The organism is Pedobacter sp. MR2016-19 (genome assembly GCF_014947265.1).
GTDB lineage: Bacteria > Bacteroidota > Bacteroidia > Sphingobacteriales > Sphingobacteriaceae > Pedobacter.
Window position 1 is genome coordinate 288,357 of record NZ_JADCNK010000002.1, and the last position, 57,671, is coordinate 346,027.

General features: G+C 38.8%; 46 protein-coding genes and 1 pseudogene (2 of these 47 cut by a window edge). 33 read left to right on the plus strand and 14 right to left on the minus strand.

The genetic code is table 11. The features are described from left to right. The 15 genes from murD to IM793_RS03635 all read left to right on the plus strand — a co-directional run. On the plus strand, window positions 1-1,347 hold the 3' portion of the coding sequence (gene murD, locus IM793_RS03565; RefSeq protein WP_193419775.1) for a UDP-N-acetylmuramoyl-L-alanine--D-glutamate ligase. It extends 42 nt beyond the left edge of the window; the window shows 1,347 of its 1,389 coding nt (coding positions 43-1,389); the start codon falls outside the window, past its left edge; the stop codon is at window positions 1,345-1,347. 15 nt (window positions 1,348-1,362) lie between these two features. Continuing rightward, on the plus strand, window positions 1,363-2,550 hold the full coding sequence (locus tag IM793_RS03570; protein WP_193419776.1) for an FtsW/RodA/SpoVE family cell cycle protein: 1,188 nt from the start codon (window positions 1,363-1,365) through the stop codon (window positions 2,548-2,550). Between the two features lie 41 nt (window positions 2,551-2,591). Next, window positions 2,592-3,005 carry a GxxExxY protein gene (locus tag IM793_RS03575; RefSeq protein ID WP_193419777.1) on the plus strand — a complete coding sequence of 138 codons (414 nt, stop codon included), beginning with the start codon at window positions 2,592-2,594 and terminating at the stop codon, window positions 3,003-3,005. A gap of 113 nt (window positions 3,006-3,118) precedes the next feature. Continuing rightward, the gene (gene murG, locus IM793_RS03580) at window positions 3,119-4,231 is read left to right on the plus strand and encodes an undecaprenyldiphospho-muramoylpentapeptide beta-N-acetylglucosaminyltransferase (RefSeq protein ID WP_193419778.1); all 1,113 of its coding nucleotides are present in this window, start codon (window positions 3,119-3,121) and stop codon (window positions 4,229-4,231) included. A gap of 167 nt (window positions 4,232-4,398) precedes the next feature. Next, entirely contained in the window at window positions 4,399-5,754 is a 1,356-nt protein-coding gene (gene murC / locus IM793_RS03585; protein ID WP_193419779.1) for a UDP-N-acetylmuramate--L-alanine ligase, read from the plus strand. Next, on the plus strand, window positions 5,747-6,967 hold the full coding sequence (locus tag IM793_RS03590; protein ID WP_193419780.1) for a cell division protein FtsQ: 1,221 nt from the start codon (window positions 5,747-5,749) through the stop codon (window positions 6,965-6,967). The genes murC and IM793_RS03590 overlap by 8 nt, the downstream gene beginning before the upstream one ends. A gap of 5 nt (window positions 6,968-6,972) precedes the next feature. Next, a complete protein-coding gene (gene ftsA, locus IM793_RS03595) occupies window positions 6,973-8,331 on the plus strand; it encodes a cell division protein FtsA (protein ID WP_121282312.1) in 1,359 nt (452 codons plus the stop codon). A gap of 129 nt (window positions 8,332-8,460) precedes the next feature. Beyond that, the gene (ftsZ, locus tag IM793_RS03600) at window positions 8,461-10,089 is read left to right on the plus strand and encodes a cell division protein FtsZ (protein WP_193419967.1); all 1,629 of its coding nucleotides are present in this window, start codon (window positions 8,461-8,463) and stop codon (window positions 10,087-10,089) included. A gap of 267 nt (window positions 10,090-10,356) precedes the next feature. Then, window positions 10,357-10,608 (plus strand): hypothetical protein, encoded by a 252-nt coding sequence (locus IM793_RS03605; RefSeq protein WP_193419781.1) that lies wholly within the window; start codon window positions 10,357-10,359, stop codon window positions 10,606-10,608. Between the two features lie 257 nt (window positions 10,609-10,865). Beyond that, window positions 10,866-11,117, plus strand: a complete 252-nt coding sequence (locus IM793_RS03610) for a hypothetical protein (protein WP_193419782.1) — start codon at window positions 10,866-10,868, stop codon at window positions 11,115-11,117. A gap of 13 nt (window positions 11,118-11,130) precedes the next feature. Next, window positions 11,131-11,931 carry a hypothetical protein gene (locus IM793_RS03615; protein ID WP_193419783.1) on the plus strand — a complete coding sequence of 267 codons (801 nt, stop codon included), beginning with the start codon at window positions 11,131-11,133 and terminating at the stop codon, window positions 11,929-11,931. A 201-nt stretch (window positions 11,932-12,132) separates the two neighbouring features. After that, window positions 12,133-13,374: an aminotransferase class I/II-fold pyridoxal phosphate-dependent enzyme gene (locus tag IM793_RS03620; protein WP_086545008.1), complete on the plus strand. Its 1,242-nt coding sequence runs from the start codon at window positions 12,133-12,135 to the stop codon at window positions 13,372-13,374. Window positions 13,375-13,630: 256 nt separating this feature from the next. Beyond that, window positions 13,631-13,807 carry a hypothetical protein gene (locus IM793_RS03625; RefSeq protein ID WP_055915195.1) on the plus strand — a complete coding sequence of 59 codons (177 nt, stop codon included), beginning with the start codon at window positions 13,631-13,633 and terminating at the stop codon, window positions 13,805-13,807. Window positions 13,808-14,112: 305 nt separating this feature from the next. Beyond that, a complete protein-coding gene (locus IM793_RS03630; RefSeq protein ID WP_193419784.1) occupies window positions 14,113-15,084 on the plus strand; it encodes a helix-turn-helix domain-containing protein in 972 nt (323 codons plus the stop codon). Window positions 15,085-15,266: 182 nt separating this feature from the next. Beyond that, window positions 15,267-15,749, plus strand: a complete 483-nt coding sequence (locus IM793_RS03635) for a GNAT family N-acetyltransferase (RefSeq protein ID WP_193419785.1) — start codon at window positions 15,267-15,269, stop codon at window positions 15,747-15,749. Window positions 15,750-15,796: 47 nt separating this feature from the next. Here IM793_RS03635 and IM793_RS03640 read toward each other — a convergent pair whose 3' ends face one another. The 6 genes from IM793_RS03640 to IM793_RS03660 all read right to left on the minus strand — a co-directional run bounded on the left by IM793_RS03640 (window position 15,797) and on the right by IM793_RS03660 (window position 20,668). Further along, complete coding sequence (locus IM793_RS03640; protein ID WP_131526948.1) at window positions 15,797-16,072, minus strand: hypothetical protein; 276 nt, start codon at window positions 16,070-16,072, stop codon at window positions 15,797-15,799. A gap of 232 nt (window positions 16,073-16,304) precedes the next feature. Further along, window positions 16,305-17,192 (minus strand): 4-hydroxy-tetrahydrodipicolinate synthase, encoded by an 888-nt coding sequence (gene dapA, locus IM793_RS03645; RefSeq protein ID WP_193419786.1) that lies wholly within the window; start codon window positions 17,190-17,192, stop codon window positions 16,305-16,307. 65 nt (window positions 17,193-17,257) lie between these two features. Beyond that, a complete protein-coding gene (locus tag IM793_RS03650) occupies window positions 17,258-17,527 on the minus strand; it encodes a GxxExxY protein (protein WP_255511861.1) in 270 nt (89 codons plus the stop codon). Beyond that, window positions 17,524-17,640, minus strand: coding sequence for a GxxExxY protein (locus tag IM793_RS25095; protein ID WP_370629756.1), 117 nt, complete (start codon window positions 17,638-17,640; stop codon window positions 17,524-17,526). The genes IM793_RS03650 and IM793_RS25095 overlap by 4 nt, the downstream gene beginning before the upstream one ends. A gap of 93 nt (window positions 17,641-17,733) precedes the next feature. Beyond that, complete coding sequence (gene ligA, locus IM793_RS03655) at window positions 17,734-19,746, minus strand: NAD-dependent DNA ligase LigA (protein WP_193419787.1); 2,013 nt, start codon at window positions 19,744-19,746, stop codon at window positions 17,734-17,736. Between the two features lie 244 nt (window positions 19,747-19,990). Beyond that, window positions 19,991-20,668: an ACP phosphodiesterase gene (locus IM793_RS03660; protein WP_193419788.1), complete on the minus strand. Its 678-nt coding sequence runs from the start codon at window positions 20,666-20,668 to the stop codon at window positions 19,991-19,993. Between the two features lie 136 nt (window positions 20,669-20,804). On the opposite strand from IM793_RS03660, the gene tyrS reads away from it, so the two are divergent. Continuing rightward, entirely contained in the window at window positions 20,805-22,091 is a 1,287-nt protein-coding gene (gene tyrS, locus IM793_RS03665) for a tyrosine--tRNA ligase (RefSeq protein WP_193419789.1), read from the plus strand. Between the two features lie 888 nt (window positions 22,092-22,979). Here tyrS and IM793_RS03670 read toward each other — a convergent pair. Beyond that, window positions 22,980-24,182, minus strand: coding sequence for a GTP-binding protein (locus IM793_RS03670; protein WP_227256128.1), 1,203 nt, complete (start codon window positions 24,180-24,182; stop codon window positions 22,980-22,982). 710 nt (window positions 24,183-24,892) lie between these two features. Here IM793_RS03670 and IM793_RS03675 point away from each other — a divergent pair. From IM793_RS03675 to IM793_RS03710, 8 genes are all read left to right on the plus strand, one after another. Further along, window positions 24,893-28,066 carry a TonB-dependent receptor gene (locus IM793_RS03675; protein ID WP_227256129.1) on the plus strand — a complete coding sequence of 1,058 codons (3,174 nt, stop codon included), beginning with the start codon at window positions 24,893-24,895 and terminating at the stop codon, window positions 28,064-28,066. A gap of 10 nt (window positions 28,067-28,076) precedes the next feature. Further along, window positions 28,077-29,966: a RagB/SusD family nutrient uptake outer membrane protein gene (locus IM793_RS03680; RefSeq protein WP_193419790.1), complete on the plus strand. Its 1,890-nt coding sequence runs from the start codon at window positions 28,077-28,079 to the stop codon at window positions 29,964-29,966. A gap of 34 nt (window positions 29,967-30,000) precedes the next feature. Beyond that, window positions 30,001-33,042 (plus strand): SusC/RagA family TonB-linked outer membrane protein, encoded by a 3,042-nt coding sequence (locus IM793_RS03685; RefSeq protein WP_227256130.1) that lies wholly within the window; start codon window positions 30,001-30,003, stop codon window positions 33,040-33,042. A gap of 21 nt (window positions 33,043-33,063) precedes the next feature. After that, window positions 33,064-34,824, plus strand: coding sequence for a RagB/SusD family nutrient uptake outer membrane protein (locus tag IM793_RS03690; protein WP_193419791.1), 1,761 nt, complete (start codon window positions 33,064-33,066; stop codon window positions 34,822-34,824). 28 nt (window positions 34,825-34,852) lie between these two features. After that, entirely contained in the window at window positions 34,853-35,824 is a 972-nt protein-coding gene (locus IM793_RS03695; protein ID WP_193419792.1) for a DUF5627 domain-containing protein, read from the plus strand. A gap of 27 nt (window positions 35,825-35,851) precedes the next feature. Further along, window positions 35,852-37,537: an endo-1,4-beta-xylanase gene (locus IM793_RS03700; RefSeq protein ID WP_193419793.1), complete on the plus strand. Its 1,686-nt coding sequence runs from the start codon at window positions 35,852-35,854 to the stop codon at window positions 37,535-37,537. Window positions 37,538-38,000: 463 nt separating this feature from the next. Beyond that, on the plus strand, window positions 38,001-42,143 hold the full coding sequence (locus IM793_RS03705) for a hybrid sensor histidine kinase/response regulator transcription factor (protein WP_193419794.1): 4,143 nt from the start codon (window positions 38,001-38,003) through the stop codon (window positions 42,141-42,143). Window positions 42,144-42,353: 210 nt separating this feature from the next. Next, entirely contained in the window at window positions 42,354-43,910 is a 1,557-nt protein-coding gene (locus IM793_RS03710; protein WP_193419795.1) for a glycoside hydrolase 43 family protein, read from the plus strand. Window positions 43,911-44,294: 384 nt separating this feature from the next. Here the strand turns inward: IM793_RS03710 and IM793_RS03715 are convergent, their stop codons facing one another. Then, the gene (locus IM793_RS03715; RefSeq protein WP_193419796.1) at window positions 44,295-44,447 is read right to left on the minus strand and encodes a hypothetical protein; all 153 of its coding nucleotides are present in this window, start codon (window positions 44,445-44,447) and stop codon (window positions 44,295-44,297) included. Between the two features lie 13 nt (window positions 44,448-44,460). Here IM793_RS03715 and IM793_RS03720 point away from each other — a divergent pair, with 13 nt between their 5' ends. The 8 genes from IM793_RS03720 to IM793_RS03755 are packed head-to-tail and all read left to right on the plus strand — an operon-like array spanning window position 44,461 to window position 48,649. Continuing rightward, complete coding sequence (locus IM793_RS03720) at window positions 44,461-44,853, plus strand: MerC domain-containing protein (RefSeq protein WP_193419797.1); 393 nt, start codon at window positions 44,461-44,463, stop codon at window positions 44,851-44,853. Between the two features lie 6 nt (window positions 44,854-44,859). Beyond that, window positions 44,860-45,024 carry a hypothetical protein gene (locus tag IM793_RS03725; RefSeq protein ID WP_193419798.1) on the plus strand — a complete coding sequence of 55 codons (165 nt, stop codon included), beginning with the start codon at window positions 44,860-44,862 and terminating at the stop codon, window positions 45,022-45,024. Then, complete coding sequence (locus tag IM793_RS03730) at window positions 45,017-45,643, plus strand: ABC transporter ATP-binding protein (protein WP_193419799.1); 627 nt, start codon at window positions 45,017-45,019, stop codon at window positions 45,641-45,643. The genes IM793_RS03725 and IM793_RS03730 overlap by 8 nt, the downstream gene beginning before the upstream one ends. After that, window positions 45,643-46,857 (plus strand): FtsX-like permease family protein, encoded by a 1,215-nt coding sequence (locus IM793_RS03735; protein WP_193419800.1) that lies wholly within the window; start codon window positions 45,643-45,645, stop codon window positions 46,855-46,857. The genes IM793_RS03730 and IM793_RS03735 overlap by 1 nt, the downstream gene beginning before the upstream one ends. Before the next feature lie 16 nt (window positions 46,858-46,873). Then, window positions 46,874-47,311: a hypothetical protein gene (locus tag IM793_RS03740; RefSeq protein ID WP_193419801.1), complete on the plus strand. Its 438-nt coding sequence runs from the start codon at window positions 46,874-46,876 to the stop codon at window positions 47,309-47,311. Then, window positions 47,311-47,745 (plus strand): hypothetical protein, encoded by a 435-nt coding sequence (locus IM793_RS03745; RefSeq protein WP_193419802.1) that lies wholly within the window; start codon window positions 47,311-47,313, stop codon window positions 47,743-47,745. Before IM793_RS03740 ends, IM793_RS03745 begins: the two co-directional genes overlap by 1 nt. Then, on the plus strand, window positions 47,742-48,191 hold the full coding sequence (locus IM793_RS03750) for a hypothetical protein (protein ID WP_193419803.1): 450 nt from the start codon (window positions 47,742-47,744) through the stop codon (window positions 48,189-48,191). Before IM793_RS03745 ends, IM793_RS03750 begins: the two co-directional genes overlap by 4 nt. A gap of 20 nt (window positions 48,192-48,211) precedes the next feature. Then, complete coding sequence (locus IM793_RS03755) at window positions 48,212-48,649, plus strand: Fur family transcriptional regulator (RefSeq protein ID WP_193419804.1); 438 nt, start codon at window positions 48,212-48,214, stop codon at window positions 48,647-48,649. A gap of 3 nt (window positions 48,650-48,652) precedes the next feature. Here IM793_RS03755 and IM793_RS03760 read toward each other — a convergent pair. The 6 genes and pseudogenes from IM793_RS03760 to IM793_RS03785 form a co-directional block, all read right to left on the minus strand. After that, window positions 48,653-48,790, minus strand: a pseudogene (locus IM793_RS03760) (acyl transferase); the annotation flags it as partial. Between the two features lie 401 nt (window positions 48,791-49,191). Beyond that, entirely contained in the window at window positions 49,192-51,513 is a 2,322-nt protein-coding gene (locus IM793_RS03765; RefSeq protein ID WP_193419805.1) for a helix-turn-helix domain-containing protein, read from the minus strand. 44 nt (window positions 51,514-51,557) lie between these two features. Next, window positions 51,558-52,802, minus strand: a complete 1,245-nt coding sequence (locus IM793_RS03770; protein ID WP_193419806.1) for a hypothetical protein — start codon at window positions 52,800-52,802, stop codon at window positions 51,558-51,560. 409 nt (window positions 52,803-53,211) lie between these two features. Next, complete coding sequence (locus tag IM793_RS03775; protein WP_193419807.1) at window positions 53,212-54,195, minus strand: acyl transferase; 984 nt, start codon at window positions 54,193-54,195, stop codon at window positions 53,212-53,214. A 19-nt stretch (window positions 54,196-54,214) separates the two neighbouring features. Beyond that, window positions 54,215-54,574 (minus strand): hypothetical protein, encoded by a 360-nt coding sequence (locus tag IM793_RS03780; RefSeq protein WP_193419808.1) that lies wholly within the window; start codon window positions 54,572-54,574, stop codon window positions 54,215-54,217. Between the two features lie 6 nt (window positions 54,575-54,580). After that, window positions 54,581-57,010, minus strand: coding sequence for a penicillin acylase family protein (locus IM793_RS03785; protein WP_193419809.1), 2,430 nt, complete (start codon window positions 57,008-57,010; stop codon window positions 54,581-54,583). 194 nt (window positions 57,011-57,204) lie between these two features. On the opposite strand from IM793_RS03785, the gene IM793_RS03790 reads away from it, so the two are divergent. Next, a protein-coding gene (locus tag IM793_RS03790) for a TonB-dependent receptor (protein WP_193419810.1) crosses the window boundary here: on the plus strand, window positions 57,205-57,671 show its 5' end (the start). It continues 2,404 nt past the right edge of the window; the window shows 467 of its 2,871 coding nt (coding positions 1-467); its start codon is at window positions 57,205-57,207; the stop codon falls past the right edge of the window.

A 57,671-nucleotide genomic window follows, 5' to 3' on the forward strand; every position in this document is an offset into this window, starting at 1 on the left:
ATGACCGGGCATGGCCGTGTGGTTATTTTAGGTGCCGGTGAAAGTGGAGTAGGTGCCGCAAAATTGGCTCAGGCCAAAGGTTTCGAGGTATTTGTTTCCGATTACGGTGTAATTACTGATAAATATATAGCCGCATTAGAAAAGCTTGGCGTACCATTCGAATCCGAAAAGCATACTGAAGAATTAATTCTAAATGCAACGGAAGTAATTAAAAGTCCGGGTATTCCGTCTGCAGCGCCAATTGTTAAAAAGCTGGTAGCTCAAGGTATTCCGGTGATTTCAGAGATTGAATTTGCTAAAAGATATACCCATGCCAAAACCATCTGCATTACAGGTTCCAATGGTAAATCAACCACAAGCCTGTTAACCTATCACATCTTGAAAAATGCCGGGTTAAATGTAGGCCTGGCCGGTAACATCGGACAGAGTTTTGCCGCACAGGTGGCTACAGAAGATTACGAATATTATGTGCTGGAAATCTCGAGCTTTATGCTTGATGATATGTTCGAATTTAAAGCCGATATCGCGGTTTTGCTAAACATCACCCCAGATCATTTAGATCGGTACGATTATAAACTGGAGAATTATGCTGCATCTAAAATGCGCATTGTCCAAAACCAAACTGCAGATGATGTTTTCATCTATTGTGCAGATGACGAAGAGAGCCTGAAAGCCATTGCGCTGACTAAGCCGATAGCAAAAGCTTTTCCTTTTTCTATTACTAAAAAAGTAGCGATTGGAGCTTATTTAGAAGAAAATACGATACATATCCTTACAGAACCAAATAACCAACTAACCATGTCTATTTCAGATTTAGCCTTACAGGGCAAGCACAACATTTACAATTCTATGGCCTCAGGCATTGTGTCTAAAGTTTTAGAATTAAGAAATGAGACCATCCGCGAAAGCATGGGCAATTTCAAAAATATTGAGCACAGGTTAGAGCATGTGGCCAAAATTTCGGGGATCGATTTTATCAACGATAGTAAAGCTACAAATGTAAACTCTACCTGGTATGCTTTAGAAAGTATGACCAGTGATGTAGTGCTGATTATGGGTGGTGTTGATAAAGGAAACGATTACAATATGCTTAAAGACCTTGTTAAAAGCAAGGTTAAGGCTATCGTTTGTTTGGGTAAGGACAACAAACGTATCCACGATGCTTTTGAGGATGATGTAGAAGTAATTGTAAATACTTTTTCGGCTGATGAAGCAGCGCAGATTGCCTTTCACCTGGCTAAACGTGGCGACGCAGTATTGTTATCACCTGCATGTGCAAGTTTTGACTTGTTTAAAAATTACGAAGACCGCGGTAACCAGTTTAAAGCGGCAGTTAGAGAATTATAATAGGAGGTACAATAGATGTTGCAGGCACTACTTAATAAAACAAAAGGCGATAGATGGATCTGGCTGATCATCATCTTGCTTTCGCTTATATCTGTTATGGCGGTATACAGTGCAACAGGTACCTTAGCCTATAAAAAAGGAGAAGCCGTAGAAAAACTTTTGCTTACCAAACACTTAATTTTTGTGTTGATGGGTATTGGTATGATTTATATCGCCCACCTGCTGGATTACCGTTATTATGCGGGTATTTCTAAAATATTAATGATTATTACCATCCCACTTTTGGTCTATACATTGATTTTTGGAACAAACCTTAACGATGCATCCCGTTGGGTAAAAATCCCTGTTATAGGATTGACTTTTCAAACGTCCGATTTGGCAAAACTGGCGCTGATTACTTTTTTAGCAAGGATGCTGACCAAAAAGCAGGAAAATATTAAAGATTTAAGAGAATCATTTATTCCTATTATGGCTTCAGTTTGTACGGTTTTCGTACTTATTGCATTGGCAAACATGTCTACGGCCTTAATGTTATTCGGTGTAAGTATTCTACTGTTAATTATTGGTCGTATCAGTATCAAGCAGATTTCAATTGTTTGCGCTGGTGGTTTAGTATTATTGTTAATTGTAGGTTTCTTAGGCCCAAGGAGGGAAACTTACAAATCACGTATAAAAACCTTTATGCATCCTGAATTGGTGCATTCAGACAAAACTTTCCAGGCAGATCAGGCAAAAATTGCCTTGGCTACTGGTGGTGTTTTTGGTAAAGGACCAGGTAATAGTACACAACGCAATTTCCTACCACACCCGTATTCCGATTTTATTTTCGCCATTATTATTGAAGAGTGGGGAACCGTGGGAGGAATTGTAATCATGATACTATACCTGGTGCTTTTATACCGATGTATCAAAATCGTAACCCGGGCGCCTAAGGCCTTTGGGGCATTGCTGGCTGCAGGACTAAGTTTTAGTCTCACCATTCAGGCTTTTGCCAACATGGCTGTAGCGGTAGGTTTGGGGCCGGTAACAGGGGTGCCGCTTCCATTGGTAAGCATGGGCGGTACATCAATGATCTTTACCAGTGTGGCCTTTGGGATTATATTGAGTGTAAGCCGCGATGTAGAAGAAAACGCAAAACTGACACCGAAGGAAGAAAAAACAAATAATAAAATAATTGTTGGAGAGATTCCATCATTTGGATAAATAAAATAACCACAAAGAAACAAAAGAACACAATAGCTAAAATGAAACCTAGTAAAGCATACCTAACGGATTTAACTTATCAGGTCAATGGGGCTGCTATTGAAGTGCATAAGGCTCTTGGAGCTGGATTGTTAGAAAGTGCGTATCATAAATGCATGAAACATGAGCTAGTGTTACGAGGGATTTCTTTTATGACTGAAATGCTTGTGCCAGTGAATTATAAAGGAATGGCTATAGATGCAAATTTGAGGTGTGATTTATTTATTGAAAATATATTAACAGTTGAATTAAAGTCTGTTGATAAATTAATGCCTATTCATGAAGCTCAAATTATTACTTATATGAAGCTATTAGGTTCTCCAAAGGGAATCATTTATAATTTCAATACAGTTAATTTATACAGTGAAGGGCAAAAGACATACGTAAATGATTTATTTAGACTATTACCTGAATAATCGAATATTAACTATTGTTCGTTTAGTAATACTTACAGTAAAATAAAAAAAATAACTTTTGTTCACTATTGTGTCTTTTGTGGTGAAATAGTTAACATTAAAAATAGTTTAAAATGAATAATTCCCCAAAAATTATCATATCAGGTGGTGGCACCGGTGGGCATATTTTTCCCGCCGTAGCCATAGCCAATGCGCTAAAACGCATGGTGCCAACCTGTGAAATCTTGTTTGTGGGCGCACTAGGCCGAATGGAAATGGAAAAAGTTCCTGCAGCCGGATATAAAATTATAGGATTAAACATTAGCGGGATGCAACGCGGCTCGATTATTAAAAATCTGGCACTCCCGCTCAAAGTAATCGGAAGTGTGCGTAAAGCTATACAGATTATTAATGATTTTAAACCAGATGTTGTAGTAGGTGTTGGTGGTTATGCTTCAGGACCGTTATTGTACGCAGCTTCTTTGAAGGGAATTCCTTACCTCATCCAGGAACAGAATTCTTATGCAGGAATAACCAATAAGTGGCTAGGCAAAAAGGCTTCGAAAATCTGTGTCGCTTTTGATGACATGGATCAGTTTTTTCCAGCTGATAGAATTTTGAAAACTGGAAATCCTGTTCGCCAGGAAGTGGTTGATATTAAAGGAAAACATTTTCAGGGTGCTGAATTGTTAAAGCTGGATCCATTGAAAAAGACCATTATGGTTACTGGTGGAAGTTTAGGCGCAGGTACACTGAATAAAGCGATTGAAAAACATTTGCCCGATATCCTTGCACAAGATGTGCAGGTGATCTGGCAAACAGGTAAATATTACTATAAAGGAATTATCGAGAGATTGGGTTTAGACTATCACCCCAATGTTCGGATCCTTGAGTTTTTAAATAAAATGGATTTGGCTTATGCTGCAGCAGATGTAATTGTGAGCCGGGCAGGAGCGGGAACCATAGCAGAACTTTGTTTAATTAAGAAGCCGGTGATTTTGGTGCCTTCGCCAAATGTAGCAGAAGACCATCAAACCAAAAATGCCATGGCCCTGGTTAAAAATGGAGCAGCAATATTAATTAACGACCGCTCTGCGGAAGATACCCTGGTTAAGGAAGCATTGGTATTGCTAACGAATAAAGAGCACTGCGAAACGCTAGCTCAAAACCTGGCAAAGATGGCATTGCCACAGGCAGATGAAATTATTGCGAATGAAGTATTGAAACTTATAAAGCTGAAAGACTAAAGCTGAAAGTCCAAAGGCTAAAGGGAGGAATAAGTAGTAAATAAAATAAAAATATAACTGGAAGATAGAGAGGAGGCTTTAAGCTTTGGTCTTTCGCTTCAAACTTAAAATAGAACGGTGGAAAGAAAGCTTTAAGCTTTAGTCTTTCTGCTTTTAGCTTAAAAAAAATGGAATTAAGTAAAATAAACAGGGTTTTCTTTGTAGGTATCGGTGGTATCGGCATGAGTGCGCTTGCCCGTTATTTTGCTAAACGCGGACAGGTGGTTTGTGGTTACGATAAAACCAAAACTAAACTGACCGAAACCTTAACGAGTGAAGGTATTCTTATTACCTACCTGGATGAGGTATCTTCGTTGCCTGGTGAATTTTTGGATCATCAGGATGATACACTTGTAGTTTATACACCAGCAATTCCGAAAGATTCGAAAATTTTAAACCATTTTATAGATAAAGGTTTTGCGCTTAAAAAACGCTCAGAAGTTTTAGGGATTATTAGTAAAGGAATGTTCTGCATTGCGGTTGCGGGTACACATGGCAAAACCACAACATCATCCATTATTGCACATATTTTAAAGGATACCGGATACGATTGTACAGCTTTTTTAGGTGGAATAACCAGTAACTATAACAGTAATGTGCTTTTCGGGAAAAATAATGTGGTGGTAGTAGAAGCCGATGAATATGACCGTTCGTTTCTTACGCTACACCCTGATGTAGCTGTTGTTACTTCTATGGATGCCGATCATTTGGACATCTATGGAGATAAAAGCCATCTCGAAGAATCTTTTAGGTTATTTGCCGGGCAGCTCAAGGGCGAAGGTACACTTTATGCACATGAAGGATTGCCTTTGGAAAATAGCATCAGTTATGCTGCAAGTTCAACTGCTACAGCAAAGGCAGAAAATTTAAGGGTAGAAGGTTCGAAGTTTGTGTTCGATTATGCAGATGCCACGCAGCGCATAAAAGATATCAGTTTATTGCTTCCTGGTAAGCACAATGTCGAAAATACAACGGTTGCCATTGCTATTGCGCTGCAATTGGGAATCGATGCAGAAAAGGTAAAACAAGCGGTTGCCAATTTTAAGGGTGTTAAACGCCGCTTTGAATATATAGTGAATAATTCCAATCAGATTTATATAGATGATTATGCGCATCATCCTGAAGAACTGAGGGCTTGTTTTGATGCTGTGAGGCAATTATATCCCGATAAAAAATTAACGGTAATTTTTCAACCGCACTTATTCACACGGACACGAGATTTCGCAGATGAATTCGCAAAAGTTTTAAGTACTGTTGATGAACTGATGCTACTGGAGATTTATCCGGCAAGAGAATTGCCGATTGAGGGGGTAAATTCACAGTTTTTATTGGATAAAATTACTTTAGCAGATAAAAAAATATGTGAAAAGGATTTTGTGGTTCAGCATGTTGAGCACACAAAACCTGAATTAATTTTAACAGTAGGTGCGGGAGATATCGATACGATTATCGAACCCCTTAAAAATACTTTGAACAATGCTTAAACGGATAAACTGGAGCGCAATTTTTACTGGCTTTGCCTGGCTGATCAGCCTGGCAGGAGTGGTGGTGCTTTTGAGTTTTATCAATGTGAAGAAACAGACTGTTAAATGCACTGATGTTAAGATTCTGATTCCCGGAGCAGATAATTTTATTGAGCGTGAAGAAATTGACGCTATTTTAAAAGAAGACCAGGGTGTGCTTTTAGGCCGTAACATCGAAAATATCAATATTCATAAAATCGAGAAAAAACTGCAGTCTAACCCGTATATCGGATTTGCGAAAGTTTACGTTGATATGGATGGGGTGTTGCACATCGAAGTAAAACAGCGCCAGCCTATCCTTCGCATATTGAACGAGAACGGACAGGATTTTTATATTGATAACGATGGGTTGAAAATGCCTATTTCATCAAACTTTACCGCTAATGTGCTGGTGGCAACAGGTCATATTACTGAGGTTTTTGGTAGCCGCGTTGATAGTCTGCATACCCAGTTGGCACGAGATTTATATAAAACTGCCCAATACATTAAAAAAGATACCCTTTGGGATTCACAGATCGAACAGATTGTGGTTGATCAGAAAAACGATATTGAATTGATCCCGAGGGTCGGTAATCAACGGATTATTTTAGGTGATGCTGATTCGCTTGAGAAGAAAATGAAAAACCTGTTATTGTTTTATAAAAAAGCAATGCCGCAGGTAGGATGGGATACTTATAGAACGATCAACATTAAATATACCAACCAGATTGTTTGCGAAAAAAGAGATTCGACAGGATTAGGAAAAAAAGCGAAAACAATTTCGGCGGCAGATAGTTTGAGGATACAACGAAGTGTGACCGACTCATTAATCAAAAGTACAATTGTGGCGGAAATGGACGATCGCCCTGAGCCTGATCAACAGGAAGAAGAAGCGCTTAAAAAAAGTGAAGTTCGAAAAATTGAACCAAAAAAGGTTGAAGTAAAAAAAACTGAACCTAAAAAGGTAGAACCGAAAAAAATAACGCCAGTTAAAACAGAAGTCAAAAAGCCGGCGGTTACGTCAGCCGCAAAACCAAAGGAAACTAAACCTGCGGATAAAAAAGACAAACCGAAGCAAACGGTAACAACACAGCCAAAGCCGGCAAAATCTGAGGCTCAATTAAAAAAAGAGAAAGCAGCAAGAGAAAAAGAAATCAGAGCCTTAGAAAAACAGTATAAAACTCAGCAAAATTAACGAATATGGACAAGGCAAAATTTACCAGTCAGTCGCCCATCGTAGTAGGATTGGATATCGGTACTACAAAAATTTGTGTTATCGTTGGTCGTAGAACGCAACACGGTAAGATAGAAATATTAGGAATAGGCAAGGCAGAATCGGCGGGAGTGACACGCGGAGTGGTTTCTAACATTCAAAAAACAGTGCAGGGTATTGCTCAGGCAGTTGAAGTAGCAAGCGGACAATCCAATGTAGAGATACAAGTGGTAAATGTGGGTATTGCTGGTCAGCATATTAAGAGCTTACAGCACAGAGGAATTTTAACAAGAAGAGAATTAAACAACGAAATCGGTAAAAGGGATATTGATAAGTTGATTGATGATATGTTTAAGCTGGTAATGCCTCCGGGTGAGGAGATCATCCATGTATTGCCGCAAGAATTTACCATCGATAATGAGCCAGGAATTAAAGATCCGATCGGTATGGCAGGGGTTCGCCTTGAAGCTAACTTCCATATCATTTCTGGTCAGGTTACGGCCGTAAAAAACATTATCAAATGTGTAAATAATGCAGGTTTGCAAACTCAGGATTTAATTCTTGAGCCATTAGCTTCTTCTGAATCGGTGTTGAGCGAGGAAGAAAAAGAAGCGGGCATTGCATTGGTTGATATTGGTGGTGGTACTACAGATATAGCCATTTTCCATGAAGGTATTATCCGTCACACAGCAGTTATCCCTTTCGGTGGCAATAGTGTTACAGAAGATATCAGAGAAGGTTGCTCTGTAATGCGTAACCAGGCCGAGTTGTTAAAAACACGCTTTGGTTCGGCATTGGCTGAGGAAAATAAAGAAAACGAAATTATTTGTGTTCCGGGATTACGTGGTCGCGAACCAAAAGAAATTTCGGTTAAAAACCTGGCTTATGTCATTCAGGCGCGTATGGAAGAAATTATCGAACACGTATATTACGAGATCAAATCTTCCGGATATGAGAAAAAGCTGATTGGTGGTATTGTAATTACAGGTGGTGGTGCTTTATTAAAACACCTATCTCAGGCGGTTGAATATGTAACCGGTTTAGATTGCCGTATTGGTTACCCGAATGAGCATTTATCTAAATATGAAGATATGCCTAAAGCCATTTACGACGATCTGAAAAGCCCGATGTATGCGACCAGTGTAGGCTTGCTGATCAAAGGAATCCAGAAAGCAGAAGAGTTAATTGAAGAAATGAAACAACCTGGTGTTTTTGTAGAAAAACCAAAAACAGCAAAAGAAAAAGAGAAGCGAGGACCTGGTTTGTTCGATAAATTACTGGCAAAAACAAAAACTTTCATTCAGGATGATATGAATGTGAGTGATGAAGATTACTTAAAAAGCTAATACTTTTCCACAAAAGATGAGTTTTCCACATTATTAACAGTTGTGGAAAACGTCTGTTGAAAAAGTGTTAATATTACATTGAGTAATGAACAGAATTTAAAAATTTTTAAACAACTGATTCATAAAGATATGCAGTTCGAAATGTTAAAAGATAAGTCTTCAATCATCAAGGTAATTGGTGTTGGGGGCGGTGGCGGCAACGCAGTGAACCATATGTACCTGTCAGGTATTACTGGTGTGGATTTTATTATTTGTAATACAGATGCCCAGGCTTTGGAATCTAGTCCTATACCCAACAAGGTACAATTGGGCGCTAGTTTAACCGAAGGAATGGGAGCTGGTTCTATTCCTGAGGTTGGTAAAAACTCAGCTATAGAAAATATAGATGATATTAAGGCCATGTTAGGTAGTACAACCAAAATGCTTTTTATTACAGCAGGAATGGGTGGTGGTACCGGAACAGGGGCTTCTCCAATCATTGCGAAAGCAGCTAAAGAACTTGACATTTTAACTGTTGCTATCATTACTACACCATTTTCTTTCGAAGGAAAAAGACGTAAACTGCAGGCCGACGAGGGAATGGAAGAGTTGAAGAAATATGTAGATTCGTACCTGGTGATCTCTAACGATCGCCTGCGCGAGATCTTCGGAAACTTAACCTTAGGTTCTGCCTTTGGCCAGGCCGACGATATTTTAACTACAGCTGCGAAGGGGATCGCAGAAATCATTACAGTTCCAGGTTATATCAACGTGGATTTTAAGGATGTACGTACCGTAATGAAAGATAGTGGCGTAGCCATTATGGGTAGCTTTGCCGCTGAGGGCGAAGACCGTGCATTACAGGCAGTTGAAGGTGCTTTGGCTTCCCCGCTTTTAAAAGATAACGAAATCGAAGGTGCCCGTTATATTTTATTAAATATAAGTTCTGGTTTGCGTGAGGTAACGATGGATGAAGTTTCGATCATTACCGATTATATTCAGGAGAAAGCTGGTTTGTCAGCAGACTTAATATGGGGTAACTGTACCGACGAATCTTTAAGCGATAAACTTTCTGTAACCATTATTGCAACAGGTTTCCAAACCTCAGAAGAGCGCGTACACGAAGAAAAAAATAAAAAGAAAATATCACTTTTAACACCAGAAGAAGCGCCGCTGGTTCGTCCTGTTGAACCAGTAAACTCTTTCATTCAACCTAAAACGCCATCTTATGAGCCTGTTTTAAAAACGAAGGAAGAAGTTTCGCAGGCAGATCTTTTCGGTGGTATGTTTAATAAGCCGGAACCTCAAAAATTTCAGGAGCCGGAAAATAATGTGGTTCGCCATACTTTAATTGAAGAAGAACCTCAGGTTGAAGAAGCCAAAGAAACAGGATTTGAATTTGAAGTTAAATTGGCAGAAACCAACTATGTATTCGAAACGCCAGTAGCCCAGTCAGTACCTATGCCACAACCTGAGCCAGAAATCGAAATGCCGGTTTTTGGATTAGATGACGACAAAAGTGACGAATCAATGGAAGAGCAATTGAAAAAATCTAAAGAACGCATTTTACGTTTAAAAGATTTGAGTATGAAATTGCGTACAACCAATGGTTTACAGGAATTGGAAAACGAACCTGCCTACAAACGCAAGCAAATGCAGTTGCAACAGGTTCAGCATTCTTCTGAATCGCAGGTGAGCAGGTTTACTTTAAGCAACGACCAGGACGGTGGTACAGAGATCAGGCCTAACAATTCTTTTCTCCACGATAACGTTGATTAAAACAAACCAAATATAATTTTAAAGCCCCTGATTTTACATCAGGGGCTTTTTTGGTTTTAAGCTAACTACTTTAATCTGTAGCTTTAAGTAGATCAGAAATGTATCTTTATTTTTTATTTAGGTTATTTTTTGTAGATTTAATTATCTAGTCATAAAACTATTTTAGATTTCATCAATTAATGCTAGACTTAAACTTTAGCCATTCTTCATATAAAGCCTTTAAAATATTACAGTTTTTACTTCAAATTAGATACTTATTAACTTGATATGATTAATGATAAAAAATATGCCTCTGATAAATTTATAAATCCCTTAATAATAGTGTTATTCATTATTACTACCATTTTTTATGGAGTATACGACTCAAAAATTCCAGCTTTAATAACTGCAATTAGTTTTGTTACTATTCTTTTAGGGGTGCAGATTTATAGAAACTATAAAGAAAATAATAAAAAATTGGCTGCGTGCTATTTAATCGGTTTATTGGCGATGTATCTTTTTGTTATTATATATAATTAAATCCATAAGAAAAATGAAAACCTGGCATGTTAAATCGCACAATATATTAATGTCTGGAAATGGATAAAAATGCAGTTTCTTACAGTTTAATGGATTTTGGATAAAGTTTTTGAGGATGAAACAATACTTAAAACCCAGGTAAATCAATGTAGTTTTAGTTGTCTAGCCATAAAGCTATTTGATGTACTATCATGCTAAACATAACTTATGCCAGATGATTTAGTTAAAGGCCTTGAACCACTATATTTTATCGTGATATGATTAATAATAAAAAATATGCCTCTGATAGATTTTTAGATCCCTTAATAATAGTATTATTCATTATTACTCCAATTGTTTATGGTTTTTGTGACTCAAAAACTCCAACTTTAATCTCTGCGATTATTTGTTCGGCCCTTATTACTGGTATACAAATTTATAAAAGCTATAAAGAAAATAATAAAAAATTCGCTGTTTACTATTTAATCGGTTTATTGACGATGTATCTTTTTGTTATTATATATAATTAAACCCATAAGAAAAATGAAAACCTGGCATATTAAATCGCACAATATATTAATGTCTGGAGATGGCGAAAATACAGTTTCTTTACAGTTTAATGCGCTTTGGATAAAATTTGTTGAAGAGGGACCAACACTTAAAATACAAGCACATCAATGCAGTTTTATAGATACTGTAACAGCCAGAGGAGAACAAGGGCGAATAAAGAAAGGAGAAACAATAAGATCTGATCGTGCAATTAATAAGGTTTTTGGGAAATTAAAAATTCACGAATTAGCCAATAAACATCAGGATTTCAGTAATTTAAACTTTATATCAAATTTATTTCCCCTGGCAGTTTCTAATTTTAACAACCTTATTTACAATATTAAATCCTATAATAAGGCTCATTTTGAAGATGGTAAGGGCTATTATAATACCAGAAAGTCATATGGAAAAAAATACCTTGATAATTCCTTTTTAGTCGGCACAACTGGCCCTCTATTGGGAAATACCTTAAAAGCTGCATCTGTTTCAATAAAGGTGTTTTCTTACCTTGGATCAGCTACCAACGCACTAAAGATTTTCACGCCATATACATTTAGTAATCTTTATGATAACTTAATCAAAATGTCAACCAAAAAACCTGTAATTATAGTAGATTTTGATAGTGAAAATGACAGCTTAAGGGATTCTGCTGGACATATTATTCGTGCTTACAGTGAGAAAATAATTGATAAAAGAGACGAGAAAATATCAGAAGAAAATATATTTGAAGCAATGTACAACGGAATTTCTGACTATATAGATGGATATGTAAAGAGGGCAAATAAACAACAATAAAATATTATTTTGCTAGATGTACTTATTGCAATTATTCATTCCATCTAAAAATAAATGATATATTAAGATTTATTGTTCATCTTCAGTACATTATACAGAATTTATTTGAATTTTATGTTAAAGGTAAATGTTAATTTTGTTGATTTTAAGCCGAATAAAGCTTAAATTCGCAAAATTTCATTATAAAAAATACATAGTACATTGGATATATTCGATAAGATAGCAAAGCACATGGGACCACTTGGCCAACACCAGAAATGGTCTCATGGGTATTTCTCATTTCCAAAATTAGAGGGAGAAATTGCACCTCATATGCAATTTCGTGGAAAAGAGCATTTGGTTTGGAGTTTAAACAACTACTTAGGTTTAGCCAATCACCCGGAAGTTAGAAAAGCAGATGAAGAAGCAGCTGCAAAATTTGGTATGGCTTACCCTATGGGAGCCCGAATGATGAGTGGTAACTCAAACTATCACGAACAGCTGGAGCAGGAACTTGCAGAATTTGTAGGTAAACCCGATGCATTTCTATTAAACTATGGTTATCAGGGCATGGTATCCATTATCGATACTTTGGTTGACAGAAACGATGTGGTGGTATATGATGCAGAATCGCATGCCTGTATTGTGGATGGATTACGTTTGCATATGGGTAAACGTTTTGTTTACAAACATAATGATATTGAAAGTGCCCGTAAGCAATTGGAGCGCGCCACCAAACTTGTTGAAGAAACTGGTGGTGGGATTCTTTTAATTACTGAAGGTGTTTTCGGAATGAGTGGTGCTCAGGGCAAATTAAAGGAAATCGTTGATCTTAAAAAAGATTTCAATTTCCGCATCCTGGTTGATGATGCACATGGTTTTGGTACCATGGGTAAAACCGGGGCCGGTACACATGAAGCACAGGACTGTATTGAAGGAATTGACGTTTACTTTGGAACTTTCGCCAAATCAATGGCAGGTATTGGTGCGTTCGTTGCTTCAACAGAACAAATTACCAATTTCTTAAGGTATAATATGCGTTCTCAGACTTTTGCTAAAGCATTACCTATGCCAATGGTAATTGGTTTATTAAAGCGCTTAGAATTGCTTAAAAGCAAACCTGAATTAAAAGATAAACTTTGGGAAATTGCAATGACCCTTCAAAAAGGATTGCGCGAACGCGGATTCGATTTAGGTGTTACCGATTCAGTAGTTACTCCGGTATTCCTGAAAGGTGAACTTTCTGATGCGACTGCCATTACTTACGATTTACGCGAGAATTATAGCATCTTCTGCTCAATTGTAGTTTATCCGGTAATTCCAAAGGGAATGATCGAACTTCGTTTAATTCCTACAGCAGTTCACACGCTGGAAGATGTACAACGTACTTTAGACGCTTTTAGCGAAGTTGCTGAAAAATTAGAGAACGGGTATTATAAAGAAAATCTTTTCGCTACCGTTTAAGATCAATCAAAATTATACAGGGCCCTTTAAACATGTTTGAAGGGCTTTTTTTGTATAGGTTGGTTTTCTAAATACCTGTATATCAGTCTTTTATTCTGTTCTTGTTACGTAATATGTTTATAAAGCTATAACATGTGGAAAAAAAACGTTTTAGAAGGCTGTTTTTTATTATTCCAAAAGTTTTTTTATTTCGTTAAACCCTTTAAATTAGATAATTAAAACTAAAAACCTTAAAGAACCATAGGAGTAATTAAAAATGAAAAAATTCGAAGAAGTAAAAAGTTTAGTGACAGCTTTAGAAGCTGATGCAGACAAATTTTATAACAAAGGTAACAGCGCAGCCGGCACCCGTATACGTAAAGGTATGCAGGATTTGAAAAACTTAGCCCAGGCTATCCGTTTAGAAGTTCAGGAAACCAAAAATAAAGCTTAAGCGAAAAAATATTATACTTAAGAGCCTCAGGATTTTCTGAGGCTTTTTTTTTAACCAATGTTAATTTATTGTAAATAAATATCACACTTACTGTAAAATTTATAATACAAATTAACCTTTGTAAAATAAGTTTTTTAGCTTTCTTATTATTTGCTCCAGGTCGTCTTTCAGAGATAACATTTGCGGAAATTTTGATCTTATAACACGTCATAAGATTTACGTTAAGGCAAAGTAAGTAATTACTTAAGTGAGCGATCATTTGGTATGATTGAAAACATTATTAGCAGGATAAGGTGTCAAAACATTTGCAATACAATAAGGCAGAAAGTAAGGATGTAGGTTATATATTGAATGTGCTCCGTAGCATACATACAGTAGATCCTAAATTGAAAGAAGAATTTGACAAACATCTTTTAAAGCTCAGGATTAAAAAAGATCAGATACTCTTCAATGAGAACGAAGTATGCGAATATATATACTTTATAGTTAAAGGTGCGCTAATGGGGTGTACCACTCATAATAAACAAAAAATAACCACCTATATTTCAATTGAAAACGATTTTGTAAGTTCTATTTCCGGGCTTCACGGATCTGATTATTCTCAGGAATATGTAGTCGCTGTTGAAGATACAGATCTGCTGGCCATCCACAATAGTGAACTCAACCGTCTTTTTGCATACCATTTCGAGCTTAATTATATCGTTAGGGTTGTTTTAGGGAAATATTATAAAGCTGCACAACAAAGGGCACACATTATCCGTGTTGGAAATGCAAAGGAAAGATACCTGTATTTTGCAAAAACGAATCCAGGCTATCTGGACCGGCTGCCCCTGGATGTGGTAGCTTCATTGTTGAATGTTAAAACTTCAACATTACTATCCATTCAGAAAAATTCTTCTAAAGCCAAAGAAGGCAATGCTGACCTTGTTGAATTCGGGCGCAAATTGGAACGTTATGTTAACGACCATCAGTTGTTCAGGCAAAAGGATATCAGGCTCAGTTCTCTCGCTCAAAAGATTGGCATAAGCAGTCACAAGCTTTCTATTGTGTTAAACAGCTATTTCAACACAAGTTTTATTGATTATATTAATCAGTATCGGGTAAACTGGATAAAGGATAGTATCCGTAATCCGGAGATTATGCAAAATTTTACACTTGAGGCCTTGGCTTATAGTGCTGGTTTTTCATCCAGAAGTGCCTTCTATAATTCTTTTAAAAAATTAGTTGGAATGAGTCCTCTCGACTATTCGAAAAACACTGAGGGGAAAAGACTTTAGTTTAACGTTTTTGTTACCGATATGCCGCTTGAGGTTATTTTTAGCTGGCTTATTGTATTGATTTATAATACTGGACAAACTTGATCCTGTTATCTTCGCCAGAATAAGCCTGATTGGCTAATTTAGTTTGACTAGCAATTTTATATATAGCTTTTACTGAATTTTGCCAAAACTGATTAACTATGATAAGAAAGATGCGTGATACAGATTGGAGTGAGGTAAGTACCATTTATCAGGAAGGAATCGACACGGGTACCGCAAGTTTTAGAACCCCAGACATTTCATGGAAGGACTGGGATTCATCACACCTTAAAACCTGCAGATTTGTGATCTTGCAGGGCCGGGAAATTGTTGGATGGTGTGCTCTTTTGCCGGTAATCGCCAATTATGACGCTGGTGGTGTTGGAGAGATTGAAGTTTACGTTAAACAGGGTTACAAGGGGCAGGGTCTGGGCTCTTCTTTATTAAACACCCTAATTGCCGAAAGTGAAAAAACAGGAATATGGATGCTTCAGGCAGGAATCTTCCTTCAGAATTCGGCCTCCTTAAAAATTCATGAAAAAGCTGGATTCAGGGTAGTAGGGTACCGGGAAAAAATAGGTAAAGCAAAAGGTGTTTGGCAGGATAACCTGTTACTGGAAAGAAGAAATAAATTAATTGCATGATAAACAAAAGGCCTTTGAAAATAATTTCAAAGGCCTTTTTATTGTTTTTAGTATCTGAATGACTTATAATCATCTGCATAAATCCCTTTCTCAAACCTCACAAGTTTTTCATTTCGAAAAAAGAAAAATTTGTAATTCGTGCTGGCGTAATATGTGCTATAAATTCTGGTTCCATCTTCTTCATTCGCAGCGACCAATTCCGGCTTGTTTTTCTTTTTGAAATCAGATTCTGACATGCCCATCGTAAAAGTAGGTTCGAAGCCTACAAAGGCCCTACAGCTCAGCATAACCAGTGCCAGGCCAATTAAAATTAATTTTTTCATTGTGTGTTTAGTTTGTGTGTATCGAAGCCAATTCAATAATGATGCCTTTAATATTTCTAAAACTTTTGTAACATTATAGTTTTTGAGCTTTGTTTTAAGGTATTGATTGTCAGTTATTTTGTTTTTATGCTTTTTTATTAAACACAAAAAAAACAGATTGTCTTCATTTGCATTTTTTCTGCAAAATCAAACAATCTGTTTTACATTGTTGGGAAATATTATTATAAGCAGCTTAAGCTACTTCACTTAGCTTTTCTATTTCTGCAATTATTGATTTTTCTAAAGATGCAGATGCTTTAACTAATGGCAACCTTACGGTATCGCCACAAACACCTAAATGTTTTAATGCAGCTTTTATCCCTGCCGGATTACCTTCTGCAAATGCCAGTCGGGTGAATTCTACTAAGCCTAAATGAGCAGGCAAGGCCGCTTTATAATCGCCAGCTAAACAAAGTTTTACCATATCAGAAAATTGCTTAGGTAAAGCGTTTCCGATTACTGAAATAATGCCTGCGGCACCCAAAGCGATCATCGGCAAAGTAACCGGATCATCCCCGGAGATTAAAAGAAAATCTTCAGGTTTATCTCTCATAATCTGGTTAAACTGATCGAAACTTCCTGATGCTTCTTTGGTCGCAATAATGTTTTTAAAATCATGAGCCAACCTGCAGGTAGTCTCAGGACTCATATTACTTCCTGTACGACCGGGTACGTTGTATAAAATCAAATCTAAAGGAGAAATTTCAGCTAAATATTTATAGTGTTGATAAATTCCTTCCTGGGTAGGTTTGTTGTAATAAGGACTAACAGATAAAATTGCACTATAACCTGCAGTATCGAAAGATTTTATGTCTTCAGCCACAGAGAACGTGTTATTGCCACCTATGCCGGCAATTAAAGGTAATCTGTTATTGTTAATTTCAGCAGTATAGGCCCACACCTTCTTCTTCTCGTCTTTGGTCATTGTAGCGGTTTCGCCGGTTGTACCTAAAGAAACGAGGTAATCTATCCCTCCATCTACCAGGTAATTAATCAGGTTTTTTAAGCCGTTATAATCAACTGATCCATCTGTGTTGAAAGGCGTAACTAAGGCTACACCAGTACCCTGAAATTTGTTCATTTTATAATTTACTTTTTTGTTTTTACCACGGAGCCACAAAGTACACCAAGGTTTTGTTCTTTTGGTTATAAATGGCCATTTATAACTCTTTTTATTCCATCTTTTATTTTTGACTCGTTAAAGTTAATGAGTAATCCTAGCTTACAGTTAGAGAGCTTTAAATATGTTATTGTTTGCGCTAAGTGAACATCTTTAAGAATATTTACAGCTTTCACTTCAATAATAACTTTTCTTTCAACCAAAATATCTATTCTGTCATTACAATTAAGTTTTATATCCTTGTAATGAACAGGAAGATCTATTTGATTGGAAACTTGCAGCCCTGCATTAATCAATTCATAAACCAGACAAGCCTCTCATAAGCTGACTCTAACAATCCTGGCCCAAGCTCAACGTGAACTTGATACGCAGCATTAACAATTAATTTAGCAATTTCATTTTCAGTCATCCCTTAATGTTTTAAATATTTCTTATTTATTAAGCAATAGGGATGCTTTTAATCAATTCACTTTGTGTTCTCAGTGTCTTTGTGGTAACCTACCTACTTTATCATTTCTAAAAGCTCGGCATCGCTGATGATCGGGACATTGAGCTTATTTGCTTTTTCCAGTTTTGATGGCCCCATATTGTCGCCCGCTACCAGATAATTCAATTTGCCCGAAATGCTGCTCAGCATCTTTCCTCCGTTGGCCTCAATCATATCTTTTAGCTCATCGCGGCTAAAGTTTTCAAAAACGCCCGAAATTACGAATGTTTTTCCAATAAGTCTATCACTGTCCAGCGTTATTACTTTTTCTTCAATTTCAAACTGTAATCCTGCTAATTTTAATAATTCTACCTGCTGTAAGTGCTCAGATTTTCCAAAATATTCAACAATACTCTCTGCTATTCGCTGTCCAATTTCATCAATAGCAATTAAATCCTCTACAGTTGCCTTTGCCAAATTATCTATATTCTTAATTCCGGCGGCCAGTTTCTTTGCTACTGTTTCGCCAACATAACGGATGCCTAAGCCAAAAAGCACTTTTTCGAAAGGCATTTCTTTTGATTTTTCAATGCCTGCAAGCATGTTTTCGATAGAACGTTCGCCGAAACGATCGAGGTTTTTAAGTTCATCTGATTTCTGGTACAAGGTATATAAATCACTAATGTGGTTTACTAATCCCCGTTTGTAAAAGGTTTCGATGGTTTCATCTCCAAGTCCGTCTATATTCATGGCCTTGCGTGAAATAAAATGCTGGATTTTTCCAACAATCTGCGGTGGACAACCTTCATCATTAGGACAGTAGTGCACTGCTTCTCCTTCTCTCCTGATTAATTCTGTTCCACATTCGGGGCAGTTGTGTAAATAATGAACCCTTTTAGCATCAGGCAAGCGCTTATCTAAATTTACCTTAATAATTTTTGGAATGATTTCACCACCTTTTTCTACATAAACGGTATCGCCTTCATGTAAATCTAAACGCTCTATTTCGTTTGCGTTATGTAGTGTAGCACGTTTAACTGTGGTGCCGGCCAATAAAACAGGTTTTAAATTGGCAACCGGCGTAACTGCTCCGGTTCTGCCCACCTGATAGGTTACCTTTTCTAAAACAGTTTCAACTTCGGCCGCTTTATATTTGTATGAAATGGCCCAGCGTGGAGATTTGGATGTGAAACCCAATTCTTGTTGTTGCGCATAACTATTTACCTTAATTACAATACCATCAATATCGTAACTTAGTTTAAAACGTTCGTTTTCCCAATGGTGAATAAATTCCAGAACTGCATCGATATTAGAAACCAGGCGGTTATGTTCGCAAACATGAAAACCCCAGTCTTTTACGGCATTTAAGCTTTCCCAATGGGTTTTAAATTCATTTTTATCCGTGTACAGGAAATAAATAAAACCGTCTAATGGCCGTTTAGCTACTTCCTTGCTGTCTTGCATTTTTATAGTGCCTGATGCAAAGTTACGGGGGTTTGCATAAGGGATCTCACCTAGTTCTTCACGGGCAGCATTTAAGCGTAAAAATGCCGCTTTGTGCATAAAAATCTCGCCACGGATTTCGAAATGTTCAGGGGCAACGGTCGATTTGATCTGGTGAGGGATGGTATGGACAGTTTTTACATTATTGGTTACGTCATCACCTTTTGTGCCATCACCACGGGTAACCGCACGTAAAAGTTTGCCATTTTCGTAAGTAAGACTGATAGACAGGCCATCAAATTTTAACTCACATACATATTGAAAATTATCACCAATTGCTTTACGGATGCGTTCGTCAAAATCCCGGAGATCCTGTTCGTTATAGGTATTCCCCAGCGATAACATCGGGTATTTATGATTTACCGTAATAAAATTTTTGGTGATATCGCCACCAACACGCTGCGTAGGCGAATTGGGATCGGCAAAGTCAGGATTTGCTTTTTCGAGCCCGGCTAGATGTTTTAATTTTTTATCAAATTCATAATCGCCAATGGTAGGCATAGCAAGCACGTAATAGTTATAATTGTGCTGGTTTAATTCGGCCACCAGGGCATCCATTTCTTCTTTTATTGCAGTTAGCGACATAAGACAAATATAGAAAAAGGAGGAAAGGGTTTTATGGTGTGGAAGACAAAAAAACTGCTCTGTTTAATCTTTTTTAAGATGTTAGCGAGAAATCGTCATTGCTGTAAAGGTCTTTTCGGCTGACGAAGCAATCTCTTACCGTGGGTCATAGCGATCGTTGTAAGATTGTGTCGTCGTCCTCCTCGTAATGACGACTTTTTTAGATCGCTCCATTCCACTGCGTTTCAGGAGATGACGATTTCTCTTACAAGTCTATTTTTTCTTCAATTTCCTTAAAAATATCCAGGTAGTTTTTTTTCAAAGTTGCCTTGAAAAGGCTCAACTGAAAAGTGAGCGCCTGAAGTTGTTTTTCGCTCAATGTTTCTGGCCACAAACGCATACAGATCCTGTTAAGGGCATAACTTATGTTTTCGAGTTTTTGGTAACTCAACAGGTATTTACTGCTGATGAATTTCGCTAAAAAATCGAAAAATATTTCAGGATTTTTAAGCTTGCAGTGCTCCAGGAAATCGCTTAACGATTCTTTTTTTACGGCATCAAGTTTATCGTAAAAATGGTTAACCTGAACCAGGTTGTGCTCCACTAATAGATGATCTAATAAAAGTTCTAAGCCAATATGGGCAAGAAAGGAAGGGCGCACAGCAGTATTTTCTACAATGGGCTTAATGAGCTGTTTAAGTTCGGTAGTTTTCTCAAGGAAGAAATTAGAGGAATGAAAAAGCAGATCAACAGCTAAATGTCTTTTCCAGCCAATTAGCAGGCTTTCTTCGTCAGGGTTCCCTTTAAACAGGAATTCATTCTTCTGGGGATATAAATTTGCTTCTTTAGCCGCATTTTTAATCAGATCCGGCAAAACAGTTCCCATTACCACATTGGCATCATTACTTGTCCGGTCGAAATAATAATGGGATAAAAAGTTCATTTTGCAAGGTAATGTTTTCTTGTATGGTTGTAAAGGCAAAGTTCAATTATGATAACTCATTTACAAAACCAACTAATTTGCTTTAAACTAAGCTAAAATTTTATCTTTGCACGCACATTATTAAAGTGTTTGTACAATGACGAATTTTGTTGAAGAGTTAAGATGGCGTGGCATGCTGCATGATATTATGCCGAATACTGAAGAAAAGTTAAACGAGGGTATGACTTCCGGTTATATCGGTTTCGACCCTACTGCAGATTCGTTACACGTTGGTCACTTAACACAGATCATGACACTGATTCATTTTCAAAATGCCGGTCACAAACCATTTGCTTTGGTTGGTGGTGCTACGGGTATGGTAGGAGATCCGTCAGGGAAATCTGATGAACGTAACCTTCAGACACCTGAAATGATTGAGCATAACTTGAAAGGGATGAAAAAGCAATTGGCTAAATTCTTAAAATTTGAGGAAGGCGGAAATGGCGCAGTAATGGTTAACAATGCCGATTGGTTTAAAGATATGAATCTTTTCACTTTCATCAGGGATGTAGGTAAACACATTACTGTAAACTATATGATGGCCAAGGATAGTGTTAAAAGGCGTTTAGAGGGCGATTCTGGTCTATCTTTTACCGAATTCTGCTACCAGTTGATTCAGGGTTACGATTTCTATCATTTATGGAAAAACGAAAACTGTCTGGTGCAAATGGGAGGATCTGATCAATGGGGCAATATTGTTACCGGTACCGAGCTGATCAGAAGAAAAGACGCTGGTACAGCTTATGCCATTACTACACAACTGATTAAAAAGGCAGATGGAACCAAATTCGGTAAAACCGAGAGTGGTGCAGTTTGGCTAGACCCGGAAAAAACTTCTCCATATAAATTCTACCAGTTTTGGTTAAATGCATCAGATGATGATGTGAAAAAATGGATCCGCATTTTTACGCTTAAAAATAAAGAAGAAATAGAAGCCTTAGAAAAGGATCATGATGCCGCACCGCATTTGCGTATCCTTCAAAAAGCTTTGGCTGAAGATATCACTATAAAAACCCATTCTGCAGAAGCCTTGGAAACGGCTATTAAAACATCTGAGTTTTTGTTCGGTAACGGTTCATTGGAGTTTTTAAAAGGCTTATCTGATAAAGAGGTGTTGGATATATTTGATGGTATACCACAATATAAAATCTTAATTGAAGAACTGGGTGCTGGAATTGATGCAGCAAGCTTACTTGCCGAAAAATCAGCTATATTTCCGTCAAAAGGAGAAGCCAAGAAAACCATTCAGGGAGGGGGAGTTTCTGTAAACAAAGAAAAGGTAGCTGAAATGGCTCAGATATTTACCGCAGATCATTTAATAAACGACAAATTCATCGTCGTACAAAAAGGAAAGAAAAACTACTTCCTTTTAATCGCTGAATAATATTATTAAGCCCAATGAAACTGATCATAAAAGATCTGTTCATTGGGCTCGAATTTAAAATTGAACAGGAAGTTGATCTCCCGCAAGCGCTCTTATTCAAGCGTATCAGTTAAGAGAACCGGACTATGAGATTATAAAGCAGTCTGCTCATATGATCTGGTTTGAGGACAGTTGGAATAATGTTCATCATACATATATCGGCTACCATTGGCATAGAATATAGAGCGGAAGTTTTGAAGTGTTAAAGACCAGCGGAGGACAAAGCTTAAATTCCTAAAAGAAAAAAGCTAGCTGTAACGACTTAAATGGGATGATAATTTTAGATTACTTAAATACGTAAAACTTATTAAAACACTTATAACATTTGTATCTCTTAACTGAAATCCAAGGCATAAGTATTTTAAAGATAAACCCTCTTGGTACTCTATAGGTTTCGAAGTTTTTACACTTCGGGCAATGCACGTGGATTTTAACTGAAGTTAATTTTCCTGAGGATTCCATGATAAGCGTTGTTTGGTTAGACAAATTTAAGCAAAATAAAATCTAAAAATATTATCGAAAAACTACCATTTTGTTAACTTTATCTACTAATTCTCAGTATTATGACGAAATATTACTTAATGTATTCTTAAATATGGTTGATTTAAATAGTTTTGCTTCTGTATAAGTTAACAGACGGTATTAGGGTGATTTTGCAGATAATCCTATCCGGTACGGTAAATAAAGTAGTTTTAATGGCCTACCGATCCGTAAAACATCGAGTGGCTTAAATGATATGCTATTTTTAGTAACTTAAATACGCAAAATTATTAAAATACTTATACCATTTTACCTAAGAATACCAAAGAAAAACTTCCATTGTTCATTCCATCGAATATTGTTTTGTTTTTAAAATAAAATATGCTCAAAAGGGTTTTTAAAGCTGTTTTTTGCTTTATAATCCTTCACTTCTCTGTCAGTTAAGAGGCAATATTCAAGCAATTTTTTTAACTCATCATTGTTCATTTCCTGGCCAATAAACACAAGCTCATTTTTACGGTCTCCAAAATCATTATCCCAATCTGCATCAATTTCAGCTCTGTTTTCCTGATAGTCCTGGTATTGTTCACGTTCATGCTGTTGCATACTTGCCCACCAAACACCTGCCAAATCGATGCGTAAAGAACCACCCGCTTGCGAGAAATTAATAGCTTGTTCTGGCATGGCCGCCAAATAGAAGATACCCTTGGAACGGATAATGTTCTGTGGAAATTCTTTATTAATGAAATGCCATAATCTTTCAGGGTGAAAAGGTTTTTTGGAACGGAATACGGTCGAACTTATTCCATATTCTTCTGTTTCGGGTTGATGGACTTCTTCCAGCTCCTTTTTCCATCCTGCACCATCTGATGCCGATTCAAAATCGAATAAACCTGTATTTAAGATTAAGGCTGGATTTATTTCTCCGAAGAGTGTCTGATAAATTTTAGCTGTAGGGTTAAGTTTTGCAATTAGCGCCTTAAGTACTTTAAGGTCGGTATCACTTACCAGGTCAGTTTTGTTCAATAAAATAACATTGGCAAATTCGATCTGGTCGGTAAGTAGGTTTACAATAGTCCGTTTATCCGCCAGGTTATCAACCATATTACGGTCAGCAAGCTTATCTGCCGAGCCAAAATCTTTATAAAAATTGTAAGCATCTACAACAGTCAACATGGTATCTAACTCGCTGAATCTGCTCAGATCAATACCGGAGGCTTCATCTATAAAAGAAAATGTTTGTGCAACAGGGATGGGTTCAGATATTCCGGTGCTTTCAATCAGCAGGTAGTCGAATCGGTTTTCCTTCGCCAGTTTTTCCACCTCAATCATCAGGTCTTCACGCAAAGTACAACAGATGCAACCATTGCTCATCTCTACCAGTTTTTCATCAGTTTTAGATAAACTATGCTGATTTTTGACTGTAGCAGCATCGATGTTTACCTCACTCATGTCGTTCACAATAACCGCCACTTTTAAATCTTGCTTATTCTTTAATATGGCGTTTAGCAGGGTGGTCTTGCCACTGCCTAAAAAACCGCTTAATACGGTTACCGGTAATTTCTTTATCATTTTAATGCAATTGTGTTGCAAATATACAATTGATAATTAAAAATGCAACTAAATTGCTTTTGTGTTTATGCATTAAATTTATCTCATTGCGAAAAAAGGAATTTACAGCAACAACTTTCATCCGGCAGGCTTTTCAGCTTCAATACTTTAACTCATAAATACGCTAGGTCATTTGCAGATATGAATGCCAGGGCTTGCCCTAAATTCAGGTTCATTATGCAGACAGGTCAATGAATGATCGAATAATTTTAGGATGGTTGTGATGACTTTTATAGTTTTTTTATACATAAAAGCACTTTTTAAGCTACTTAAACAAACTGGGTATTAATTTAAACAATTGTGCTATCCTTAAAATTGTAGTTGTCTTAGCTTCGAATATTCAATACAGGGTAAAACCATTATCTTTCTTTTCAAACATGATGCTGAGGTAAGTACACCAACACTTACCTAAGAGTGCTTAATGCTGATCTTAAATCTCAGTGGGCGCCAAAGACAGATTGTTCAAAATGAGGAAAACTAAAATTGGTTTTTATTGTAAGGAGCTAACCAAATAAACCAAAATTTATGACCAAAAACTACTACTACTACAAAGAGGGATTAATCCGCTCTTCGCTACCTGAAACAGTTGAAAAATCTGTTTTGATGACCCTGATTTATTAGGCCTGGCGTACAATTATCCAATTCTATTTCTTTTTTAATGATTTTAAATAATGGAAAAAATAACCAATATGGGTAATAGTGCGCGCTCCGGATATAAGGGGGCAAAGCAGTTATTACTCGTGATGTATTTAATACTGATTACTTCCGCTCTGTTCGTTCATACAGCTGCTGCCCAACAACGGCGAAAGATAACCGGAACGGTAGTTGATGAACAAAAGCAGCTGCTAATAGGAGTTACTATCACGGTAAAAGGCACTAATTCTAAGGTGCAAACCGGCACGAATGGCGAATTTGCCATAGAGGTACCGGCCGACAGGCAGACACTTATAGTTGCGTATATAGGTATGAAGACGCAGGAGGTAAGTGTTGCCGGCAAAAACAAAATAAACGTAACAATGAAATCTAACTCCGATCAATTGGGTGATGTTGTGATTGTGGGATACGGCGTTCAGAAGAAACAAAGCGTGGTTGGTGCAATTTCTCAAACAACCAGCGAAGTGTTGGAAAGAACAGGTGGTGTATCTAGTTTAGGTGCCGCATTAACCGGAAATTTGCCAGGTGTGATTACCACCGCCAGCACCGGAATGCCGGGAGATGAAGATCCTCAGATTCTCATTCGGGGGCGTAGCACCTGGAACAATGCCAGTCCGCTTATTTTAGTAGATGGAGTTGAGCGATCGATAAATAATATAGATATCAGCTCCGTAGCTACAGTATCTGTACTTAAAGATGCCTCAGCCACTGCGGTATTTGGGGTAAAAGGAGCAAACGGCGTAATCTTAATCACCACCAAAAGGGGACGCGAGGGAAAGGCAGAAATCAGGGCAGCTGCTAATACAGTAGTTAAATCTGCATCTAAACTTCCTGGTAAGCTCGATTCGTATGATATGTTCCAGGCACGTAACCGGACAATCGAATATGAACTGGCACTCGCTCCGGGCGCCTGGAGTTCCTATCTTCCCGAAGCTGTGATGCAAAAATACCGCTCCCCAGCCAATCTTGAAGAAGCCGAGCGTTACCCCAATGTAGATTGGGTAAATACCTTGTTCAGAGATAATGCAATGTCTTATAATGCCAATCTTAACATAAGCGGTGGAACTTCATTTGTAAAGTATTTTTCTTCTGTTGATTATCTTGACGAAGGAGATTTGTTTAAAAGGTTTAGTAACGATCGTGGTTATAGCGGTGGCTACAGTTTCAAAAGACTGAATGTAAGAAGTAACTTAGATTTTCAAATTACACCATCAACGGTATTCAGAACAAATATCTCCGGTTCACGGGGTACGTCTGAGCGCCCATGGATTGATGTTAACCCTTATAACACCTGGACTGCTGCTTATTCTGCAGCGCCAAATCTCTATCTTCCGGTTTATTCTGATGGTACATGGGGATACTACAAACCCAATGAACAACAAAGTTTAAACTCTGTGCGAATTTTATCTACCAGTGGTATGCAAACGACCACAACTTCCCGTATTACCACAGATTTTACCTTAGATCAAAGCTTAAATTCTCTTGTTAAAGGATTGAGCCTGAAAGGAACACTATCTATTGATAATACTTTTATCGAAGCTGGCCGCGGAATTGATGACCGTAATAACGGAACACTGAGTAAATACATTGATCCTGAAACAGGAGTGGTAAGTTATTCACAAACTAAGGATGCGGCAACAGAGCTGGAATGGAGAGAAAGTGTAAGGTGGGCAAGCCGTGCGGGTGATGTTAACGATGCCGCAACTTACCGCCGGATGTTTTCTCAAATGCAAATCAATTATGCCCGAACCATCGCTCAAAATCATAATGTAACGGCTATGGGGCTTTGGAGCAGAGATAATACCGCCACCGGAAGTATTATTCCTTCTTACCGTGAAGACTGGGTTTTCCGTACCACTTATAATTATGCAGGTAAGTATAGTGTAGAATATAACGGAGCTTATAATGGTTCCGAGCGATTTGCACCTGCCTATCGTTTTGATTTCTTTTCTTCCGGAGGACTTGGATGGATGATTTCTGAAGAAAAATTTATGAAACCGATCAAATTCATCAATTCATTGAAATTACGCGGATCGTATGGTGCAATTGGCGATGATGGCGGTTCTCCAAGATTTGCCTTCCTAACGAACTGGGCATTTGGCGGCACTACACCGCTAGGCATTACCGGCGAAGCTGCAGAGAATAGTCCTTACAACTGGTATAGGGAAACTTCGGTAGGTAATCCAAATGTACGTTGGGAAAAAGTTGTAAAGAAGAATATTGCACTTGATTTTGGATTTTTTGGAAACATGATCTCTGGAAGTGTAGATTTCTTCCAGGACAACAGGAGTGATATTCTTACCAGCAATCGTGCTGTTCCAAGTTACTATGGTGCCACACCACCTACGTTTAACGTAGGGAAAGTGAAATCAAGAGGATTTGAAATCGATCTGCGTTTTAATAAGAAAATCAACAATAACCTTACATTATGGAGCAACATTAATTATACTCATGCCAGGAACAAAGTTACCTATGCTGATGTTGCCGGATTGTTACCGTTATATGCTAAGCCTCTTGATAAACAGATTGGACAGGCTTATTCTTATGTGAGCGCTGGTTATTACAATACCTGGGATCAGCTTTATGGAAGTACCATGCACAATGCCAACGATCAATTGAAAATCCCGGGAAACTATCACCTGGTAGATTACAATGCTGATGGGGTAATTGATGCGAATGATAACATTCCTTATGGTTATTCTGGCGCTCCTGAAAACACCTACAATGCGACTATAGGTTTTGAATGGAAAGGTTTCAGTGCCTTTGCTCAATTTTATGGTGTAAATAATGTTACCCGCCAGGTTGTATTTGGAACATTTTCAGGAAAGAATACAGTTGCCTATGATGAAGGAAGTTATTGGTCAAAAGACAATACAAATCCTGATGGTCCGATGCCACGTTGGGAAACAACGCCAGCGGGTTTTTACACAGGAGACAGGTATTTTTATGACGCATCTTACCTGCGTTTAAAAAATGCTGAGATAGCTTATACATTTAGACAGGACTGGGTTAAAAAAGCAGGAATCTCAAGCATGCGTATATTCTTAAACGGAAACAATTTATACGTGTGGACTAAGATGCCGGATGACCGTGAAGCGAACTATCAAAGTGCTGGCGGACAAGGATGGGCTTCACAGGGTGCTTATCCAACTGTAAAGCGGTATAATCTGGGCGCTAATTTCATCTTCTAACATGATCATTATGAAAAAATATATAAAACACCTATTGTTAATAGGAATGATTTGGGCGGGAACCAGCATGGTATCTTGTAAAAAATATTTAGACAGAGATCCTGAAGCAACTGTGACAGCAGAATCTGCCTTTAAAGACTTCCGTAGCTTTCAGGGTTTTACCGAAGAGCTCTATAACTGTATTCCAGATTTTACCAATCGTTATTGGACCAACAGTTTCAACTGGGGGGAAGATGAAATTCAGTCTACCGTACAAAATTTCCACTTTGTTAATAAAATTGATAATGGTGATTTTTGGGGCTGGCAAAGAGAGTTTGACGGATGGGGAGCAGGGTTTTTAGACAATGCCAATGCCAGTACAAATAACGATCGTTTTACCAAGGGTCTTTATCCGCTGGCCTGGTATGGTATTCGTAAAGCGAATTTAGGTCTGGAGAACCTAAACCTGATGGCAAATGCAACTGATGAAGAACGTAATCTGATCAGAGGTCAGCTACTGTTCTTTAGAGCCTGGTTCCATTTTCAGCTCATTCAATATTTCGGAGGATTGCCATACATTGATAAGGTATTACCAGCTGATGAAGAATTGAGATTGCCTAGGCTTAAATATCAGGAATGTGCAGCAAAGGCAGCACTGGATTTCAGAGCCGCCGCTGATCTTTTGCCAATCAATTGGGATAATACAACTGCCGGAATCCAAACCCTGGGTAAAAACCAGTTGCGCATTAATAAAATTATGGCGCTAGGTTATTTAGGTAAAAACTACCTGTGGGCTGCTAGTCCATTAATGAACTTAGAATCTACTGGTAGCAAAACATACAATACAGAGCTGAGTAAAAAGGCTGCGGCTGCATTTGCCGAGTTATTAAAACTAACAGAAAGTGGGGCTACTCCTTATAAGTTATTGCCTTTTGCACAATACAGCACTAATTTTTACACAACCGGTCAAAATTTCTTGATCCCGGGAGGTACTGAAGCGATATTTAGAGGTCCATACTGGGGGGCGCATGGGTCAACCTATGGCACTGCAAAACAATACACGCCAGCAATTGTAGGTGCCGATGCGCTGGTATTTGCGCCTACCGCAAATTATGTTAATTATTATGGAATGAAAAATGGCTTGCCCATTTCAAATTCTGCCCAGGCTGATCCTAGTGGCTCAGGATATGATCCGCAATTTCCATGGCGAGATCGCGATCCAAGGTTCTATAATGATATTATATACGATGGAGTTAAAGTGGTGCAGGGAACATTAGCTGCAAATATGGAACCACACAGGTATGCAAACCTGTATACAAGCGGAAGTTACAGAGATGAACGTTCTGGTAGCCGTACTGGGTATATGATGTTCAAATTTGTTCCCAGAACTGCCAATAACTTTGATCAGGGCTGGAATTATGGCCAGAATCTGAATATTAAGGTTTCATATATGCGTTTGGCCGATATCTATCTGATGTATGCAGAATCGGTTGCAGCAGGCTACGACTCCCCGGGTGCAACCGCAGAGGGATTTAGCAAAACTGCCGTTGATGCGATCAACGTAATTCGGGATCGTGCTGGTGTTGGGCATGTTGCCGCACAGTTTTTAGCATCTACAACAGAGTTTATGAAAGAAGTAAGACGCGAACGCGCTGTTGAACTTGCCTTTGAAGGACACCGGTTTAATGATCTTCGCCGCTGGCATTTGCTCGCCGAATTGCCTTATACCCTAAAAACAGCTGCAGAATTTGATCGTGCTGCCCCTTTAAACACTACAACCGATACCAAATTGAACAAGGTTGTAAACTATCGCGAGCGGTTAATATTACAACGCCCATTTAGTGAGAAGCATTATTGGCTGCCACTTAAGCGGGCAGATGTAAATATGTATAAGGAGTTTGCGCAAAACCCCGGATGGTAAGGTAGTTCATGATCACAAATAATTAAAGACAAGAATGATGAAATTTTTAAGAAATGCATTGGCGCTGTGTGTCTTTTTTACACTGTTTGTTGGTGTAATCAAAGGTCAGGACGCCGTTAAGATACCTATAAAAGCTGTGGTTCGAGATATTAATGGAAATCCGGTAAAAGGGGCATCCATAACTATTGAAGGAAGCGATGTGCTCACTATAGCAAATCAGGAAGGTGAATTCTCTTTATCCGTAAATGAGAACAGTACATTTTCAGTAAGTGCTAAAGGCTATAGAACCTCACTGGTAACCGCATTAGCCAACCTGAAGCAAGTAACTTTAACTAAAGAGGATAGGCTGATAAATGTGGGTTTTAAAAACGTCGCGGAAAGTAATCTTCCTGCAGGTGTTTCAAGTGTTAACCTGGCACAGCTCTTTGAGAAAAACTTTACCACTTATGGATTGGACGGGATGGAGGCTTTTGCTCCGGGCTTTAATGGCAACAACCTCTGGGGTATGAACACCTCGTTTATATTGGTTGATGGAGTTCCGAGGGATGTGAACAGTGTTACACCAAATGAAATTGAGGAGATCACTTTTCTCAAGAGCGCTTCGGCCGTTGCCCTATATGGTAGCCGCGGTGCAAAAGGAGTAATTTTGATCACCACAAAAAGGGGGACGCCAACTAAGCAAAAAATAAACGTTCGTTCCAATATTGGGTTAAATACGCCAAAAAGATATGCTCAATACCTGGGCTCTTCAGAGTACATGACCTTGTATAATGAGGCTTTATCTAATGATGGTTTGGCGGCAGCTTATACCCCGGAAACTATTTATAATCACTCTGGTGTTAACCCTTATCGTTATCCAAGTGTAGATTATTACTCTTCAGAATACCTTAAAAACAGTTTTTCACGCTATGATGGGGTGGCAGAAATTTCAGGAGGGAATGACCGTGCCCGTTATTACACCAATGTTGGGTTCTCATCTACAGGTTCGCTGCTTAATTTCGGTGAAGCAAAAGAAAATAATACGTCAGACCGCTTTAACATCCGTGGAAATGTTGATATGCAGCTTACCAGAGCATTAAAAGCACGGGTAGACGCAAGCGCTGTGTTTTCCAGCAGTGGCGGTGTAAATACCAACTACTGGAGTAGTGCTTCAACCCTGCGCCCTTATTTATTTACACCCTTAATCCCAATTAATTTATTGGAACAGAGCGACGAGGTGAGTAAAGCGATGATTAAAAACGCTACAATTATTGATGGGCAATACATCCTTGGTGGTACGCAATTAGATCAAACCAATCCATTTGCGGCCATTTATGCAGGTGGTAACAATAAATTTGTACAACGCCAATTTCAGTTTACCACAGGTATTGATGCTGATTTGAAAGGAATTTTGAATGGACTTACCTTTAGTACCACTATGGGCGTTGATTACCTGAACAGCTACAATCAGGGCTATCGAAACGGATATGCAACTTACCAACCCAATTGGACAACCTACTCTGGTACAACGCTAATCGGAAGTTTAACGCGCTGGGGGGAAGATACAAAAACCGGAGTTCAGAACATCGCAGATAGTTACTATAGACAAACCATTTCGTTATCTGGCCAATTTAACTACAATACTACGTTCCGTAATAACCATCATATCTCTGCGGTATTGCTGGCTGCGGCATATCGTCAGTCACAATCTGAAATCTACCAGCCAACAACAAATTCTAATTTAGGATTACAGTTAAATTATGATTTCAGCCGTAAATATTTTGCCGAAATTACCGGAGCAGTGGTACGCTCGCCAAAAATGCCACCAGGAAACAGGACTGCACTTTCTCCTGCAGCTTCTATTGGATGGCACCTTAGCGAAGAGCCGTTTTTGAAAAAAGTTTCATTCATTAACGACTTAACGCTAACTGCATCAGCAGGTGTTTTAAATACCGATCTTGATTTTGATGAGTATTTTGCCTATGAAAGTATTTATACAGCCACTGGCGGTAACTGGTATGGCTGGAACGATGGTACAGGCACACAGTCTACCGATTCGCGCCGTGGATCTAACCCAGATTTAACTTTCGCTAAAAGGAAAGAAGTCAGCATCGGGTTAAAAGGTGGAATGTTCAAAAACCAGCTTAATTTCGGAGCAAATGTTTTCAGGAATAACATCACCGGAATTATCGGTCAGATTAATGTGCTTTATCCAAACTATTTCACTACCGGATTTCCGAGTTCTTCTTTTGTTCCTTACAGTAATTATAATAGCGATCAGCGTACCGGTTTAGATTTTTACTTAAATTTCAACAAACATATTGGAGCTGTCGACTGGACATTAGGCGTTTCCGGAACATATTATACCACCAAGGCAACAAAACGTGCCGATATGTTAACTTACGAAAATAGCTATCAATACCGTGCCGGTAAACCGCTTGATGCCATCTGGGGATTAAAAAGTAATGGTTTTTATATGGATGCCAGTGAAGTGGCAGCTGCCGATGGAATTAGTAATGCTAAACCAGCATTTGGATCAGCTCTGGCTCCTGGTGATATCAAATATATTGATCAGAACGGCGACAAAATTATCGATGATAAGGATCAGGTATATCTTGGTCGTGGTGGATGGTTTGGTGCTCCCTTTACAGCAGGATTGAATTTAACTGCTAAATGGAAAAATCTTACCCTATTTGTTTTGGGTACAGGTCGTTTTGGCGGAAGTGCCATGAAAACCGATAACTATTTTTGGGTTAACGGAAGCGATAAGTATTCGGCAGTGGTGCGCGACAGATGGACACCTCAAACAAAAAATACGGCAACATTTCCGCGACTTACCACTTTAAATGGCGATAATAATTTCAGAGCGTCTGATTTCTGGTTGTACAGCACAGATCGGTTTGATTTATCTAAAGTTCAAATCTCCTATACAGTTTCCGATAAATTGTTCAAAAGTAAAGTGTTGAAAGAACTGGGACTATATGTGGCAGGATTTAATCTTTTAACAATTGCGAAGGAAAGAGAAATACTTGAGCTGAATTTAGGAGGTACCCCACAAACAAGGTTATATAACCTGGGCGTAAAGGCAATGTTTTAATTGAATATTAGATTAGAAAAGATGAACAGAATATTAATACGATTTGTAGTTGTCGTTGTGATGCTCTCGGGCTGTAAAAAGTTTACCGACCCCGCTCCACAAAATAACGGAGATTTTGAGAACATCTATACAGAACCCGCACTTGCCCATGGGCTATTGCTAAATGGTTACACAAGGCTTCCATCAAATGGCTGGTCTTTTAACGATGTAGCTACCGATGATGCGGTAAGTAATGATATCAATAATAATTTTAGAAAAATTGCCACCGGACAATGGTCGGCTGCAGTTAATCCATTAGATCAATGGACCAATGCAAGAGCTGGCATTCAGTACATTAACTTGTTTTTAGCAGAAACAGACAAGGTACTTTGGGATTCTAAAGACCCCGTGTTAAGTAGAATGTTTAACGACAGGCAAAAAGGCGAAGCATATGCCTTGAGAGCTTACCTGATGTCGTATATGCTGCAGGCACACGCCGGAAAAGTAGGCGGTAATTTATATGGTTTCCCTATTGTACTCGAGCCTGAAACTCCGGCTTCAGATTTTAACAAACCGAGGGCCACATTTGATGCCTGTATGAAACAGATTTATGGCGATTTGGATAAGGCAGAACAATTACTTCCTTTAGATTATGCTGATATCAATAGTACGAGTCAGATTCCGACAAAATATGCAGGAGTTAATGTAGAGACCTATAACCGTGTTTTCGGTAAGTTTTTTAACCAACGCATGACGGGTCGTATTTCTAAAGCCATTCGTGCCCGCGTAGCACTAATGGGCGCAAGTCCGGCTTTCAGCACTGGTAATTCTACCACATGGGCCGATGCCGCCACCTACGCAGCACAAGTACTTACACTTAATAACTGGTTAGCTAATTTAGATCCTAATGGTGTTACCTGGTACGATAACAAGGCCGAAATTGATGCATTGGCTTCAGGAGCTAGTCCGAGGGAAGTGCTTTGGCGTACAAATGTTGGATCAAATAGTGATTTAGAAGCGGCCAATTATCCGCCAACCTTATCAGGGCAGGGACGCATAAATCCAACTCAGAATCTGGTTAATGCTTTCCCGATGCAAAATGGTTATCCGATTGCCAATACGCCACAGAGCGGATATAACCCTGCCACTCCATTTACGGGTAGAGACCCACGTTTAGCAAAATTTATAGTGTACAACGGAAATACAATCGGGCCAACAAATAAAGTCATTAATACCACAACAGATGTAGCAACCAATGATGATGGACTGAATAGAAAAGAAGTTTCTACACGAACTGGTTATTACATGAAAAAACTGTTGAGGCAAGATGTCAGCCGTACACCAACCGTAAATAACCAGAAGCACTACAGGCCACATATCCGTTATACCGAAATATTCCTGATCTATGCAGAGGCAGCAAATGAAGCATGGGGCCCTATGGCAAATGGTGGCAATCCTTATTCTGCTTACGATATTATTAAAGCTATTCGTGCCAGGGCAGGCGTTGGAACTGCAAATGGCGATGCATATCTGGAATCGATTAAAGCAGACAAAGATGCCATGCGAACATTGATTAGGAACGAACGTAGGTTAGAACTGGCTTTTGAAGGGTTTCGTTTCTGGGATCTTCGCAGATGGAATGCAACATTAACCGAACCGGTTAAAGGGGTTAGTATCTCGCAAGGTATCTATCAGGAAATTAATGTAGAAGCAAGAAACTATCAGGAGTATATGAGATTTGGACCAATTCCTTACAGTGAAACGCTAAAGTATAATGCTTTGCAACAAAACACGGGATGGTAATATTCAATCGCTATAAAAAAATAACATCATGAAAAATAAAATATATATTTTACTTGCGCTCGTTTTAGCACTTAGCGCTTGCAAAAACGAAGAATGGGCATTTCCGGATAACGACGTACAATCTGTATATTTTGCCTACCAGGGGCCAATTCGAACTATTACCATGGGTGAAGATATTTTTGATACTTCACTTGATAACCAACATAGATTTCAGATTATAGGTACGGTTGGTGGAGTGTATTCAAATAAAGAAGATATTACCATTGGTATCAGTGTGGATAACGCGCTAACTCAAGGATTATCTTTTCCATCGCCCTACAGCGGTACTGTAAGGCCAATGCCTGCAAACTATTATACACTTGCAGCGAACAAAATTGTTATCCCGAAAGGAAGTTTGGTCGGTGGAGTAGATGTGCAGCTAACTGATGCTTTTTTCGCAGACCCATTGGCTGTTAATACCACTTATGTAATCCCTTTAACCATGACCAGTGCGGATCAGAACAAAACAATCTTGCCTGAAAAAAAATATACATTGTATGCCGTAAAATATATCAATACATGGCAGGGTTTCTATCTTCGGAGAGGAAAGGATGCGATTACCGGAAAAAACGGCAATACCTCACTTAATCAATCTGTAGTTCGCCACATGAAGTATGTGGAGAGTGATGAAATCAACAAATTAAATACACGTTCACTAACCCAGACAGAGTTTCCTGTTACTTTTAAAGTAGCAGGAGGAGCCAGCATCAGCCGGACCTTACTGCTTACTTTCGATAATGCAGGCAATTGTGCAATTTCAGCTGGCGACGCTAGTTTTACAGCAAGTGGCAGCGGGAAATTTGTTAAACGGGGAGAGAAAAACAGCTGGGGCAACCAGGATCGTGATGCGCTTTATCTAAACTATCAGATCGATTTGAATGATAGAACGGTGAGCAGCCTGGATACCTTGGTTATGCGCGATCGTGGTGTGAAAGCCGAAACATTTACGCCGGTCAAGTAATTAATATTTAATCAAACAATTGAGAAAATGAAACGATTATACAAAATAGCATTTTGTCTGGCGGGGATAATATTGCTTGCTTCCTGCCACAAATATGAAGCACTCGATTTCCAGGTGGCTAAACCGACAAGCTTTGCGACCCAGGAGACGATCGATGCCTATCAGCCATTAAAAACCTATATTGATAGAACGGCAAATCCTAAATTTAAATTAGGCGCCGGAACCGGCCTGCAATCCTACCTCTCTAAAGGTGTAATTTATAGATTGACCAATAGTAATTTTGATGAAATTACACTAGGTTACGAAATGAAACATGGTGCCGTTGTACAGGCCGACGGAAGTTTGGCCTTAACTAACGTGAAAAACCTACTGGAAACAGCATCTAAAGCTGGTATCACAGTTTTTGGCCATACACTTGCCTGGCACGCCAATCAAAATGCAACCTATTTAAAAGGACTTATTGCCCCGGTGGTAACTGCATCAAGTAGTGGTCCTACCTGGGACCTGGTCATTGGAGCCGATTTTGAAACTGAAAACGCTTCAGTTTATCAATCCAATACCAATGCCGTAGCCTCTTTTACTGCGGCTGGCGGAGGCTTTAACGGTACAGGACGGGCTTTGAAAATTAGTAACTCGACAGTGCGGGCCAATGATTATGATGCACAATTATTTCTTAAGTTTCCGGCGGTAGCAGTCGGAGAGAAATATGAACTGAAAATGAATGTACGCTCTGATGTAGCGGCATCTTACCCTACACAGGCTCATACTACGCCTGGTGCCTACAAATTCTATGATTTTTTTGGCGCAATTTCTTCAACACCAACCTGGACAACCTATACCAAAGAAATTACCGTTACCACAGACATTGCAGCAAGTGGTGCTTTGGCTTTTAATCTGGGTAAAACCGCGACAAATTTTTATTTTGATAATATCACGCTTAAAAAATACAATGCCCTTGGCGGCACTACAATTGTAGAAAAAACTGCAGAGCAGAAAAAGGCCATTTTAACCACTGCATTAGAGACCTGGATTAAAGGTATAGTTACCGCTTCAAAAGATTATGTTAAAGCCTGGGATGTGGTAAACGAGCCGATGGACGATACAAAGCCAACTGAGCTTAAAACTGCTGCGGGCAGAACTTCCATTGCGGCTGATGAATTCTTTTGGCAGGATTACCTGGGTAAGGATTATGCGCTAAAGGCATTTCAATTGGCCAGGCAGTATGGTAACGCAAATGATATCCATTTTATAAATGATTATAATCTCGAATATAGCATCGAAAAATGCAAAGGATTACTTGATTACATAAAATATTTAGAAGGCAAAGGCGCAAAAATAGATGGTATTGGTACGCAAATGCACATTGTAGCTACTTCTGATAAAGCTAAGATTGAAGAAATGTTCAAATTATTGGCCGCAACTGGCAAACTCATCAAAATATCAGAATTGGATATGGGTTTTACGGGAAATGTAAAAACGGCACAGGCAACTGCTGAGCAATATGCCGCTCAATCAGAGATGTATAAATATGTAATCAAGAAATATTTTGAGCTTATTCCAGCCGCTCAGCGATATGGAATTACCATCTGGTCGCCTCAGGATAGTCCAGCCAGCTCAAGTTGGAGAGCAGGGGAGCCAATTGGCTTGTGGACAGAAGGTTTTGTACGAAAACCGGCCTATGTCGGCACAGCCGAAGGCTTGAAGAATAAATAAAAAATTACGTTCTTAAAGCCAGAAACTTCGGTTAACGTTGTTTCTGGCTTTTTTATTGGAAAATTAGGCCATCACTCCCGTTACCATAAATTATCCCCTCATTTTTCCCTTGCATTTTTAATACTCCTGATTTAAAAAAAAAACAATATAGTAATGCAATCGATTGTTTTTTTCAAAAGTAAGTGATATATTCGGTTGGAAATTATTCAGGTATTGCTTTACATGAGTATCACTTCTAAAATAAGGTAACCAAATATTAATGCTTTGATGATGTATTGCTGTAGTAAACCAAACGGAGGTGTGTAAGCACCCATATTTTGTCGGAAATTTATATTGCTATATTTCGCAGAGTTCATAAGTGTGATCGTAAAACTTATCTTCCGCTTTAGCATACCCACGTCAATTAAGCAGTCCTGCACAAATACAATCACAATCCAGATCGCTAAAGCGTGAATCTATTATTATGATGTTAAAACGAGTATTGATTACAGGTGCAATGTCAATTTTAGTGATATTGTTATTGAGCTCCACTATTGCAAGGGGACAAAATAATCCCAATTTCATTACCCTTAATACTAAAAACGGTCTTTCTTCAAATACTGTAAATACGATACTTCAAGATCATAATGGCCTTGTGTGGTTTGGCACCAGCGATGGACTAAATAAGTTCGATGGTACCAATTTTACTGTTTATACCACCAAAAGCGGCGATAGCTCAAGCATTCCGTCTAACAATATCTCAGCACTTTTAGAAGATCGGAGGGGAAGGCTTTGGGTGGGTACAAACGGGGGTGGCCTGGCCTATTACGATGCTAAGCAAAATACATTTAAATCATTTGTTGGGGAGGGAATCCCGAATCGTAACACCCCCTTCAATGTATTAACACTTTACGAAGATAAAAGCGGAAATATATGGGTAGGCACCTTTGGTGGATACCGGGTAATCAATTCGAAAACGTTAAAGGTAAAAAACGTCGGAATAAATGCCTTAATGGGCAATGGCTCCAGTGTGCTTTCTTTTCTTCAGGCTAACGATAACAAGCTATGGATCGGCACCAATGTTGGGCTTTTGGCGCTCAATTTAACCAGCGGTGCCACCGAGAAATTTATCCATCACCCCAATGACCCTTCAAGCCTCACTGATAATTTCATCAGAACTATTGTGAAGGATGAAAAGGGGCGGATATTTTTTTGTACCAATAATGGCCTCAATATGTTGCTTGATGATGAAAAGCATTTCAAATCCTTTTTGCAATCGGGTGATATGCTATTTTCTGACGACATTATTTATGCTGCCAGATTAGAAAAAGGAGGTAAATTGTGGCTAGGAACCGAAGACGGGGTAACTATTTTCAATACCGCCACTGAGGTTTTTTCAAATATTCGTCCCAACAAACGCGAATCCTTTGGCCTTAGCCATAAGTCGGTTAGAAGCATTTGTATGGCTGATAATGGCATTATCTGGCTGGGTACCTATCAAGGTGGCGTTAATAAGTTCGATCCAAATTTAGCACTGTTTAACCTAAAGCATAGCAGCCCGTTTGATCCCAAAGGACTTTCATCACCCATTGTTACCTCCTTTGCCGAATTCTCAAAACGAAAAATATTTGTAGGTACGGATGGGGGAGGGTTACACTTTTTCGATCGTGATCAAGGTGTGTTCGAGCATATTGACATGAAGAGCAAAATTGATTTTTCCAGAAATCCATTGGCTATACTTACATTAATGCTTGATTCGAGGGGCACGCTTTGGGTAGGAACGTATCAACATGGCTTATTTGCCTATAATTCCAAAACCAAAACCTACAAACAATACCTGGCAGGGCCATCGTCAACTGATCTTAGCCAGAATGAAATTTTCGCTATTAAAGAAGATAGTAAGGGTTTAATATGGATTGGTACAAACGGAACTGGTGTTAATGTATTTGATTATAAGACGAATTCATTTACGCAATATGGCACTCAATCCCTGCCACCTATGCTGCTCCCTAGCAATGGTTTTATACGGGCCATTGTAGAAGATCATTATGGCGATATGTGGATATCATCCAGCGGAACCGGAATAGCTGTTTTTCAGCGTAGTAACGGGAAATATAAAGTATATCGAAAAGCAAATAGCGGACTTTCCAACGATGTGGTGTTAAGTTTGTTATGCGATAGTAAAGGAAATATCTGGGCAGGAACTGATGGTGCCGGGCTCGATCTTTTCAATCGCCGTACTGGGAAATTTACCAATTTTAACGAAACAAACGGATTGTCTAATGCTATCGTTTACAAGATATTAGAGGGTAAAGACGGATTAATTTGGCTCAGCACCGATAATGGCATCAGTTGTCTTAATCCTGAAACAAAAAAAATAAAAAACTTCGGGCATCCCAATGGCGTGCAAGACAGTCCTTTCATATTGGGTTCCGGAATCAGCACTTCAGATGGTGAGCTTTATTTTGGCGGGCAAGACGGTTTCAATTATTTTAATCCGCTCCAATTGCCTACCAATACTGTGGTTCCAAACGTGCTGCTTACCGAACTAAAGGTTTCTAATACCGTTGTGCTCCCTGGCGAAAAGTCACCTATTCAGGAGCAAATAGGTTTCGCAAAAAACATTAAATTAAGTTATGGACAAAATTTTTCAATTAGTTATGTAGCACTTAATTACACAGCGCCGCAGCAAAACCACTATTCCTATCGCCTGGTTGGTCTGGACGAGGGTTGGAACGAGGTTGGTAAAGAGAAGACCGCATATTACACGAATTTGGATCCCGGAGATTATGTTTTTCAAGTAAGGGCAAGTAACAACGATGGCGTTTGGAGTAGTAAAATCACATCAATTTCTGTTCACATACAGCCACCCATATGGAGGACAACTTACGCTTATATTTTTTATGTAGTTTTAACGGGTACGATTCTATTTGCCATTCGCCGAAGAGGAATTCAGCGCATCAAAAAACAGCTCGCCATAGAGCAAGCTCAAATAAATGCAGAAGAACGAATACTGCAGCAACGAAAAGATGCTGAACGTGCACATGCGTTGGATACACAAAAGATCAAATTCCTTACTAATCTAAGTCATGAGTTTAGAACACCAATTTCGTTGATTTTAGCACCTGTTGACAAGTTGCTTGCCGTTAAACAAGAGTCTTCAGTAGCCGGTCAGGTAAAGATGATCCGTAGAAATGCCCGAAGACTGTTAAATCTGGTCAATCAACTGCTCGATTTTAGAAAGATGGAAGAACAGGAACTGAAATTAAACCTGAATGAGGCCGATCTCATTACTTTTATCAGTGAAGCCGCAGAATCATTCCAGGATCTTTCCGAACGCAAGAAAATTTCACTTCGCATTAACAGCGATATCAAAAGCCTGAAAACGCAATTTGATCAGGATAAAATGGAAAGAATTATATTCAACCTGCTTTCTAACGCATTTAAATTCACAAAAGAAGGTGGTGAAGTATGCCTTAGCATGTTCATCAGGGCCACTGTCGATCAGGTAAAACCTGTATTTTGCATTGCAGTTTCAGATACCGGGATAGGTATTGCACATCAAAGTAAAGACAGGGTATTTGATCGTTTTTTTATGGATAACAATGAAACCGCTATTTTAAATCAGGGAAGTGGAATTGGATTATCGATTGTAAAAGAGTTTGTAGAACTGCACGGCGGACATATTACTGTAGAAAGCGAACCTGGAAAAGGCACTACATTTTTGGTTTCGCTGCCGGTTGACGTGGTGAAAGAAGATCATAATCAAGAAACTGACCTTGCAGTTGACAGTCTGACAGAAGAAGAAACGGATGAAGCTTTTGGAGAATCGGTAACTGCCGAGAGTAAGATGGCTACGATCCTGCTGGTAGAAGATAATGAGGAATTTAGATTTTACCTGAAAGATAGCTTACAGCCTTTTTATCAGATTATAGAGGCGGCAAACGGAAAAGAGGGCTGGCAAAAAACACTTTCCGGACACCCTCAGTTGGTGGTTACTGATGTTAGCATGCCCGAAATGAATGGCATTGAGCTTAGTCAGAAAATAAAAGCAGATAAAAGAACAAGCCATATTCCGGTTATTTTGCTTACCGCGATTAGCGGAGAGGAAGACCAGATTAAAGGCTTAAAGTCGGGCGCCAATGATTACCTTACCAAACCTTTTAATTTCGACATTCTTCATGCAAAGATTGACAATTTATTGTTGTTTAACCGCTCCGTTAAAAATGCATATTCTAAACAAGTGCAGGTACAGGCTAAAGAAATCGAAATTGAGTCAGGCGAAGTTAAATTGTTGAATAAAATTGTTCAATACATTGATGAAAAACTTAATAATCCGGAACTTTCGGTAGAGGAACTGAGCAGGCATGTGGGAATGAGCAGGGGTTCTCTTTATCATAAGCTGCTTGAAATTACAGGGTTAACACCAATTGAATACATCAGATCTGTAAAACTGGAAAGGGCCGTGGAGTTGCTGGAGAAAAGTGATTATAACGTTGCACAAATTGCATACATGGCCGGTTTTGGTACACCAAGCTATTTTTCTAAGCTTTTTAAAGCCCAGTTTAATATGCTTCCATCCGAATATATTAATGCAAAACGAAAAGATAAACGTGAGAAGGTTTAAAAATCATATAATTATTTTTTCTATCCAAAAACAAGCATCAGAAATTTTCTTTAAAAAAATGGCTTATGCAGGTAAGGTAATAGATATTAGTTTGATTAAAAACATTCGTCACACACATTTGAACAAAGCCGTCCATTGATCTGTATATTTTTGAATAGCTTTGAATACCGAATATAAACGCAGTGCAAATTGAAATGCTGACTAACCTGTATGAAGAATCTTAAATTATTTACATTATCGCTCTTTTTTGTGCTAATTGCTACAGTTAGTGTTGATGCGCAAAAAGCTACAAATCCGATCATTTTTGCCGATGTACCCGATCTTTCGATGATCAGAGTGGGCAAAGTGTATTATATGAGCAGCACCACGATGCACATGAATCCAGGTGTACCGATCATGAAATCAACCGATTTGATAAACTGGAAAATTGTAAGTTACGCTTACGATACCCTCGGAAATGCGGATGAATTAACCTTATCTAATGGAAAGTGGGATTACGGGCGGGGATCCTGGGCAAGTAGTCTTCGTTTTCATAAAGGCATTTATTATGTAAGCACTTTTTCTGGTACTACCGGTAAAACGTACATCTACAGTACAAAAGATATCGAAAAAGGCCCATGGAAGCTAACATCGTTTAAACCTTCACTGCACGACCATTCCCTGTTTTTTGAGGATGATGGAAAACCTTATATGGTATACGGGACTGGAAAAATTACCCTGGTGGAGTTAAAGGAAGATTTATCTGGAATAAAACCCAATACGCAACCTGTAACGATCATCGAAAACGCAAGCCTTCCGGCAGGTACGGGTGCCGGATTACCAGCGGAGGGTTCCCAACTGTTTAAAATTAATGGAAAATATTATCTTTTTAACATCACCTGGCCACGAAACGGGATGCGTACGGTTGTTGTACACCGTTCCGACAAACTTACAGGGCCATATGAAGGGCAGGTAGCGCTTAAAGATCAGGGCGTTGCACAAGGCGGTTTAATTAATACACCAGAGGGGAAATGGTTTTCTTATCTTTTCAGAGATTTTGGATCCGTTGGACGCATTCCGTATTTGGTTCCGGTTAGCTGGCAAGATGGGTGGCCGGTACTGGGCATAAACGGTAAAGTTCCGGAAACACTGGAACTTCCGGTTAGCAAAGGCTTAATTCCTGGTATTGTAGCATCAGATGAATTTAACCGCAAAAAGGGCGACCCCTTGCTTCCGCTGGTATGGCAATGGAACCACAATCCAGACCCGGCATTTTGGTCGTTAACTAAACGCCCGGGATTTTTACGGATTACCACTTCAAGATTGGACACTAATATTCTTTTGGCCCGCAATACATTAACCCAGCGCACCATCGGACCGGTATCAAGCGGAACCACTTTAATTGATATCTCCGGTATGAAGGCCGGAGACCAGGCCGGACTGATGCTGCTTCAGCGCAAATTTGGTTGGGTTGGTGTAAAACACACAGGATCAAAGAAAACGGTTATTGCCGTAAGTGCCCAAAATGGTACTGTAACCGGTGAAGACGTTCCGGCCGGACAGCAAACCATTTATCTTAAAGCAAGATGTGATTTTAAGAACCGAACAGATAAAGGTTATTTTTCTTACAGCTTCGATGGCAAAACCTGGAAATCTATAGGGGAGCCGCTGCAAATGTCGTATACGCTTCCCCATTTTATAGGGTATCGTTTTGGATTGTTTAATTACGCAACCGAAAATGCTGGTGGATATGTTGACTTTGATTATTTTAGAATTGAAGCAAAATAATATTTACCATTAAATATAGAGCCTGTTTAAGAATTAAATAAAATTATTTCGCATGTCAGTCTGAGCAATAATTTATTGTATAAAAATCAATATGAATGGACAGATGGATAAAGAAAGTGAATGGTCTCGAAGTATCGTTTCGACCGCAGTGGAGAAATCCTTTAAATTAGATTTCAATAACTTATTACAAAGATCTCTCCACTTCGCGTTGCTCCGGTCGAGATGACGACCATTCTATGGGAGTCTGTCAATGGTAGCGCAGTCGAAGGCCATTTTTTATAGTTAAGAGAAGCACCTCGACTTCGCTCAGTATGACAAATTAGGAGAATTAATGTAATTGAATAAAATTTAAACAGGCTCATAACATCTAATCTTAAATCTTATTTATTTCTGAACATCGTATTGAGTGGTTTGGCCGCCACTATCACAATCGTTTAATCCATTAGTGGTAATTTTCTTTATCATTTTAATGCAATTATGTTGCAAATGAAGCGTTAATTCTTTTAGTGCAACTAAATTGCTTTTATATTTGTGCACTTAATTTATTTTAATGAAACAACGGAGTTCCAAAATCAACCTCGACAGGATAGGCATTACAGCCTCAACACTTTGTGCCATACATTGCGCTGCATTGCCATTTTTAATTACTGTTTTACCGATGTGGGGAATGGGTTTCCTGGCCAATGAGGAGGTTGAAATAACCATGATTGCCATTTCATTGCTTGTTGGTATCTGGAGTTTAAGTTCGGCATACCGCAAACAACATCGCCGTATGATGCCAATTTTGGTACTTATTACCGGCTTTGCATGTATTGCATTGGGGCATTTTTCGGGCATTGAACCATTGGAACCAATCTTGATCCCTATTGGCGGCCTTATCATTGCTGCTGCACATTATATTAATTTACGAATGCTTAAATCCTGCCCATTGGGTCATCAATAGTCAATTATGTCAACGAATTACAAAATATTATTTATCACAGCGTTATCGTTTATAGCCATGTTAAATCCGGCCTGTAAACATGGTACAAACGATGGAATAGAACTTTACAGGCGTTATGCCATCAAAAATCTGGTTATTAAAAAAGTACAAACAGCAGCACATCATGATTGAGGTAAACGCTTTGGCACATGTTTATGATAAGGGGAGACGCTTAAAATTTCCATTTTGGGAAATTGCCGATATGGAACAATGGCTTCTGCTGGGCGCATCAGGCAGTGGTAAAAGTACACTTCTTAATATTATTTCCGGTCTTTTAAAGCCAAGCCAGGGTGGAGTTTTAATTAACGGAACCGATTTGTATACTTTGCCTGCACGGGAACAGGATAGATTTAGGGGAAGGCATATTGGGATCGTTTTTCAAAGGCCACATCTTATTCGTTCTCTTAATGTGCTCGATAACCTGGAACTTGCTGCGGTAATGGCTGGTTTGTCAATAGATCGTGAACGAAACCTTTCGCTTTTAACTGATCTGGGTATCGCCGAGCTAGATAAAAATTATCCTGATGAATTAAGTCAGGGACAGTTGCAAAGGGTTTCGGTGGCACGTGCATTGGTAAACAGACCCGATCTGTTGATTGCAGATGAACCTACCTCTAGCTTAGATGATGAAAATGCCAGTCAGGTAATTCAGATGCTGACTGCCCAGGCTAAAGATAACGGTGCTGCACTGATTATTGCCACACATGACAGGAGGGTTCAAGACCACATTACTAAAACTTATCTACTCTAATGAATATTTTTAAAATCAGTAGCAAGAACCTCATCAGGAATAAACTCACAACAGTTTTAAATATCATTTTAGTTGCCTTTGGTGTGGGCATCCTGTCAATTCTCTTTTTGGCTTCTACACAGATTAATAATAAGCTGGAAAAAAATGCTAAGGATATAGATCTGGTTGTAGGAGCAAAAGGAAGTCCATTACAATTGATACTAAGCAGTGTTTACCATATTGATTATCCAACGGGAAATATCCCAGCCAAAGATGCCTACAAATTGATGCACAACCCGATGGTTAAAAGGGCCGTTCCATTGGCGTTGGGCGATAATTATAATGGTTACCGGATTGTTGGTACTGATAGTACTTTCTCCAATCTTTATGGTTTATCTATCCAAAAAGGCAGTTTTTGGCAAAAAGATTTAGAAGTAACCCTGGGGAGCACTGTTGCGATAACATCGGGACTTAAAATTGGCGATTCCTTTTTCGGTGCACATGGTTTAACCGGTAACGGAGATATTCATAAACAACACGCTTACCAGGTAAAGGGGATCTTAAAACCACAGGGGAATATAACCGATAATCTGATCCTCACCAATATTGGCAGTGTGTATAAAATGCATGAAGAGAAGCATGCTGAAGGCCATAGCCACTCCGCTGCAGAAGAAGCCAAAGAAATTAATGATAAGCAGATTACTGCCTTGCTGATTCAGTATAAATCGCCAATGTCGGTTATCCTTTTTCCGCGGATGGTTAACCAGAGTACAAACATGCAGGCCGCCTCTCCGGCGATGGAAAGTGCAAGGCTGTTTTCGCTCATTGGCGTTGGAATAGATACCCTGCAATGGTTTGCCATATTTATTATGGGAATCGCAGCGCTGAGTATTTTTATCAGCCTTTATAACGCGATGAAAGAACGGAAATACGATCTGGCTATTATGCGTTGCCTGGGCGCATCAAAATCGAAACTATTTTTCCTGGTTATGTTTGAAGGCGTTTTGGTAACTTTTATCGGTGCCTGTTTGGGATTACTGATCGGGCATGCTGCCCTCGAGTTAATCGGGAGCTACCAGGAATCTTCGCAGGCAAAATTAACGGGGCTTACTGCAGTTCCGCAAGAGATGTATTTAATCCTAATTGGGCTGGTTATAGGTGCTTTTGCTTCGCTTATTCCTGCTATGCAGATTTACAAAGTTGATATTGCTCAAACTTTAACCAAAGACAGGTAAACTAGAAGGTTATGCAATGAAGAAATTGATTTTATTGGTTGTTTCTTGTTTAGTTATCCACGTAGTAGCGGCGCAAGTTAAGGTACATACCGACATGCGCACGCCTACCTGGAACCTGCTCGGTTTAAGGTATGATGCCGAAATTGCGCCAAAGAAATGGGGAAGCGTTTTTCCATCGGCATTAAAGGCATTACACAATAAGGTTATCGAGCTGCCCGGTTACATCATTCCCACAAAAGTAGGATCGAAATTTAGCGAATTTATGTTCTCCATTGTGCCCATTGCCTCCTGTCCGTATTGCGGCTCGGGCGATATTCCATCAATGGTACAGGTAAAAATGATGACAGCTATTCCCATTACCGAAAAACCAATCAAACTTAAAGGGGTATTTATCATTAACGATTCGGGCGATGACCGGAGCGAATTTTTTCTTTTAAATGCAAAACAGTTATGATGAAAAAATATATAACGGTTTTATTGATATTGATCTCTTTTACGGCTGTTGCGCAGGTAAATGTACATACCGATATGCGCACGCCCACCTGGAACCTTATCGGTTTAAAATATGATAAACAGGTAAAGCCCCTGGTTTGGCAGGCTGTTTTTCCTCCCGCTTTAAAGGCCATCCATAATAAAGTAATTGAACTTCCTGGCTTTATTATTCCCATAAAAGTTGGCAATAGCTTCAGCGAGTTTATGTTTTCTATCGTACCTGTTGCCTCCTGCCCGTATTGTGGTACAGGCGATATCCCTTCAATGATAGAAGTGAAGACTTTAAAACCCATTAACTGGACAGAAGAGCCCGTTATCCTTCGGGGGAAATTCATAATTAACGATTCTGGCGACAGCAGGTCTATCTTTTTTCTACTAGATGCTGTAAAACAATGAGATATTTATATGCCATTTTTATTCTGTTTTCGGTGTGTACAGCCAATGCGCAAACGCAAAAACATAGTTCAAAAGATCAGTTACGCTCTTTAAACTGGGATGTAATCGGCTCGGTGAAATTTGAACTTACCGAAAAGAACGAACTTTTGCCCCTGTTTACAGAATCAATCAGGCGTTTTGAAAATAGGGAATTTGATTTAACAGGTTACCTGATCCCTATAAAAAGCGGACAGAAACAGCAGACATTTCTTTTGGCCACTTTGCCTATTAATCAATGTTATTTTTGCGGGCAAAACGGCATTCCGGTAATGATTATGATAGAGATGGAAAGTGCGGTACCTTATAGTGAAAAACCCATTCACGTACAGGGAATTTTAAAATTAGAAGAAAAAGATGCGAGTTACAAGCCACCAATAACCATCAAAAATGCCAAACTCATTAATTAATTGCTTATTTTTGTATTGCTATGGAAGATAATACTTCGCGTTTTGAAAAACTTTTGGTAAAGAATGGCCTAAAAAGAACAGCCCCACGTTTACAGGTGCTGGAAATTTTGAGTGGGAGAGATTCTGCAACATCGCAACCTTATTTAGAGCAGGTGATGGGAAAAGATGCAGATCGTGTTACCTTATACCGCGTTTTGCAGGCTTTTGAAGAAAAAGGGATTATCCACAAAGTTCTAGATCAACAGGGAACCGCCAATTATGCCATCTGTTCTGATGGCTGCAGTGCGCACGAGCATCATGATGAACATGTGCATTTTAACTGCGATAACTGCCACAAAATTTACTGTTTGGATACGGTTAAAATTCCGGGGTTAAAAGTTCCGGCAGGGTTTAAAGTAGATCGTCTTAATCTAATTGCTACGGGTTTATGCGCCAGTTGTTCGGATAAAGTAAATTAAGAATTACTGTACCAAGAGATTACATCCCCTGATATCCGCATTATCAAACCGGCCCAGTACTTCAAAACTTTGATCAGGATTGATCCTGCCCAGATCCTGTGTGGCAATAAATGAACACGAATTGAGATTAGCCAGATCGATTCTCATCGAAGGGAAGGATGAAAAACATGTATCCGAGTTGGAAGATGGAAATAAGCCAAAGCAGAACGGTAGGGATGTGGTAAACCAACCAGGTATTCTGTAGCTGAAGTTCAAAATGGAGATAGCGCTTTACTAAGTTATATATGGAGCTGAAATTTGGCTTCACTCCTTTTGACATGGGTCTGGATTTTGTTATCGGTATGGAGAAACATTTCAGGCAAAAGTCTTACTTTGTAGTCATTACTTGATCTGATAATTGGTAGTTTTACCAATTATCAGATCAAGTAATGATTATTACATATTACACCAAATGGAAATTCTTTTTTAATGCTGATTATCTTGGTTCATGTTCCTTTTTATCATAAAATTCTGGGTGGCTTGTGTTAGCTGCCAACAGCAGATTATTTGTTTTTGATTATTTTTTCCAGAAAAAATAGGCGTTGCTCCTTTGGAAGATTATAAACCGCTTTTTCGTCGCCCTTTATCTTGTAGGTAATAAAAGTATCTATATAGATTTCCAGCATTACCATTTCCTGTGTTTCTTTTGTTGCTTCCTTAATGATATTCTTCATATCTAACAGTTCATCCTCCAATAACTTCACATTTTTCCTAGATAGAATACTTATATACCACTCTACAACATACGAAATTAATTTTTTATTCTTTTTTGTCAGATCGCCAAGCAAGGCCACTCTTGTCAGACTGATCATATTATAATAGGATACCTGAGCAAACATCTTCCATGCTTTCAGCCGCTGTTTTGAGTCCAGTTTTTCAAAGCCTGTTTTGAATATTTCCGCATGTACTGTGGGGATTTCAAAAGCAAGTGAGGCTAGTGTAATGGAAGCACCCCAATACTGATATAGGCTTGGGTTTAATGGATCATCTCCATATACCTTTTCAAAAAGCTGTAAACTCCTCAATGCGTACTCCTTGTTCCTTAACTTTAGGGCCATTGTTAGTAGGGTTTTGGCCAGCTCGATCACGAAATACTGACTGTCAGGTTCAAGGGATATCGCCTTTTCCATTAATACTACTCCCTCTTTATAGCTTTCATCTTTGGTTTTGTTGACTGATAGCCAGATCACCGTATTACCCCATTCACAATACAATAGGCTAGAGATCTCATTGTTCTTCTCAGCGGCCACAAATTTTTCTATGCCTTGTGAGGCTATGGCTGCACTTCGCTTCTGTTTAGCAATATTAGCCAGTACCATCCCCCAGTTTGTATACATCCTGTGCTCACTGATAATTTCTTCGTCAAGTTTTTTGAAAATTTCCGAAGCCCTTTCAAATTCCCGGTTAAGTATGAGTAAGTTAATTAAAAGTGAGTAGTATAAGTAATTGGTTTCTACATCCTGCCAGTTTACCAGTTCCTGTTCGAACAATAAAATGCCTTTTTTATAGTCTTCCTTGTCAATCGCTTCTGATGCGATATTCAGGAGTCTTTGTAATGGGTCGTTAAACGTTTCACCTCCAACGTTTTTTTGTTCCAGTGCCTGTTGAAGGGCTGAGATCTCGTACTCGAAATCGCGTTTTTCATTCTGGTTCTCGCATACTAAAAACAGATCGCTTATTTTATTCAGCTTATCTTTAAGTTCATCTTCATTATAGTAAAGTGCCAGAAAATCTATAAAAAGCGCAGTTATACCTTCCTTGTGTTCCCCAACTTCAATGCTTATCCTGAGTAAGGGTTCATCAATATCATATAAGCGGTTCCTTTTGTCGCTGCTATCTACAATAGCCTCTAGCAATCTCTTCCTAACAAGCTCGCTGAGCTGTTTGCTTAAAGACTTTTGGTCAATAAAGCAATTTTTGGCTATATCAGTTCCTTGTTGAGGCTTGCGTGAAAGGGCTACAAAACGGACAATTTTCTGTTGTTGTGGAGGTAGGTATCTGATAAAGGTTTCATAATAAGGCTTTAAATCATTGATCGTCTTAATAAAATGATTGGAAAGTTTTGCCAATGTATTGCTCTTGAGAAATTCATAAAAGGTCACTAATAATCTGTGGTTGCCCTTCACCAGATCATGAATTGCCCTTACCTGCGACTGCCCCTTTCCCCTTAAATGCGTTACGACATCAGGCCTTCCATCCAGTTCTGCAATGGATACCAAGAAGTCGAATGATTCTTCATAGGTCAACGGCTTTAAGTAGTAAATGTTGAAAAACTCAAAGAAAGGCCTATCCTCATCATCGAAATCATCACTAATAGCTTGACTGGTTGCAATAATACTTACTCGTTGGTTCCGGTATAGCCAGGCCCTTAATTTGCTCTGCTCTGATTTGCCGATTCCATTGAGGATGTCGGCGAAATTTTCAGCCAATATCAATAAAGGCACCTCACCAATATAATCCTGGATGATCTTTTCTGCATAATTTGCCTGTCCCGAAATGGATACGCTATGGAGTTCTTCAATCTTTTTTTCTAATATCTCCTTATCTCCGCCATTCCATCTGATAAAGGCATAAAGAATCCTGATGAGGAAATCAAAGTAGTTGGATACTCCATACTCTTCTTCGGAAAAATAGGCTACAAAGAGCTTATGTTGATCTATATAGGGGATGGCCTTGGAATAAAGCACCCTTAAAAGATGCGTTTTTCCCATGCCTCGTTGCCCTATGATCAGCAACTGCTGATTGTTGCCATCTATAGCTATCGATTCGATTGTATCGGCCAGATAATTGGCAGTTCCTGATCTGCCTACCAAGAGTTTTTCCAAGATTTCTGGTGCTACGCTCTTTGCACTAAACGATAAGATGCCGTTTATGCTATGTTGATTTTCCACCATGTCTTATAGATTGAATATTTGAAGTCATATTTGCGTTCACCTGCCTCTACAGTTCGGGAAAGATAATGATCACCAAAAAGCGTACGAACGGATTTTTTTACTATCTCTATGTCGTTTATATCACTTTTCTGATGGATCTCAGTCTCGTTTAGCCGAGTGTTGGCCTTTGCAATGATATTCAGAATTTTTTTCATGTTCTGCGCATCATCTGGTGTATAATAGATAGTTAACCGATCAAGAAGCTGGTTAAATGCGGTGTGCTCTTTTGGATCATTCAAAATGGAATCATATGCTTTCTGGATATTTTGCACGGAAACTTCGTAATCATACTGGGTTTGAAGGATGTTGAATATTTTAGATATATAAAATGGTATTCCATTGCTTATTTGATAAACAATGGTCATTATAGTAGACTTTGCGGAAGCTCGGATTTTAAATTTGGAGAGTAGGAAACACTCAATTAGAAAATCTGATTCTGTTTTGCTGAATGGCTTCAGGTCAAACTCTGTCATCTCATTGGTTGGCTCGCCGGTGTACCCAAATTCATTTCTTAAAGTATTTAAAACGACTTTAATCCCGATGGATCCACAATACACAAAACGTATGCCTTTACTTTCCAGCTGCTGACGCCGCTCACGCAAGATGTCCAATAATTCAATTGCCTCTTGTTTTTGTTCCTTTTTATACCAGTCCCAGAGCATAATAGGTAACTCATCAAAGATTAAAATTAAGATCGAATTATGTTTTTCCTGAACTTCTGCTATCTCATCTAAAGCCTTGAAAAAGATATCTTTCCATGATTTTTTATACTTTGGTAAATTCACAGAGAACTTTACCCCACCAATTTCCCCACTGGGTGATGCGACAATTCCCCTAATGAAATTGTAAGTCTTAGAAAAGTCGATGCTATACCATTCTTTGAATTCCTTTAAAGAATTCATGAGCATATCAATTACCTCTCCAAGGTTTTGCTTGCCCTGGAAGGAAAAATATTTTGCCTTAAATTCTTGGTCGGCAAATTCAGCTGGAAGATTGTTATTATTACACAGATACGCAAGTTTAATTAATAGAAGAGATTTGCCCATTCTCCTCATTTCTTCTAAAGAAACGCTTTGAGAAGATAACAATCTTAACAGGTTGCTGATTTCAGATTCTCGTCCTGGAATTAAGCTTTCGGGTATAGTACCAATGGTTGGTTTTAAAGGAAAAGGATTACTCATGCTTAGTAAGATATATTTGTCGTACGATGAATTCATCGTACGACAAATATATCTTGTATTATTTTTGTTTGCAATTTTTTTATTAAAAATAATGGAATCTCTTTCTTTATCTCAGGCTAAAGTACTGTCAAAACTTTATTTTATTCACGATCATTAATGTGTTACAAGTAGAACAAAGATATTATATGGATTGGCAATTTTTCCGGCCACATCTACTCTTTCATTTTATTACAATTTTGCCATTTGCTAGGTACGAAATTTTATTGCTTAACTGAATAATAATAGTCGATCCCTGAATTTATTAATAATCATATATTAATTTACAACACTAGCGATATAACCACTAATGTTGTTTTAGATTTTGTATTGTATTTTTACTTTAAATGGTTCATTTTTAATGTTTTTGTAATTACTGTACTAAAAGATTACATCCCCTGATATCGGCATTGTCAAACCGGCCCAGTACTTCAAAACTTTGATCAGGATTAATCCTGCCCAGATCCTGTGTGGCAATAAATGAGCAAGAATTGAGATTAGCCAGATCGATTACATTAATGCCCCCGGTTCTGCCATTTTTAATTAAACTCAAAGGATCATTGGTATCGCGAATCAAAACCTGCATCCAGCCAGGACAGTTGAAAATACCTTCGCCCAAAGAATAAGCCTGAGAAAGGAGCTCGGTCATTCCATATTCACTGTGGATAGCTTTTACGCCAAATCCTTTGGTTAACTGCTCATGAAGCTCCTCACGTACCATTTCTTTACGCTTACCTTTCATTCCCCCAGTTTCCATTACAATGAGTTCGGGAAAATCGATATCGAAATTTTCAATAAAATCAAGCAGGGCATAAGTAACACCAATTAAAACGGTTTTCTGTTTTTTTGATTTAAGATCCAGCAGGGTTTTTAGCAATTCATCATGGTTATATAAAAAGTAACCACTTTGTGGATGTCTGCTTTTTTCAATCAGATCGTTCACCATGTAGATCAAAGATGAACCAGAACGTTGTTGATAGGATGGGAGAAGCGCTAAAAAGCAATATTCAGTAACATCTCCATAAAAATCCGTAAAAGCCTGCAGGTAACTTTGTTCGTATAGTTTTACATCGGTTACGTGGTGACTGCTCTGCACCATACCCGTTGTGCCAGAACTGCTAAAGGTAATCTCTATAGGATCATCACTACTCAGAATAGAATGGCTTTTAAAAAAACTGATGGGTAAAAAAGGGATCTGTTCGATTTCGGTTACCGCATCGGCATCTACACCTAGGTGAAAGATATATTCCCGGTAAACATTGCAATTTTCGGCTTGTAGCTTAAAAATGTTTAAGGCAAGGGCATTAAATGTATCTTTATCTTTTACAGAAAATATATCGTTAGCTGTTAAATTCACAACGCAAAAGTACAAAGCATTATGCTATTTTCTCGTCAGTTTTTTTAGCCAGCATAGCCATTCGGAACTGATAGCCACAATAACCGCTAATTCCGGCCACTAAACCACTTAATAGGCCGGTAACCAATAACAATGCCCACCACAATTTTATACCCGTCATTACCGCTACACGGCCAGCGAGTACATTATCGTTAGGAAGGCTTTTGAATAAGGCATAACCGATCCAAAGTAAGAAAATAGCAAAGAAAGATTGCCAGAAGGCTATTTTCCCTGTTTTGCCGATAACGCCACAAGTAGCAAAAGATATGACGATGATGATCCACCAGGGGGCAATCATTTGTAGAAGGAAACAGATTATTAATATAACAATGAAAACCATTTTAGCCTATTTAGAAATTTTTAAACGAGAAATAATCGTGCCCGATTGATCATCAGGACTTTGCATATAAAACAGATCGTACAATTTACCATTTGCCCAGGTATCGATCATATTATCATAAAATTTACTTCCGGGATTACCCGATTGTCCACCTGGATAAACACCATGCCCTTTTGGCGTTTTACCCAGTTCAATTACCATCCGCCATGAAGGTCCATTGGTTTCGTTCAAAGCATTAATAGTGCCTTTGTTGCCACCAATCTGTAAAACCTTCGAGCCGAATCCAGGTATTTTGGCCAGATGTGGTACATTGGTCTGTTTTACATTTGCCCAGTCCCAATCTTTATTTATTGGCCCAAAGCGCCTTTCTAAACTGTCGCAGCTATATTTAAAAGCTTCGTTAACCAGATCAGATAATGTTTCTTTTTTGCTGGTATTGATATTATCATACCAGGTTGCATTGGGTTCTTTCAAAATCATCTCTACCGTACGATCCCTTGAGGGGTAACGCATTGGTATGCCTTTCACTTCAAATTCATCTGCCCAGATATTGTACGATAAGCGTTTGGTCCATATTTCGAATACGCTGGCTGCAATTTCGTGTGCATCATAACGTTTGTTCCATTTTTTAAGGTAAGCCAATGCCTCTTTTTGTGTGGCATTTAACTGTTCATTGTTCAGTAATGGCAATAATGCAGGCACCAGGTTTTGCGCCACAATACTATAGTTGTCGGTCTGCATCAGGCGGATACTGTCTAAAGTAGCTTTGTTCATCGCCGATAAACGGTCGTTGATGCGCTTGCCCCGCTCGTATGGTGCAAATTCCCAGTTAATGTAATATGGATAAGTGGTATCGGTAGAAGACTGGTTGGCTGAACTCACAAAACCGCGTGGCGGATTTTTAACCGTTGGATTCTGCGCATTTGGGATCCATCCCTGCCAATCGTACGCAGGGTCTGTTCCATCCAGTATAAATTTGCCCTGATCTTTCCATTTTAAAGGGAATTTTCCGTTTGGCGTAATGGCAATATCATTATCTACACTGGCAAAAACGAAGTTCTGCGCTGGTGCTGTATAAAAAGTTAAAGCCTTGCGGTAGTCGTTATAATTTTTGCCGCGGTTGAGGTAATAAAAAGTCATGAGTTCATTCGATTCATCATGTGCTATCCACCTCAAGGCATCGCCAACAGGTACGTTATCGGCCCTGCCGTATTTTGGTTTCTGGAAATATACCACCGGCCCGTGATGGGTGTAGTACACCGTATCTACTTCATCTTTTCCACCTCGTATTTTAATCGTTTCAAGTCTTTTGGTAGTGGCTTTCCATTTATTGTTATACCAATACTCATTGTGGCTCGAATCCTTAAACTTGATCTGATAGAAATCGAGCACATCAGCAGCAACATTGGTTACGCCCCAGGCTATTTTCTGATTAAAGCCAATAATTATCCCCGGGGCACCAGGTAAAGAAACACCATAAGTATTTACGCCAGGTGCATGTAGCTGAATCTGGTACCAGATTGATGGAAGTGTTAAATCTAAATGGGGATCATTTGCTAAGATCGGATACCCTGACGCAGTTTTAGTGCCAGATAATGCCCAGTTATTACTGCCAATACCTTCTACTTTTTCAGTTGTTTTAACCTCACCGGTTTGAGCCTGAGTGAAGCTTTGCGGCGTTTTAGGTATTGGTAATGGAGAGAAATCCCATTTTTTGCCCACAGGTATAATCGGGTCTTCGCGGAAAGGGTAATCCGGAAAAAGATTTTTCGTCACTTCCGGGCCGAATTTTTTCAGGATATTGGTCATGTAAAATTCATCAGAACCCATGGCTAACACTGCCGACATCTGTTTTAACAGCAAAGCACATTTTACAGGAGTCCAGTTTTCGGGTTTAAAATCGAGTATTTTATATTCTAAGGGATAATTGGCTTTAGAAAGTGTTTTGATGTAAGCATTGATCCCTTCTGTGTAAGCTAGGATCATTTCTTTTGCTTTGGGATCGGCCATCATACCTTTTAATGAGTTTTCTGCGCCATACACCATGCCCATCCGGCGTTGATACCGGTCTACCTCTATCGCTTTGTCGCCCACAACTTCACTAATTCTCCCCGCGGCAAAACGGGTCTGGAAATCCATTTGCCAAAGGCGGTGCATGGCGGTTACATAACCTTGTGCCAGATACAGATCGTGATCGTTCTGTGCAAAAATATGTGGAATCATGCGATCGTCAAAAACGATTTCGATTTTATCTATGGCACCTTTAATCTTCGCTTTATGGTTAAACATAAAATGATTGTTCTCTGCATTTTGCCAGAAACCCATAAAAGGATTTAGAAATTTTAACAATGGAGGCGTACTGCCTAATTTGGTATTAAATAAAAAACCTAATGCTATCGGAATGACGATGCAGAAAATGGCTTTAATTTTATTCATAATGGCTAGCTAACAAGTCTTTTGCTAAGATAGGGCAAAATGACGGTTTATGTTTACTGCAAAATACAACAAACTGTATATCAATCAAAATTATAATTAAATTGAAAATTATTATGCTTACATAATTTGTTTAATTCAAAAAAAGAATTTAAGTTTATATAACTAATAATACAAATAACCAAATTAAATCGCGTATGAGCAGAATTTTTACACAGATCTTCTATGTGTTAATATTTGTGTTTGCTGGTAATATGGCAGCACAGGCACAGAGTATTACGGTAAGCGGAACCGTAAAGGATAAGCAATCTAAAGAAGGACTGGCAGGGGTTAGTTTAACCATTAAAGGCCAATCGGGCGGTACCGCATCAACAGCAAATGGAAGTTTCAGCTTTAGTACAACGGCAAAAGTACCCTTTACTTTAGTCGCTTCTTATGTGGGTTACGGTGCTGTAGAACAGCAGATTACCGGAAGTACTTCAGGTATTCATCTGGAAATAGAAACTGCAGTTGTATTAGGAGGAGATGTAGTTGTTTCTGCTTCGCGTACGCCTGAGCGTATTTTAGAATCGCCTGTTTCCATCGAGCGCATGAGTGCTGCCACCATCAGGGAAATTGCTGCGCCATCGTTTTACGACGCCTTGAATAATATGAAAGGTGTAGA

Bases quoted from the DNA above. Each gene is read 5' to 3' on its own strand.
- IM793_RS03570 (WP_193419776.1), top strand. From the start codon at position 1,363: ATGTTGCAGGCACTACTTAATAAAACAAAAGGCGATAGATGGATCTGG.
- IM793_RS03575 (WP_193419777.1), top strand. From the start codon at position 2,592: ATGAAACCTAGTAAAGCATACCTAACGGATTTAACTTATCAGGTCAAT.
- murG (WP_193419778.1), top strand. From the start codon at position 3,119: ATGAATAATTCCCCAAAAATTATCATATCAGGTGGTGGCACCGGTGGG.
- murC (WP_193419779.1), top strand. From the start codon at position 4,399: ATGGAATTAAGTAAAATAAACAGGGTTTTCTTTGTAGGTATCGGTGGT.
- IM793_RS03590 (WP_193419780.1), top strand. From the start codon at position 5,747: ATGCTTAAACGGATAAACTGGAGCGCAATTTTTACTGGCTTTGCCTGG.
- ftsA (WP_121282312.1), top strand. From the start codon at position 6,973: ATGGACAAGGCAAAATTTACCAGTCAGTCGCCCATCGTAGTAGGATTG.
- ftsZ (WP_193419967.1), top strand. From the start codon at position 8,461: ATGCAGTTCGAAATGTTAAAAGATAAGTCTTCAATCATCAAGGTAATT.
- IM793_RS03605 (WP_193419781.1), top strand. From the start codon at position 10,357: ATGATTAATGATAAAAAATATGCCTCTGATAAATTTATAAATCCCTTA.
- IM793_RS03610 (WP_193419782.1), top strand. From the start codon at position 10,866: ATGATTAATAATAAAAAATATGCCTCTGATAGATTTTTAGATCCCTTA.
- IM793_RS03615 (WP_193419783.1), top strand. From the start codon at position 11,131: ATGAAAACCTGGCATATTAAATCGCACAATATATTAATGTCTGGAGAT.
- IM793_RS03625 (WP_055915195.1), top strand. From the start codon at position 13,631: ATGAAAAAATTCGAAGAAGTAAAAAGTTTAGTGACAGCTTTAGAAGCT.
- IM793_RS03635 (WP_193419785.1), top strand. From the start codon at position 15,267: ATGATAAGAAAGATGCGTGATACAGATTGGAGTGAGGTAAGTACCATT.
- IM793_RS03640 (WP_131526948.1), bottom strand. From the start codon at position 16,072: ATGAAAAAATTAATTTTAATTGGCCTGGCACTGGTTATGCTGAGCTGT.
- dapA (WP_193419786.1), bottom strand. From the start codon at position 17,192: ATGAACAAATTTCAGGGTACTGGTGTAGCCTTAGTTACGCCTTTCAAC.
- IM793_RS25095 (WP_370629756.1), bottom strand. From the start codon at position 17,640: ATGACTGAAAATGAAATTGCTAAATTAATTGTTAATGCTGCGTATCAA.
- ligA (WP_193419787.1), bottom strand. From the start codon at position 19,746: ATGTCGCTAACTGCAATAAAAGAAGAAATGGATGCCCTGGTGGCCGAA.
- IM793_RS03660 (WP_193419788.1), bottom strand. From the start codon at position 20,668: ATGAACTTTTTATCCCATTATTATTTCGACCGGACAAGTAATGATGCC.
- tyrS (WP_193419789.1), top strand. From the start codon at position 20,805: ATGACGAATTTTGTTGAAGAGTTAAGATGGCGTGGCATGCTGCATGAT.
- IM793_RS03670 (WP_227256128.1), bottom strand. From the start codon at position 24,182: ATGATAAAGAAATTACCGGTAACCGTATTAAGCGGTTTTTTAGGCAGT.
- IM793_RS03675 (WP_227256129.1), top strand. From the start codon at position 24,893: ATGGAAAAAATAACCAATATGGGTAATAGTGCGCGCTCCGGATATAAG.
- IM793_RS03680 (WP_193419790.1), top strand. From the start codon at position 28,077: ATGAAAAAATATATAAAACACCTATTGTTAATAGGAATGATTTGGGCG.
- IM793_RS03685 (WP_227256130.1), top strand. From the start codon at position 30,001: ATGATGAAATTTTTAAGAAATGCATTGGCGCTGTGTGTCTTTTTTACA.
- IM793_RS03690 (WP_193419791.1), top strand. From the start codon at position 33,064: ATGAACAGAATATTAATACGATTTGTAGTTGTCGTTGTGATGCTCTCG.
- IM793_RS03695 (WP_193419792.1), top strand. From the start codon at position 34,853: ATGAAAAATAAAATATATATTTTACTTGCGCTCGTTTTAGCACTTAGC.
- IM793_RS03700 (WP_193419793.1), top strand. From the start codon at position 35,852: ATGAAACGATTATACAAAATAGCATTTTGTCTGGCGGGGATAATATTG.
- IM793_RS03705 (WP_193419794.1), top strand. From the start codon at position 38,001: ATGATGTTAAAACGAGTATTGATTACAGGTGCAATGTCAATTTTAGTG.
- IM793_RS03710 (WP_193419795.1), top strand. From the start codon at position 42,354: ATGAAGAATCTTAAATTATTTACATTATCGCTCTTTTTTGTGCTAATT.
- IM793_RS03720 (WP_193419797.1), top strand. From the start codon at position 44,461: ATGAAACAACGGAGTTCCAAAATCAACCTCGACAGGATAGGCATTACA.
- IM793_RS03725 (WP_193419798.1), top strand. From the start codon at position 44,860: ATGTCAACGAATTACAAAATATTATTTATCACAGCGTTATCGTTTATA.
- IM793_RS03730 (WP_193419799.1), top strand. From the start codon at position 45,017: ATGATTGAGGTAAACGCTTTGGCACATGTTTATGATAAGGGGAGACGC.
- IM793_RS03735 (WP_193419800.1), top strand. From the start codon at position 45,643: ATGAATATTTTTAAAATCAGTAGCAAGAACCTCATCAGGAATAAACTC.
- IM793_RS03740 (WP_193419801.1), top strand. From the start codon at position 46,874: ATGAAGAAATTGATTTTATTGGTTGTTTCTTGTTTAGTTATCCACGTA.
- IM793_RS03745 (WP_193419802.1), top strand. From the start codon at position 47,311: ATGAAAAAATATATAACGGTTTTATTGATATTGATCTCTTTTACGGCT.
- IM793_RS03750 (WP_193419803.1), top strand. From the start codon at position 47,742: ATGAGATATTTATATGCCATTTTTATTCTGTTTTCGGTGTGTACAGCC.
- IM793_RS03755 (WP_193419804.1), top strand. From the start codon at position 48,212: ATGGAAGATAATACTTCGCGTTTTGAAAAACTTTTGGTAAAGAATGGC.
- IM793_RS03770 (WP_193419806.1), bottom strand. From the start codon at position 52,802: ATGAGTAATCCTTTTCCTTTAAAACCAACCATTGGTACTATACCCGAA.
- IM793_RS03780 (WP_193419808.1), bottom strand. From the start codon at position 54,574: ATGGTTTTCATTGTTATATTAATAATCTGTTTCCTTCTACAAATGATT.
- IM793_RS03785 (WP_193419809.1), bottom strand. From the start codon at position 57,010: ATGAATAAAATTAAAGCCATTTTCTGCATCGTCATTCCGATAGCATTA.